36 protein-coding genes and 1 tRNA gene are annotated in these 48,140 nt (G+C 34.0%); 17 read left to right on the forward strand and 20 right to left on the reverse strand.

What is annotated here, in order from left to right; genetic code table 11:
* Window positions 1-524 precede the first annotated feature (524 nt).
* On the forward strand, window positions 525-803 hold the full coding sequence (locus ACP6PL_RS17330) for a hypothetical protein (RefSeq protein WP_426546512.1): 279 nt from the start codon (window positions 525-527) through the stop codon (window positions 801-803).
* A gap of 412 nt (window positions 804-1,215) precedes the next feature.
* Here ACP6PL_RS17330 and menB read toward each other — a convergent pair whose 3' ends face one another.
* Entirely contained in the window at window positions 1,216-2,049 is an 834-nt protein-coding gene (gene menB / locus ACP6PL_RS17335) for a 1,4-dihydroxy-2-naphthoyl-CoA synthase (RefSeq protein ID WP_426546545.1), read from the reverse strand.
* A 660-nt stretch (window positions 2,050-2,709) separates the two neighbouring features.
* Between menB and ACP6PL_RS17340 the strand changes: the two genes are divergently transcribed.
* From ACP6PL_RS17340 to ACP6PL_RS17350, 3 genes are all read left to right on the forward strand, one after another.
* Entirely contained in the window at window positions 2,710-3,180 is a 471-nt protein-coding gene (locus ACP6PL_RS17340; RefSeq protein WP_426546546.1) for a nucleoside deaminase, read from the forward strand.
* Window positions 3,181-3,464: 284 nt separating this feature from the next.
* Window positions 3,465-3,854 carry a lysophospholipid acyltransferase family protein gene (locus ACP6PL_RS17345; protein WP_426546513.1) on the forward strand — a complete coding sequence of 130 codons (390 nt, stop codon included), beginning with the start codon at window positions 3,465-3,467 and terminating at the stop codon, window positions 3,852-3,854.
* A gap of 560 nt (window positions 3,855-4,414) precedes the next feature.
* Window positions 4,415-4,828: a hypothetical protein gene (locus ACP6PL_RS17350; protein WP_426546514.1), complete on the forward strand. Its 414-nt coding sequence runs from the start codon at window positions 4,415-4,417 to the stop codon at window positions 4,826-4,828.
* Window positions 4,829-5,388: 560 nt separating this feature from the next.
* Here ACP6PL_RS17350 and ACP6PL_RS17355 read toward each other — a convergent pair.
* Together ACP6PL_RS17355 and ACP6PL_RS17360 are read right to left on the reverse strand one after the other, a co-directional pair.
* The gene (locus tag ACP6PL_RS17355) at window positions 5,389-6,168 is read right to left on the reverse strand and encodes a GUN4 domain-containing protein (RefSeq protein ID WP_426546515.1); all 780 of its coding nucleotides are present in this window, start codon (window positions 6,166-6,168) and stop codon (window positions 5,389-5,391) included.
* Window positions 6,114-6,725, reverse strand: coding sequence for a serine/threonine protein kinase (locus ACP6PL_RS17360; RefSeq protein ID WP_426546547.1), 612 nt, complete (start codon window positions 6,723-6,725; stop codon window positions 6,114-6,116). The genes ACP6PL_RS17355 and ACP6PL_RS17360 overlap by 55 nt, the downstream gene beginning before the upstream one ends.
* On the opposite strand from ACP6PL_RS17360, the gene ACP6PL_RS17365 reads away from it, so the two are divergent.
* From ACP6PL_RS17365 to ACP6PL_RS17375, 3 genes are all read left to right on the forward strand, one after another.
* The gene (locus tag ACP6PL_RS17365) at window positions 6,690-7,499 is read left to right on the forward strand and encodes a helix-turn-helix domain-containing protein (RefSeq protein ID WP_426546516.1); all 810 of its coding nucleotides are present in this window, start codon (window positions 6,690-6,692) and stop codon (window positions 7,497-7,499) included. The genes ACP6PL_RS17360 and ACP6PL_RS17365 overlap by 36 nt on opposite strands.
* Before the next feature lie 584 nt (window positions 7,500-8,083).
* Window positions 8,084-9,562: a glycolate oxidase subunit GlcD gene (glcD, locus tag ACP6PL_RS17370; RefSeq protein ID WP_426546517.1), complete on the forward strand. Its 1,479-nt coding sequence runs from the start codon at window positions 8,084-8,086 to the stop codon at window positions 9,560-9,562.
* A gap of 517 nt (window positions 9,563-10,079) precedes the next feature.
* A complete protein-coding gene (locus ACP6PL_RS17375; RefSeq protein ID WP_426546518.1) occupies window positions 10,080-11,186 on the forward strand; it encodes an alkene reductase in 1,107 nt (368 codons plus the stop codon).
* A 78-nt stretch (window positions 11,187-11,264) separates the two neighbouring features.
* Here ACP6PL_RS17375 and ACP6PL_RS17380 read toward each other — a convergent pair whose 3' ends face one another.
* Window positions 11,265-12,239, reverse strand: coding sequence for a glycosyltransferase family 2 protein (locus ACP6PL_RS17380; protein ID WP_426546519.1), 975 nt, complete (start codon window positions 12,237-12,239; stop codon window positions 11,265-11,267).
* 234 nt (window positions 12,240-12,473) lie between these two features.
* Between ACP6PL_RS17380 and ACP6PL_RS17385 the strand changes: the two genes are divergently transcribed.
* Window positions 12,474-13,952 carry a glycosyltransferase family 39 protein gene (locus tag ACP6PL_RS17385; RefSeq protein ID WP_426546520.1) on the forward strand — a complete coding sequence of 493 codons (1,479 nt, stop codon included), beginning with the start codon at window positions 12,474-12,476 and terminating at the stop codon, window positions 13,950-13,952.
* A 62-nt stretch (window positions 13,953-14,014) separates the two neighbouring features.
* Window positions 14,015-14,935, forward strand: a complete 921-nt coding sequence (locus ACP6PL_RS17390; protein WP_426546521.1) for a UPF0104 family protein — start codon at window positions 14,015-14,017, stop codon at window positions 14,933-14,935.
* A 52-nt stretch (window positions 14,936-14,987) separates the two neighbouring features.
* Here the strand turns inward: ACP6PL_RS17390 and ACP6PL_RS17395 are convergent, their stop codons facing one another.
* The 10 genes from ACP6PL_RS17395 to ACP6PL_RS17440 form a co-directional block, all read right to left on the reverse strand.
* The gene (locus ACP6PL_RS17395) at window positions 14,988-16,217 is read right to left on the reverse strand and encodes a hypothetical protein (RefSeq protein WP_426546522.1); all 1,230 of its coding nucleotides are present in this window, start codon (window positions 16,215-16,217) and stop codon (window positions 14,988-14,990) included.
* A gap of 58 nt (window positions 16,218-16,275) precedes the next feature.
* Window positions 16,276-17,502, reverse strand: a complete 1,227-nt coding sequence (locus ACP6PL_RS17400) for a hypothetical protein (protein ID WP_426546523.1) — start codon at window positions 17,500-17,502, stop codon at window positions 16,276-16,278.
* Between the two features lie 14 nt (window positions 17,503-17,516).
* Window positions 17,517-18,998, reverse strand: coding sequence for an MBOAT family O-acyltransferase (locus tag ACP6PL_RS17405; RefSeq protein ID WP_426546524.1), 1,482 nt, complete (start codon window positions 18,996-18,998; stop codon window positions 17,517-17,519).
* 17 nt (window positions 18,999-19,015) lie between these two features.
* The gene (locus tag ACP6PL_RS17410) at window positions 19,016-20,902 is read right to left on the reverse strand and encodes a DCC1-like thiol-disulfide oxidoreductase family protein (protein ID WP_426546525.1); all 1,887 of its coding nucleotides are present in this window, start codon (window positions 20,900-20,902) and stop codon (window positions 19,016-19,018) included.
* Window positions 20,903-20,947: 45 nt separating this feature from the next.
* Window positions 20,948-22,177, reverse strand: a complete 1,230-nt coding sequence (locus ACP6PL_RS17415; protein WP_426546526.1) for an NAD(P)/FAD-dependent oxidoreductase — start codon at window positions 22,175-22,177, stop codon at window positions 20,948-20,950.
* A 90-nt stretch (window positions 22,178-22,267) separates the two neighbouring features.
* Entirely contained in the window at window positions 22,268-22,396 is a 129-nt protein-coding gene (locus ACP6PL_RS17420) for a hypothetical protein (protein WP_426546527.1), read from the reverse strand.
* 309 nt (window positions 22,397-22,705) lie between these two features.
* Entirely contained in the window at window positions 22,706-24,169 is a 1,464-nt protein-coding gene (locus tag ACP6PL_RS17425; RefSeq protein ID WP_426546528.1) for an MBOAT family O-acyltransferase, read from the reverse strand.
* 443 nt (window positions 24,170-24,612) lie between these two features.
* A complete protein-coding gene (locus tag ACP6PL_RS17430; RefSeq protein WP_426546529.1) occupies window positions 24,613-24,984 on the reverse strand; it encodes an acyl carrier protein in 372 nt (123 codons plus the stop codon).
* Window positions 24,956-26,758 (reverse strand): acyl-CoA dehydrogenase family protein, encoded by a 1,803-nt coding sequence (locus ACP6PL_RS17435; protein WP_426546530.1) that lies wholly within the window; start codon window positions 26,756-26,758, stop codon window positions 24,956-24,958. Before ACP6PL_RS17435 ends, ACP6PL_RS17430 begins: the two co-directional genes overlap by 29 nt.
* A gap of 30 nt (window positions 26,759-26,788) precedes the next feature.
* Complete coding sequence (locus tag ACP6PL_RS17440; RefSeq protein WP_426546531.1) at window positions 26,789-28,591, reverse strand: fatty acyl-AMP ligase; 1,803 nt, start codon at window positions 28,589-28,591, stop codon at window positions 26,789-26,791.
* A 725-nt stretch (window positions 28,592-29,316) separates the two neighbouring features.
* Between ACP6PL_RS17440 and ACP6PL_RS17445 the strand changes: the two genes are divergently transcribed.
* Together ACP6PL_RS17445 and ACP6PL_RS17450 are read left to right on the forward strand one after the other, a co-directional pair.
* Window positions 29,317-29,634: a hypothetical protein gene (locus ACP6PL_RS17445; protein ID WP_426546532.1), complete on the forward strand. Its 318-nt coding sequence runs from the start codon at window positions 29,317-29,319 to the stop codon at window positions 29,632-29,634.
* Between the two features lie 580 nt (window positions 29,635-30,214).
* Complete coding sequence (locus ACP6PL_RS17450) at window positions 30,215-32,347, forward strand: pentapeptide repeat-containing protein (RefSeq protein ID WP_426546533.1); 2,133 nt, start codon at window positions 30,215-30,217, stop codon at window positions 32,345-32,347.
* A gap of 195 nt (window positions 32,348-32,542) precedes the next feature.
* Here ACP6PL_RS17450 and fba read toward each other — a convergent pair whose 3' ends face one another.
* The 4 genes from fba to ACP6PL_RS17470 form a co-directional block, all read right to left on the reverse strand.
* Window positions 32,543-33,622 (reverse strand): class II fructose-bisphosphate aldolase, encoded by a 1,080-nt coding sequence (gene fba, locus ACP6PL_RS17455; RefSeq protein ID WP_426546534.1) that lies wholly within the window; start codon window positions 33,620-33,622, stop codon window positions 32,543-32,545.
* Window positions 33,623-34,233: 611 nt separating this feature from the next.
* Window positions 34,234-34,305, reverse strand: a tRNA-Lys gene (locus ACP6PL_RS17460).
* A gap of 192 nt (window positions 34,306-34,497) precedes the next feature.
* Window positions 34,498-35,370: an aldose epimerase family protein gene (locus ACP6PL_RS17465; RefSeq protein ID WP_426546535.1), complete on the reverse strand. Its 873-nt coding sequence runs from the start codon at window positions 35,368-35,370 to the stop codon at window positions 34,498-34,500.
* Window positions 35,371-35,962: 592 nt separating this feature from the next.
* On the reverse strand, window positions 35,963-37,732 hold the full coding sequence (locus ACP6PL_RS17470; protein ID WP_426546536.1) for a CapA family protein: 1,770 nt from the start codon (window positions 37,730-37,732) through the stop codon (window positions 35,963-35,965).
* 1,745 nt (window positions 37,733-39,477) lie between these two features.
* Between ACP6PL_RS17470 and ACP6PL_RS17475 the strand changes: the two genes are divergently transcribed.
* Window positions 39,478-39,792 carry a DUF6679 family protein gene (locus ACP6PL_RS17475; protein WP_426546537.1) on the forward strand — a complete coding sequence of 105 codons (315 nt, stop codon included), beginning with the start codon at window positions 39,478-39,480 and terminating at the stop codon, window positions 39,790-39,792.
* A gap of 87 nt (window positions 39,793-39,879) precedes the next feature.
* Here the strand turns inward: ACP6PL_RS17475 and ACP6PL_RS17480 are convergent, their stop codons facing one another.
* Together ACP6PL_RS17480 and ACP6PL_RS17485 are read right to left on the reverse strand one after the other, a co-directional pair.
* Window positions 39,880-41,493, reverse strand: a complete 1,614-nt coding sequence (locus tag ACP6PL_RS17480) for an MBL fold metallo-hydrolase (protein WP_426546538.1) — start codon at window positions 41,491-41,493, stop codon at window positions 39,880-39,882.
* A gap of 19 nt (window positions 41,494-41,512) precedes the next feature.
* Entirely contained in the window at window positions 41,513-42,847 is a 1,335-nt protein-coding gene (locus ACP6PL_RS17485) for an RNA-guided endonuclease InsQ/TnpB family protein (protein ID WP_426546539.1), read from the reverse strand.
* A 307-nt stretch (window positions 42,848-43,154) separates the two neighbouring features.
* On the opposite strand from ACP6PL_RS17485, the gene ACP6PL_RS17490 reads away from it, so the two are divergent.
* The 5 genes from ACP6PL_RS17490 (at window position 43,155) to ACP6PL_RS17510 (ending at window position 47,094) form a co-directional block, all read left to right on the forward strand.
* Window positions 43,155-44,024: a phycobilisome rod-core linker polypeptide gene (locus ACP6PL_RS17490; protein ID WP_426546540.1), complete on the forward strand. Its 870-nt coding sequence runs from the start codon at window positions 43,155-43,157 to the stop codon at window positions 44,022-44,024.
* A gap of 269 nt (window positions 44,025-44,293) precedes the next feature.
* On the forward strand, window positions 44,294-45,055 hold the full coding sequence (locus ACP6PL_RS17495) for a phycobilisome rod-core linker polypeptide (protein ID WP_426546541.1): 762 nt from the start codon (window positions 44,294-44,296) through the stop codon (window positions 45,053-45,055).
* 180 nt (window positions 45,056-45,235) lie between these two features.
* On the forward strand, window positions 45,236-45,769 hold the full coding sequence (locus ACP6PL_RS17500; protein WP_426546542.1) for a phycobiliprotein lyase: 534 nt from the start codon (window positions 45,236-45,238) through the stop codon (window positions 45,767-45,769).
* 231 nt (window positions 45,770-46,000) lie between these two features.
* A complete protein-coding gene (locus tag ACP6PL_RS17505) occupies window positions 46,001-46,624 on the forward strand; it encodes a chromophore lyase CpcT/CpeT (protein ID WP_426546543.1) in 624 nt (207 codons plus the stop codon).
* A gap of 164 nt (window positions 46,625-46,788) precedes the next feature.
* Window positions 46,789-47,094, forward strand: a complete 306-nt coding sequence (locus ACP6PL_RS17510; RefSeq protein ID WP_426546544.1) for a CpeR family transcriptional regulator — start codon at window positions 46,789-46,791, stop codon at window positions 47,092-47,094.
* Window positions 47,095-48,140: the final 1,046 nt, after the last annotated feature.

A 48,140-nucleotide genomic window follows, 5' to 3' on the forward strand; every position in this document is an offset into this window, starting at 1 on the left:
TTTTAACCAGAGGTAATTATCAATTATCCATTATCAATTATCAATTAATGAACATCATTCAACAACAGAAATGATACCGCCCTAGGTTTTGAATAGGCTGCGTTCAAAGAATTATTTCCCAAAATGTAATTAAACATAAAAAATAATTAATTTATCTTAATCAGTTATTGAAAATTTTTGATATCTTTATTTTCCTATCTTTATATTTACTTAAATAGGAACAAATATTGCCAAGTAATGGGTTGAAATATTACCTATTTGACTTGTATCTGACTTACATTTTAGCTTGATCCCCATTAACTTTACCGGAATAATGTATTTATTCATACAATTTTTATGGCCAGCTATTATCGAAATGTTTCTGTTTATAAAGGAATTATAAAAATAATATAAAATATAGTTAATTGATAGGGATCTCCAGAAGCTAGATGTCATAATGGTTTTAATCGATTAAAAGTATCAATTCCCAGAGATTAAAAATAATTTAAAGTCAAATCAATATAAAAATTTTAGGAAAATTTTTTATGAAAACTACTCTAGCTTGTCGTCATTGCCAATACTATTCACCCGAGGGAAGACGTGGTGGTGTTTGCCAAAAGTTAATGACACCAGTTGAAAGTAATTGGAAAGCCTGTTCATTAGCTTTACCTCCCTTTGAACCATCCTGGGAAAATCAGAATAGTATAGTTATGTGGCATCATAAAATTGATGAAACATTGGAAGTAGTTTTACCTCTAAAACCTAATGCGAATAATATTCGTCAACTAACTAATACAGTTAGAGTTGCTTCTTATGAGCAATAAATTTAAGTTAAGGTGTCAGTAAATCTAGTCTAATTTTACTGATTTATTTAGATTTATCATCCCTATTGAATTTATATCTAATTTTGCTGAATTCCTACTGGAGTTTATAGCTTTCAGCCATACATCTGAAAAATAGCTGTTATTCTGTTCCGTTAAATCACAGATTATAACGGGATAGGATAACCAAAGTAGCAAATCAAGTATTTCTTCTGATTATGAGTAAGGATAGACAGGAGAATGCAGCAGTAAACATATTCGTCACGGGTAGGCAATCCAAGACAAAAAAAAGCGTCAGACTACCACTAAGGTAGCAGTACCCTGTATTAGGGAAGCTTTGCGTAAGCAAAACATCAACTAACTGAGGAGCTACGGCTCAGTAGAAATCTCTCTGCGTCTAAAGGCAGAGAGGATATTAAGGTAGCCAAGGATATCCACTAAAATCAGGAGGCCGTTTTTCTAGGAACGCCTTTTTACCTTCAGCTCCTTCCTCCGTCATGTAATAAAGAAGAGTAGCATTACCAGCCAATTCTTGAAGACCAGCTTGTCCATCACAATCAGCATTAAAGGCTGCTTTGAGACAACGAATCGCGATCGGGCTTTTTGCCAAAATTTCTGATGCCCAGTTAATACCTTCTGTTTCTAGTTCCTCCACTGGTACAACACAATTCACTAAACCCATTTCCAAAGCTTGTTGGGCTGTGTATTGCCGACAGAGAAACCAAATTTCTCGTGCTTTTTTCTGACCAACAATTCTTGCTAAATAACTAGCTCCAAACCCACCATCAAAACTGCCTACCTTGGGACCAGTTTGACCAAAAATTGCATTATCAGCGGCAATAGTTAAGTCACAAATAATATGCAAAACATGACCTCCACCAATAGCATATCCAGCTACTAAAGCTATGACAACTTTAGGCATCGAACGAATTAACCTTTGTAAGTCTAGGACATTCAAGCGTGGCACTCCAGCGTCATCAACATAACCTGCTGTACCCCGCACACTTTGGTCTCCACCAGCACAGAAAGCATATTTACCATCTGTATGAGGTCCTGCACCTGTGAACAAAACTACCCCAATATTTGGGTCTTCACGAGCATCAACAAAAGCATCATAAAGTTCAAATACAGTTTTAGGGCGAAAAGCATTACGTTTGTGGGGACGATTAATAGTTATTTTGGCAATTCTGTCAGTTTTGTGGTAGAGAATATCGCTATACTCTTTAACAATTTGCCATTCTATTGGCAAAGGCTGATTACTCATATTTGTAAAAATTTATAATGAAAAATTACTTTCTAGCAAGGCATAAATTAGTTTAGTGGGAAGAGTACTGGTTGTAAATACTAATAGCCTTTTTCCGCAGAAAAACTTGGAGATATAAAACACCACTACCTTACTATATAGTTAAGATTAAATAGCACTTTAGATTGGATAATTTACTTAGATTGTCAGAAATACTTTTATTTTATTTTACTCCTACATTTGATCCCAATTTTGAGTTAGTGGTGCAAAATTTTATAACAGTCAACGGAGAATTTTTTATCTAATGAAGTAAAGTAAGTTAATTTGAGTAAAACAAAGGTTAATAATACTATAGTTTTTCAAATTATATGTAAATCTAGATTGATGTTTTTTATAAGAAAAAAAGTGCTGTCTTGAGTACCCTATATCCTTATATTTAATGCTTTTTTTCTTTCTTTACTATTCCCTATTCCCTTTTTAATAGCACTCGGTTTCCAAATCCCATTTATAAACGCTTTATTTTGATAAATACTTTTGCGATATTCTTTCTTATTTTTCTTACTTATTACTTAAAAACAAAATCGCTGTAATATTTGTCAAGATTCAGGTATCTCAAACCCCGTTATAGAAATAATTCTGAAAACGACTAATTACTGAAAAATTATGATGATTGACCATCCAAGTTATCTAGTCCATAAAAAATGGATGAGTCGGGTATTAGAACTAGCCAAAATTGCTGGTGATGCTGGAGAAGTCCCAGTAGGTGCTGTGATAGTTAACTCAGATGGTCAGTTAATTACAGAAGCCCAAAACCGACGGGAGCGAGATTTTGACCCTACTGCTCATGCAGAAATATTGGCTTTGCGACAAGCGGGACTAATTTTGCGGAGTTGGCACTTAAATCAATGTACTCTTTACGTTAATCTTGAACCTTGTCCAATGTGTACTGGGGCAATATTGCAGGCGAGAATAGGTTTATTGGTCTACGGAGCGGACGATCCGAAAACTGGCACAATACGCACTGTGGCTAATTTTCCAGACAGTGTTTTTTCTAATCATCGTTTGTCTGTATTGGGGGGAATAATGGAAACTGCTTGTCGTCAACAATTACAGTCTTGGTTTGCTCAACTTAGGTAATGGGAAAGGGAATTAATTTTGTTATGTTTGTTATGAAATTCACCCCACTCTACAGGAGATAAGCACAACTTTTTGACAGTACAATAAGTGTTATTTAAAAATGCCACCAAAACAGCAATAAAATTCACCTTAGAGTCAAGAAAGAAAGTTACATAATTTGGATGATAATTCTTGACTCTATCCCTCCATCTTTCAAGAGATTAAAGTCTCAAGTAAATTAAAAATACTCTATCCTTTCTCCTTTGTTAGCATCTTTGTCTTATTTTATAGGTCGCCACATAATAATGCCGTTTTATTTTCGTAGAATAAATATTATAGGGAAAAAAAATATTCCGAAAGAAATACCAGTGATTTTAGCTCCTACTCATAGTTCTCGTTGGGATGGGTTAATTATAGCTGATCCTACAGGTAGATTAGTGACTGGTCGAGACCCAATATTTATGGTTAGCATAGACAAAGCTAAAGGTTTACAAGGTTGGTTTATTAGACGTTTGAATCGCTTTACTATTAACCATAAAAATCCGGCAGTTTCTTGTTTTCGTCATGGAGTAGAACTAATGTTAAATAGAGACATATTAGTAGTATTTACTGAAGGTAATATTGTCCATAAAAATCAAGTTTATACTCTTAACACAGAATTATCAAGGATAGGTTTACAAGCTGAATCTCATTAACCAAATCTTGATGTTAAAGTAGTACCTATATCTTTAAATTACAACCTAATTATTCCGTGTCGTGGTTGTAATGTTAAAGTTCATATTGGTTTTCTTTTGTCGCTTAAAGATTATATTTGTGGTTTTGCAAAAAAACAGGCACAAAACTTAACCTACATTCCGCATTTCAAAATGTAGTATTAAGTGCAACTAGTCAGTAGGGTAATGATTCTAGCTAATTATCTGGCTCCATTGAGTATTTATGCTGAATATTTGACTTAACAGAAAGGTCAATGAATAGGATCTATACAGTATAAATACTGATTAATTCCCAATTTTTTCTACTACTTTCAATACTATAACTTGACGTGCGGAATGTGGGCTTAACTATGGATTTAGAGGCAGCATTAAAAAATATCAATCAGGATTAAATTATCAAGATAGCCAAGAATAAAAAATATCATATTAATCAGATATAGTATTTTTTCTGTTTTCTATTCCCTGTTTACTGTTCCTTAAAATCTAAAACTTCTGTATATCATCAATTTGATAAATTCTATATAATATTAATTATTTTGTATATGAAGAGAGAATTAAAAGATTTTAACCCTAATTTCCAGCCCAGTCAAATTGTTTGTTTAGAACATGGAAATACTTGTTTATACGCAGAAGTAATTCAGGTGTTAGAAGCACGTCAAATGTGTTGGGTTCGGCCTTTAATGTTGAAAGTATTTTTCTCAGAAAGTGAGTCTGAAAATAATCAATATGTGTCAGAAAGGTCTAGGTTATGCGATCTGCGAGATGGTGCTGATTTGGTATGGCCAATTTGTTTATTTAGAGAAACTATTGATACTGAGTTTCTGCCACTTTTATCTGAGTTATATTTGTTGGATAGCGAACCAAAAAACTTGCATATTTCACATCAACAGTTAAGAGATTTTGTGAGGGAAGTTTGGCAGGCTTTCCCTGATGTTTTTCCCCTGGTTCAAGATTAATTGATTTGAGAATTTTAGATTTGATAGATAACTAATTAGGGTTTGCTGAAAAAGTCTTAGAGTTGAGGATAGAATTCTGAATTCTGAATTTAGAGGAGTTAGGAGGAAGAAATATCCCTTGATTTTTCTGTCCTTATCTACTCAAAACTCTAACTTTTTTAGCTTTTGATACCGAAAACCTTGCAGCTTGTTTGACTCTAAAAATCCTCAAATATTTACAGATCAAGAATTTCAAGGTTAATCAGCAAACCCTAATTATTAGTCATACTATTGTTGAAAATTTCGTACATAAATAAGTTGTGCAAAAAAACTGTAGGAGTTTTGTCTAAAAATCCAAGGGGAAATATGATTTTAAGACCAACCCCGGAAGGCATTACTATAATTTTTTTCATATACACAAAATTTGTGCATTTTGCCAGTTAATAAAAATAGCAATACAATTTTAAAAATTTTACTTTTTAGATTTATATTGAATCCGGTAGGTGGGATTTATGAAAGTTATAAATGATGCTGGTACTGTTAATAATGATGCGATGCTTTAGAGGGAAAAAAATCCCAGATTAAATGTTACATTCCGCTAGTTTTTCTGCTAAGTAAGGAGCGCCAAAATCCCAAACATGAGAAGTAATTCTATAAGGAAGATGTCCGTAAGGAGCTGAAATTTTATATGTAATATCTTTATATCTTTCTCCCCATCCTACTTCCTTAATAAAATTATCGGCAATAACTACATTATAAATTCCTGGTTTACCTCCTAATTCTATCCAAATCTGTTTTTGGATGCTAAATCCAAATTTACCATTACTATATTTAATCCACAATTGATTAATTTTATCTAAGTCTTTACAGGATATATTTTCAATATTTTCTAAATTTAACCAATACTGTTTTTCTCGCTCCACCAGTGAAAGTATAATTCTGAATGTTTCTCTATCTGCTTCTTCAAATCTATTGGATGATAATAGGTTTTCTAAAGGTGCGTAGTTTACTTTTTTATCTATATAATTAATAGCTGTTTTGTAAATATCTGGAATATTAGTTTCGGGTAAAGGTTGGGGTGATTTTTGAGGTTGTATAGTGGGATTAGATTTTTGTTGTGGAATAGGAGTAGTAGGAGTAGGTTGACGAGTTGAAGAGTCATAATTTCTTGGGAAATTCAGCTTGGGAGAATGGATATAAATAGTAACAACAAATATGAAAATACCAACTCCGGTAAATAATATATTGGCTTCGCTTCTAGGAATAGTTATAGGATTTTGATAAAGAGGTTTCATACCTGGAATATTTAAGGTAGCCATTTGAGAAAAGGCTGTGCGAGAGACCTGAGACATTTGAGACATAAAGGTTGAATTTGAAGTAATGCCAACCATTCTTGCATAGTCTGAGGGCGGTCTTCCGGTTGAATTTCCATTCCTTTGAGAATAGCATTATTGAGGCGATCGCTAATTTTGTTATTAATTTGTTTTGGTTCTACTAATGGGTCGTATTTAGATTGTTTTCCTGTCAGTTTTAAAACTAGCTTTAAGATAGAGCGAGCTGGTTTTGGTAAAGGGGTTTTAAGTATTGCTGGTTGAGTATGATATCTATCTATAGAGTTAGGTAATGGAGATTTAGTTAAAAGCACATAAAGTGTGGCTGCTAAAGCATAAATATCTGTATATTCTCCTGGTTTATGTTTGCGAATATATTGTTCTATAGGTGCATAACCTGGTGTATAAAATTGGGTGTAGCTTTTAGTTTGATTGGGAATAAATTCACGGGCAATACCAAAATCTATTAGAACTACTTGTTCTTGATTTTTGTGATTTTTGCGTAATATTATATTGTCTAGTTTGATATCCCAGTGGAGAATGTTTTGACTGTGAATGACTGTCAGTGCATTAGCAATTTGTTGAATGTAATTGAGGGCTTTATTTCATCTGTAGAAGCGGTCTTAGATGATAATGCTGGTCTGAATGATATTGAAGAGTTTATCTTTAGAGAATGTTGGCAAGGTAAACAGTCTTATGAAGAAATGGCTAAAAATTCTCCCTATGACAGTGAATATATCAAGTCGGTTGGAGCGAAATTATGGAGAAAATTATCAAAGGCTAAAGTCTTTGGAGAAAAGGTAAAAAAAAATAATCTTAAGTCAGTAATTCGGCGATATTTACAGCGGCATAAAATTACATCACATCAAAATCAAATCATAGGAGTAAATCTGAGTGGAACTAATTTAAGTGTAAATGAAGCTAACTTATGTCAAACAGATTTACACGAGTTAATCCTACTTGCAAATGGCAAAAAATCAGTCGCAGAACGTACAAACACTAAACCAGATAACCAACAAATTAAACCCTACTTTAAAAATGGGATTAAGTGGAATGATTTAGACTTCAATTCCCAGGCAGAAGTAAAAATTGCTGAAGCACTAGATCGCGCCAATATTATATTTTTAGCCAACACAAAAATTCGACTAACAACTCCCATAGGTAGAGAAAATAAAATCGCTAACTTCGTCATCTTACACGCCGGAAAATTAGGCATTCTTCAAACTAATAACCAACCTTTTCCACTATATACAAACTTAGCTCCTAATATCAGAATTATTCAGCATTATGATATTTCAGTTTGTCTTCAACAACCAGATAAAGTTGTAGCAGAATTTTTAGATATCTTGAATCAAGGGTAAACCAAAAAATATGTTATTCACCCTAAAAGAATATTTGTAAAACGACTATTAAGATATTTATAGATCGACAAAATATAAAAGTGGGAATAACTCCAGGGATTGAAATAAGCTTCACAGAGTAATGTATCTGTATTCAGACTGCCAAAGTTATGCTGATAAACAGAAAGTATATAGCAATCCTATTTTATTTGTGTATAAAAATTTTACCGCTTTTAGGCAACAGGCAGGAGTTTCAGTTTTTTTATCTACTTTTTGATTACCCGCAACCTATTTAGAATTATTATAGTTGTGTCTTCTTCCCTATTCCCTATTCTCTTTTTTATCAAATTATGGAGAAAAATCGGTCGATATTCGGAGCTTCCTGTAGGGTGGGATGGATGGGTTACCTAACCATATCCAATCGACCAAGATAAGAAAAAAAAATCCTTTTAGCCAATCCCTTTATTATAGAAGAGATAATAATTAATAATTAATAATTAATTATTGAACTGGCTTTCTCAACCCTCCCTTAAAGAAAATCTTGGATTAGAAGCTATAATTAAGAGATAAGATTTACCCTAAAAATTTCTATACCCATAACTAAAATGCTTACTCAAGACAAACAACAAACAAAACACAATTGGAAACAAATTGCCAAACAATTTGAAGCAGTTGTTGGAAAAAGAGGTGTAGTTCAACGTAAAGAAGAATTATTAGTATATGAATGTGACGGTCTAGCTAGTTATCGTCAAAGACCTGCATTAGTAATATTACCCCGCACAACTGAACAAGTCTCAGAAGCAGTAAAAATATGTCATAATCTCGATATTCCTTGGCTTCCTAGAGGTGCAGGAACAGGTCTTTCTGGTGGTGCATTACCTATCGAAAACTGTGTTTTAATAGTTACTTCATTAATGCAAAAAATCCTGAAAATAGACTTAGAAAATCAACAAGTTGTTGTACAACCAGGTATTATTAATAACTGGGTAACACAAGCAGTTAGTGGAGCTGGTTTCTATTATGCTCCTGACCCTTCGAGTCAAATTATTTGTTCAATTGGTGGGAATATTGCAGAAAATTCTGGGGGGGTTCATTGTCTCAAATATGGAGTTACAACTAATCATGTTTTAGGATTAAAAATAGTTACTCCCAATGGTTCAATAGTTAACATTGGTGGACAAATTCCAGAGATGCCTGGTTATGACTTAACAGGTTTATTTGTAGGTTCCGAAGGTACTCTGGGAGTAGCCACAGAAATTACTTTGAGAGTTATTAAATCTGCGGAATCAGTCTGCGTACTTTTAGCAGGATTTCCTAGTATTGAAAATACTGGAAAAACTGTATCTGATATTATCAGCTCTGGCATAATTCCTGCTGGGATGGAAATCATGGATAATTTTAGTATTAATGCTGTAGAAGATGTAGTTAATACTGGTTTATATCCTCGGGACGCAGCAGCTATTTTGCTGGTTGAATTGGATGGTTTGCAAGTAGAAGTTGATACGAATAAAAAATTAATTCAAGAAATATGTACAACTAACGGAGCCATAGAAATTACTACTGCTAGTGAACCAGAAAAGCGGATTAAGTTATGGAAAGGACGGAAAGCAGCTTTTGCTGCTGCTGGTAACTTAGGGAAAAATTATTATGTTCAAGATGGGGTTATTCCTCGCACAAAAATGGCTTATGTTTTGCAAGAAATAGAACAAATTAGTCATAAATATGGCTACAAAATCGCTAATGTTTTTCATGCTGGAGATGGTAATCTTCATCCTTTGATTATTTATGATGATTCTGTTGAAGGTGCTTTTGAAACTGTGGAAGAAATAGGTGGAGAAATTCTCAAAATTTGTGTAGAGGTTGGTGGTAGTTTGTCTGGAGAACATGGCATTGGTTCAGATAAGAAATGTTATATGCCTTTGATGTTTAATCAGACAGATTTAGAAACTATGCAATGGGTAAGAAGTGTCTTTAATTCCAAAGGTTTAGCTAATCCTGAAAAGATATTTCCTACACCTCGAACTTGCGGGGAATCTGCTAATATTCAACAAGTTAAGCAGTTTGAAGGAGTGGAAGTTTTTTAGGTTATAGCTATTAGCATTAAGTTATCAGCAGCTAGCAAAGTTGATAGCTAATATCGTTTCATGGAAGTTAAAAGTCATGGATTCATGTTAGGCAAGTAGGTTAGTGTCTAAATCATACAGACAAGCAATCAAACTACAACGTCTGAGTGTTTGGATTTTGGATAAATTTGTTATTAGGCGATGGCCTATATATATCATATTGATCGATAAGGGATAAACTATAACGTTTGAGTTTTTAAATAGATTTTAGACAAATTCACTATATGCTGAGTATCGACAAATACTGGCTAACAAAAAAATGACTAAAGAAATAATTTCTCCAAACTATCCTTGATTGAGGGTATAAAAAAATAAGATTTAGCTTTTCTGACTTCCCTTTTTCTTGTCTCCTTATTTAGGAGCTATTGATAACCTTTGCGTTTCATCTGTCCAGTAAAGTATTCTTAAGGAAATATCCTCTATTTACCTAGCATTCTGTAGGAAAAGAGACTAACTGAATTGATAACTAATAACTGAAATGACTCCTCCAACAGATTCCTTAACCTTACTTAGTCCCTTTAATATAGGAGACTTAATTCTAAAAAACCGAGTCATCATGGCTCCCCTAACTCGGTCTCGTGCTGGAGTAGAAAGAATCCCTAATCCTATGATGGCAGAGTATTACGCTCAACGAGCAGGTGCAGGTTTAATTATTTCTGAAGCTACTGTCATTTCTAAACAGGGTATTGGTTGGCTTAATACCCCCGGTATCTACTCAGAGGAACAAATCGAACCTTGGAAGGAGGTTGTGGATGCAGTTCATGCCAAGGGAACACCTATTTTTCTCCAACTTTGGCACTGTGGGCGAGCTTCCCATAGTAGCTTTCAGGAAAATGGTCAACTCCCCGTATCTGCTTCTGCAGTTATCTTAAATGAAGAGTATATTCATACTCCTATTGGCAAACAACCCTACGAAACACCCCACTCTCTAGAAACAGAAGAAATTCCAGCAGTTGTCGAAGATTATCGTCAGGCTGCCCTCAGGGCAAAAGCTGCTGGTTTTGATGGAGTAGAAATTCATGGTGGTAATGGTTATTTAATTGACCAGTTTTTACAATCAAAGACTAATCATCGGAGCGATCGCTACGGAGGTAGTCTAGAAAACAGATTTCAATTTCTTAAAGAAATTGTTGAATCTATTTTAACTGTATGGCCGTCTAACCGAGTGGGAGTCAGAATTTCACCTAATGGTGCTTTTAATGATATGGGTTCCCCAGATTTTCGGGAAAATTTTCTTTACGTTGCCAAGCAGTTAAATAATTACGGACTAGCTTATCTTCATGTTATGGATGGTTTAGAATTTGGTTTTCATGAGTTAGGAAAACCAATAAATTTGGCAGAATTTCGTGAAGTCTTTTCTCAGGCATTAATCGGAAATTGTGGTTATAAAAAAGAAACTGCGGAAGCTGCAATTAAATCAGGAAATGCAGATTTAATTGCTTTTGGGAGACTTTATATTAGTAATCCTGATTTAGCAGAACGTTTTGCTAATAATTGGCCACTAAATCCACTGCCCGATATGAAAATTTGGTATTCATTTGACCCAGAAGGATATATTGATTTTCCTACTTATCAAGAATCTTGAGTATAAACTAAATTAGCAAGTTAAAAAACCCGGTTTTTGTCAGAAATCGGGTTAATAATTTTAATCATTATTGATCAATTATTTATGGGAATTATTATCAATAACTTCTCGCACTCGATAAATTGGACGTTCTTGAGATTCGTGATAAGTTCGCATGAGTAACTCTGCCAATAAACCAAAACTAAATAATTGCAAACCAGCTAGTAATAAAACAACAACCAAAATTAGTAAAGGGCGATCGGCAAGATTTGCTCCAAAGCCAACTTTCAGAATCGTTAAATAAATACCAAATAATAAGCCTAAACCTCCCGAAACTAAACCTAACATTCCAAAAACATGCATAGGTCTAGTAAGGAATTTCTTCATAAAAAATACTGTTAACAAATCCATCACAACTCGGAAAGTCCGCCCTAAACCATATTTACTTTTACCATAGCGACGAGCATAGTGGTTAACAGGCATTTCTGTAATTCTTGCTCCTTCAATAAAAGCTAAAGCTGGTAAAAATCTATGTAGTTCACCATAGAGATTCATATCAGCAACCAATTCCAAACGATAAGCCTTTAAAGAACAACCATAATCATGTAAATTTACCCCCGTTACTTTGCCAATTATCCAATTAGCAATTTTAGAAGGAAGTAGTCGCGTAACAGCATCATCTTGCCTATTTTTCCGCCACCCACTCACCAAATCATAACCTTCATCCAGCTTAGATAATAATAGCGGAATATCTGCCGGATCGTTTTGTAAATCTCCATCTAAAGTCACAACTACTTTACCAGTAGCATACTTAAATCCTGCGGCCATAGCTGCAGTTTGTCCATAATTTCGACGGAGAATTACTGCTTTTAAATCTGTACGTTTTTCAGCTAATTCTGTTAAGAGTTTTGTCGAACCATCCTGAGAGCCATCGTCTACACAGATAATTTCATAAGTAAGTTGATTGTCTGTTAAAGTAGTAGAAATAGTTTCCAGGAGTTGGGGAATACTATCTACTTCGTTGTAAATAGGTGTTACTATAGATAAATCTAACATATGGTTATTTATTTTCATTAAACTGTATCTTGATGAAGCTTAATATTGAAACAAATATGGTTTTGCTTCCTACCTATGTTACCATTATTACAAAGATTTTTGTATTGGAACTTTAGATATTTTATACTTTTTCCCTCTTATTACTTGTGCCTATACTTATCGTTTCATTCATCCCACAAATATACGAGACTAGAATAACATAGTTTTTCATAAATTGAATAACCGAATTTTTGCAACTAGGAAATATTGTTGATGTTAAATGCTTTTCAGAGATTGATTTACTCTATCAAAAAAAAGGAATGGTTTCCGATTTTATTAATTCTTGTTTTAGCGTGTTGTTTGTACTTTTACAGAATAAATTTCCGAGGTTTATGGATAGATGAATTTTTCAGTATTAGAGATGGGATGCGGATGGCTTTTAATAAGGGTAGGCTACTCTACTATGCTCTTTTAAATCCATGGATTAATATTTCTAATAATGAGGTATGGTTGAGAGTTCCAGCTATTATTTTTGCGGTAGTAGCTGTATATATAATTTATAGATTAGGTAATGACTTTTTTAGTAAAAAAGTTGGTCTTCTTGCAGCATCTTTACTAACTATTTCTCCATTATTTATCAATCATGCTCAAGAAATTAGATACTATACAATGAGTGTCTGTTTGGGTCTTTGTGGCTGTCTTGGTCTAGCACACTCTCTACAGCAACCAGATAAAAAACTTCCAAAATTAATATGGGTTGTAGGTAGAATTTTATCCTTTTACACTACACCTTTAAATGCAGCTTTTTTAGTCCCAGATATTCTGATTTTATGGCTTAAGTTTAAATTTAAAATTTCTAGATTAATCACTTATTTCGTTCTATATTTAACAATTATTGTTGCTAGTATTCCTGTAGCTATTTCTGTGAAAAGTTATTCAGGCTCACACCGAGTAACTTTACCAATTCCTGGTTTAAGAGAAATCTTCCGAGAGCTAAGAGTAATGACTGTATTTGCTCACTCTCCACCACCACCTTATATACCATTATTGATTCAAGTTGTAGCTTTAATTCTTGCTACGGTTATTCTTGCTGCAATTATTAAAAAACCTCGTACTCAGGAAGTTCTATGGGTAGCTTCGTGGGGAATTATACCGTCTGCATCTATTTTTGTTTTTTCTAATGTATTCTACTCGATCTGGAACAGTCGTTATCTCATTATTTCTCAGCCATACTTTATATTACTGGTCGCAATTGGCTTTTTTAAGATTTTGGATTGGCAAAAAATAATTGGAGTTGTTCTGGCCGTAATATATATGTTGGCAGTTAGTTTAGGCTTAGTAACTTATTATACAAGCTCAAACCGATATATGGGAGCATTAGACCACTACAGACCAGTAGCACAATTGATTGAAAGCCAAGATAGAGAAGGTGACATAATCATGTACTCTACATTTCATGGTAATTCTTTCCCGATAAATGGCGGTTCTTTTCCTCTAGCTTACTATTATGGAGGTTATGCACCTATATATCTCGATAAGAGGGAAAAAACAGATAAATCAAATCTTCCAACCTATTTAAAAAATTGGGTTGAAAGTTTACCTCCTACATACTCGCGTATATGGTTTATATATTATGGAGGAGATATGAACATTTTTAAGTCTGTATTTGCCGAGGAATTTACAATTGAATCACAGGAAATTATTGGTAATGCAAATATATTACTGCTGATTCCTAAGTTGGATAAAAAATAATTATACTTAATACTCAGACAGTTGAAAGGAGAAAGGGAAAGAGTTAGTTTTATACTATTTTTATGAAAAAAGTTTTGTCGGATATTAAACCTTATCTGCGATGGGTTATTTTAGGATTAACTATATTTTTTCTAGCTAAAACTCTTAAAGACAACTGGGAACAAGTTCTGGAAATTAGGATTAGTGATTCTGGGTGGGTAAGTTTAGGAACTGCTTTTATCATAACAACAATGGCTCATGTATGGTCGGCAGTGGTCTGGTTTTGGATTATTAAAGAGTTTCATCAAAAAGTTGATTTGCGGTGGGCAATTAGAGTATACCTCCTGACAAATCTTGCCAAGTATTTGCCTGGAAATATATGGCATTTCTATGGTCGTGTTACTGCAACAAAACAAGTAGGAGTAACCGCTGAAATTGCAATTTTAAGTGTGTTAATAGAACCAGTGTTAATGGCTGCAGCTGCTTTAGGAGTTGCTTTGGTTGGTTCCACTCAAGAAAATTTGTTTTTACAATTTTTGTGTTTTTTAGTAGTAATTTCTATTATTCATCCACGAATTTTAAACCCAGTAATTAAATATTTAGTTAAAATCAAATTAAAAGTAAGCAAATCTGATTCAAAGGCAGTTACTGAATTAAAATTAAAGCGCTATCCCATCAAGCCTTTTTTGGGAGAAATTTGTTTTGTATTGATTCGAGGTTCTGGATTTTTATTAACTATATTAGCTTTCAATCCCGTTGAATTGAATCACGTTTTATTAATATTTAGTGCGTTTAGTTTAGCGTGGTTATTAGGTTTAGTTGTCCCAGGAGCGCCTGGAGGTGTTGGGGTATTTGAAGCAACTGCTTTAGCTTTACTAGAGCAGAAGTTTTCTCCTGGTATTCTGTTAAGTGCTGTTGCATTTTATCGGTTGATTAGTGTTTTAGCTGAAACTTTTGCTGCTGGTTTGGCTTGGTTAGAGCAAAAAAAGTCAAAACTAAATTGAGGCTTTTATTCAAAACAAGAATATAAAAAAGAAGCTAGTATGAATCAAACTTTTATTGATTTTTGTCTACCAGTTTTTCATCATATTTTTGTTTAATTTCTTTTACCAACTCTGCTTCATCAGGATTATTTTTTGCCCAAATTTCTCTATCTTGACGAATTTTTACTAAATGAGATTCAATATTTTCTGGATTAATTAAAATCCCAAAATCTTCTGGAACATCTTCTTGTCTATAATCAAGAATTCGGTTCAAAATTAAATTACCTACTTTCGGAGTGTAATGAGAATTATCTGTATAATTTTCCATTTCATTATAGATAGGTTCAGATGTAATACTGTTATATCCAGAAAAATCAAATACAGGAGTAATTTCTACAACTTCACGTTTCCATTTTTCAAAAGTTGACCATTCACCTGTTGCTCGAATTGCTTCCCACTGAGTTGCATGAGAAGGAGAAATGAATGATATTAGTTTGATTTGATTTTGTTGACACAAATCTACAATTTTTTTCAGCTCAGTTAATTGAGTAGGTAATTCATATTTAGCATGAAATCTATAATAAACATTGATGCTATTCCTAAATCTCCACTGAGTTTTTTCTGGGTCAGGATTTCGATATGGCATAAATCCATTTTCTCCATAACCAATATTATCTGGCGGATTTTTTGTACTATCAACTATCGTTTCTTTGCTTGCTACAAGTGCATCTGAAGAAAAGGTAACGTTGACAAAATCTCCTACAGAAATATGCCGTTTTTCTAATCTATTTTCGGAAAAGCTTGGTTGATTTTCTAAGAATGTGTTAAACATAAAAAAATCTAAGCCAAGAATAATTAAATCTAATTCTTTCTGGTTAGCGATCGCGTGTTCTATATAACGTCGTAGTTCATAAATATTCAGACCATTCAAAGATAAATTATAAGCAGTTTGCTCATTTTCTAATGCTGGATGATTTGGATCTAAACCTTGTTTTGTTCTAGATGAACCAATCAAAATTGTTATAGGTTTAATACGAATAATATCATTTGCTTTAAACAGGCGATCGCTATTATCTTTCCGTGGTTTTGAATGATTTATTCCCAAGAAATTGGGAGTATTAAAAACATCATAAGGATCGACAATAATATTGAATACTCCTACACCTACTATAGGGAGAAATGCTGACAACAAAAATATCCAATTATATCGGCGATATTTTTTTCTATTTCCCACAATTTTTTCTGATTTTTTGGGAGATGAAGATTGAGAGTAAGTAGAACTAAGTTGATTATTAATGCTCATATTATAAATCCAAGTAAGTAGACTTCAGTTAATTTAATATCTTCAATATAATTTTTATCTAATTTAGTGAAGCATCATACTTTTGTTTAATTTCTTGTACCAATTTCACTTCATCAGGATTATTTTTAGCCCAAAATTCTCGGTCTTGACGAATTTTTTCTAGATAAGATTCAATATTGTCTGGATTAATTAAAATTCCAAAATCGTCTGGAACTTTTTCTTCCTTGTAAGAGAGAATCCGGTTAAGAACTAAATTTCCAACTTTTGGGGTGTAGTAAGAATTATCTCTGTAGTTTTCCATATCATTATGAATAGGTTCAGTTGTGATACTGTTATATCCAGAAAAATCAAAGATAGGGTTTATTTTTACAATTTTACGTTTCCATTCTTCAAAAATTGACCATTTACCTGAGCTTCTAATTGCTTCCCACTGAGTTGCATGGGAAGGAGAAATGAATAATACTAACTTAATTTGATTGTCTTTACATATATCTACTAGGTTTTCTAATTCATCTAAGAATTGAGTAGATAATTGATATTGTTCGGTATAAGATTTATGATAGACATTGATGTACTTTTCAAATCTTGATTGTATTCCTTCTCTATCTGGATTTAACTTAGGCATAAATCCATTTTTATCTCCATAGCGAACCCTATCTGGGAGAGTTTTTTTACTATCAATTATTGTTTCTTTACTTGCTAATAATACATCTAGAGAAAATATTACATCTATCAAATCTTTTAAGGAAATATGCCGTTTTTCTAATCTCTGTTCAGAAAAATTTGCTTCATTAGTGTTAGATTTACGAAACATAAAGAAATCCAAGCCGACAATAACTAAATCTATTTTTTTCTGATTAGCTATTGCGTGTTCTACATAACGTCTTAACTCATAAGAATTAATACTATTAAGAGCTAAATTATAAGTAGGTTTCTGATTTTCTAAAGCCGGATGATTAGGATCTAGAGCGCGTTTTGTTCTCGACGAGCCAATCAAAATCGTCACAGGTTTTATCCGAATAATATCAATTGCTTTAAAGAGGCGATCGCTATTATCTTTCCGAGGTTTTGAATGATTTATTCCTAAGAAATTAGGAGTATTAAATACATCATAAGGATCGACAACAATGTTGAAGACTCCTACAGTAACGACAGGGATAAATATCGACAGTAAAAATATACAATTATATCGAAGATATTTTATTTTACTTCCCAATTTTTTTTCTGATTTTTCGGCAGTTAAAGGTTGAGAGTAACTAGAACTAAATTTATTATTGGTACTCATATTTATCTAAACTATTAAAATTGGAAATAAAGAAATTCAGACACACGATTCAGGGATAATAAAGCTACACTTGTCAAAATACCAATCCAAACTGCCCACCACCAAGTAGGTTTCAACTTTGCCAAAATTTCCTGAGTATTTGGTAGGAAACTTACAGAAAAAGTTAAGGCTATTAAACCTAAAATTGAGAAAATTTTACTCCCCAAAAATTCCGGCAAATAATTCATATCTTTCCAAGATTGGAGTTGAAAACCAAAATTAGTTAACACAGATAATTTACCTTTAGCTTCCCCTGGTATAACAATTCCATTCAAACCTGTCATTGTCTGTAAAATCTCTAAACCATCCTGAATATTTTGCGCTCGAAATAAAACCCAACTAACAATAACAGCAACAAAAGTAATTACCCATGCCAATACTTTCGGCATCGGAATATTCAACTTTCGCCAACCATGATTTATACATAAATATGTACCGTGTAAACCTCCCCAAATTACATAAGTCCAACCTGCACCATGCCATAATCCACCTAACAGCATAGTTGTCAAAAGATTACTATAACGACGCACTTCTCCACGACGACTTCCACCCAAAGGAATATATAAATAATCTCTCAGAAAATTGGATAAAGTAATATGCCAGCGTCGCCAAAAATCACTAATAGAAGTAGCCTTGTAGGGAGAGTTAAAATTAATCGGTAATTTAATATTAAACATCAATCCCAAACCTATCGCCATATCAGAATAACCAGAAAAATCAAAATATAGCTGAAAGGTGTAACTTAAAGCTCCCACCCAAGCTTCAATAAAACTCAAGTCAGAAGCATTATTAAAAGCTAGTGCTACCCAAGGCGATATAGTGTCAGCTATCAAAACTTTTTTACATAACCCCAGACTAAAAAGACTCAAACCCAAAGCCATATTTTTCTGGGAAAAAATAAAATTACGCAATTGACGAAACTGAGGAATAAGTTCATCGTGGCGTAAAATCGGTCCGGCAATTAATTGAGGAAAGAAAACCACAAAGAAACTATAAGTAAGTAAATCATAATTAGTCTCTCTTGTTTCCCCACGATAAGCATCTACTAAATAAGCTATCTGAGTAAAAGTATAAAAAGAAATTGCCAAAGGCAAAATAATTTGCCCAGCATTCAAATTTGTAGAAACTACTGAATTAACAGTATCTAGGAAAAAGTTCGCATATTTATAATAGGAAATTATTGCTAAATTAACAGCTATACCTACCCAAAGTAAAACATTTGCTCGCTTACTTTCCGGTTTAGCCTCAGCAATAAATTTCCCCATTTGAAAATTCCACAAAATTGAAATTATCAAAAGAGGCAAATAAGCAACATTCCAATAACCGTAAAAAGCAAAAGAACTACCAGTTAACCAAACCTTAGCAGCCTTAATTAAACCAAACTTGGTTAAAGCAAAGAATATAATCAGAGTTAAAGGTAAGAAACTAAATATAAAAACATAAGAGTTAAATAACATACCTAATCACTTTCTCCCTAAATATCTTTTTGCTCATCTGAACAAGATTTTTGCATCACACTTTTCTTTTCCACAGTTTGTGTTTCACCAGGTGGTACAGTTCTCTCCTCCATAAAGAAAATATCCAAACTTTCTAACTTTTCCGCACCCTCATTCTTTTTATTCCAGTCACGACAAACATAGTCTGCATAATAAGGATAAAGTTTTTTACCAATCGCTCGATTTAAAGTTAGAAAATAACTCCGCCACTGCATATTTTTATATAGCTTATTAAATTGTTTCATTGTTGGCTTATCCCAACTTACAGACTCTCCTTTCTCATACAAAATATCAATCTCTTTACCATTTTCCAACTTACCAGGAATAACGTGCCAACCATCATCTCTAGGTGGAGCAGGTGCAAAAATACTCCATAATTGGTCTAATCTTGTCACCCTACTAAATACATCTAACTGTTGTACAGTGCGGCGTTTAAATAATTTGTCAGCTTTAGCAATTAAATCCTGTTTCTTTTCTTCTCTTCTATTATATGTTTGTTGAACAAAACCTTTCACATTCCAAGTCAAAGTATAGATAAGTAGTAAAAATACAACAATATTTAAACCTCGATAAGGACGTATATCTAAAGGACGAAATTTAAAAGGTTTAGTAAAATTTCCGGCAAATTTTCTATTATTGGCAATAGTTTCATAAAATTTTGTTCCGAGAGGTATTATTGATGGTAAACCCATCACAAAAGCCAAAGGTTTAAATATAGGAGACAAACTAAAAACATAAACCAAAGCCTCCCATTTAAAACGTCGATTTTCTTGCCAGTCTACCACCACCCAAGAATTTTTCTCCTGCATATCAGCATAGATAGATTCATCAGTTTGACAAGTAGTTAATGGCGTTCCCGGTAAAATCAAAAAAGTCCGTAGCAGATAAACAACTTTCTTACAAAATCCACAATCTGCATCATAATAAATCTTTAATCCTTGCCGTTCATTTGTCTGAATTTTTTTCTGCCAATTATCCCATACTGCTGTAGGAATCAAAGCAAACCAACTAACAATACTTAAAAATGGAAATATTCCCAGAGTAAAACACAAACCAAAACTAATATGTAAAAGAATAAAAGAAACAACAGAAACTGAACGGAAAAACGTAATTGCAAAAGGAATAAAAATCATAAAAGGTCCTAACCACTCAAACCAAAGAGCTGCCCAGGTTAGTAACTTTAATATCGGTTCTGGAAAACTTAGTAAAAATTGCCCAAATGGCGTAGCATAACCATCGAAACTCAGAGCATAATAAACCGCATCTCCATCAGGCCACCAAATCTCACTCTTTGTCTTATAAGCTGCTGAACCTGCATAAATCAAAACCATTTGAACCATAAATGCTACAGTAGCAGCAGAAAAAATACGCTTAGGCAACTTTTCTGTTGAAGAATTAAGAGCGCTATCTATTGAATAACTTGCTCCTAAAGGTAAAAACATTGCCCAGAAAAGTAGAGCGCGTAGTACATGATCGGCAGCAAAAATCAGGACTGGATTTCTGTTATGAATAGAAATAATAAATGCCCAGATAGCAATAGTTGCTAATCTAGTTCGATATCCTACAAGCAAAGCTATAGCTACTAATCCAGCAAATAAGAAAATTAAACCCTGTACAAAAGCTTCACCACTAATTGAATTTATTGACCAATAAAAAGGGTTGGAAATTTCCTTAAGTAATGTCCGAGGCATCACTCCAGCATCACTATAATGAGCTGTTAAATCTGTAGCACGGATAATTAATTCTACAATAATTATTAATGCTAAACCCACTCTAAATAGAGCAAGTGAGCGCAAGTCTAAACCAAATAATTCTTCTAGTTTAGTCTTTAATTTATTTTCCTTCTTTAAATCATCTATTATCATTGTATTAGCCTTTATTTAATTTTTTTAGGTAAATTAAACATCAAGTTACTTTCCTATCTTTATCCTTTTAGCAAACCAAATTTTGATTCTATTAGATAAAACTTGAAAACCATGAGAAAGAGTAGGTAAACGTTGAACATAAACACCAAGTCTAACCAAGGCTGCTAACCCACCATGCAAACTAATACCAAAACTTGTAACAGCAGCGGCATTTTTCCCCAAAGTAATCATTTCTCCTAAGTGTAAATAATGAAAAGGTCTGGGACGTTTACTATTTAAAATTCTCCACAAATTTTTAGCTGCTTGACTTGCTTGTTGATAAGCAACTTGAGCTACAGCCGGAAGTTTTTTCCCATTAGAATATAAAATTTCAGCCACATCTCCCAGAGCAAATACTTCTGGATAATCAACTAATTGTAAAGTTGGCTCACAAATAAGTTGACCTCTAGAATTATGGGAACAATCCAAATTTTTTACCCAATCTCTCACTTGAGTACCTGCCGTCCACAGAACAAAATCTGTCGGAATAATAGCACTTTCATTAGACTGCCATAAAGTAATTTGGTCAGCTTCAATAGCATTAACACTTGTCTCTAAACTGATTAAAACATTTCGTTTATCTAGAGCAACTTGAGCATTTTTACGAGTAGCTGAAGTAAAGCTTTTCAGGATTTCTTTTCCTCTTTCTATTAAACGTATTTCTCCCCTTATTCCCAATCTATCTGATATTTTTCCTGCTAACTCTACTCCGCTCGGACCCCCACCTATAATAGCTACTCGAATTAATTCTTTATTGGAATTTTCCAAACTTTGTAGTTTTTGTTCTAGGATTTGAGTATCAGCTTGAGTTCGGAATGTCAAAACATTTTTTTCTGCACCAGTTGGTAATTTTCCATTAGTCACTCCCACAGAAATAACTAAGTAGTCATAAGCTAAATTTCCTTGTTCTAAAAGTTTAACTTGACGAGCTTTAAAATCAATATCTTGAACCTGATCTTGACAAAACTGTAATTTTTTCTTTTTGATAAGTTTATCAAAACGAGGAAATATTTCCCAGGGTTCAAGTTCACCTGTAATTACCTCATATAGCAAGGGAGTAAACACAATATGATCGTGTTGATCTATTAATGTAACTTCGCAATTTTTATGTTTAAAACCCCAAAAATCATGTAGATGTAATGCCGTGTAAAGACCGCCAAAGCCACCTCCTAATATACAAATTTTTGTGGCTGTATTACTTCCTTTTGCTGTGTGAGATTTTTGTCCGGTTTCCACGGTTTTTAATCTTGATAAATTTTATTGTTTTTTGCCTAACTTTGTACCATTTTACCATTCATGGTTTATGTTTATGTATATAAACATCTCTCATTTATTACCATTAAATCCCATTTTCAACCAAGGTAGTTCACTAGCAAAAATTTCTGCCAACTTGATAATATCCTCCAATAATAAATGCTTTAAATTATGTTCAACAATAGTCATAATCAGAGGCATACTATGTTAGTTTCATTTATGTAGAAAACTTTGAAAATTAATAGTATATGCTTTTGGGTAAAACCTGTTCTAAAGTAAATTTAATTGTATTTATTTTCTTAAGCAAACGATGAAGTAGTATGTGATTTTATCGCACCGATAATAAGGAAATTTGGTAAACTTATAATTTAAACTTGAAAACTTTAAACAAACACTCCTGTATCTATAGCAGTTTCCAGGGTAGTTAGGATATCGCTCCCTTTAAATTTAGTCACAGCAAGAATTTAAATTGTAACTTCTGACTTTAACTATATCGCCATAGCATGGAAACTAAAACTCGAAGTAAATGAATGCAGAAGGAACAGTTGCCCCTAATAAAATAGTTAAAGCTAATAGAGTTCGGGATACCCAAGGAGACAATAATATTTCATACTCCTCTCGTTTTTGCCAGACTGCCAAATGTTCTAAAAATAATGCCCCTATTGCCAGAAACATAGTAATAGCTAGAGCATAAGCCTCATTTATACTATAAGAACTAAAAGCATCAATAACTCCAGAGAATGAATATGCCCATGGTGTAACTAAAGTTTGTAATTTAACCCCCAACCTACTAATATTGGTTTCCATGAAAAATAAACAACCTAGAGTTACTGCCAAAAAAGTCAATGCCCAGGATACAAACTCAGTTTTGGCAGTCCATCTCCCCACAAACCTCTGAAATGATCTACCTGCATATCTGAGTACCAATAATAGAGCGCCGTGGTAAGCCCCCCATAAAATAAAATTCCAGGCTGCACCATGCCAAAAACCTGAAAGAGTAAAAGTTATAAATAGATAAAATGCTGCCCACTGTTTATTTGCACCCATCAATGGGATAAAAACATAGTCCCTAAACCAATTACTCAAAGTAATATGCCAACGTCGCCAAAATTCTTGAATACTTACAGAGGTGTATGGCGCAAGAAAATTAAGTTCTAATTTAACTCCAACAACTTTAGCTATACCAACAGCCATAAAGCTGTACCCACCAAAGTCAAAATATATTCTTAAAGTAAATAAGAAAGCATGGAACCAAATTAACCAAGCATTTGCCGTTTGTGTTAGGTCGATGTATGGGCTAATGTTATCTCCTAGAACAAATTTCATAAATAAGCCCAGAGACAACCACCGTAAACCTATATCAAAATTTTCCGCTGTAAATTTGAACCGGAAAGACTCTATTTGAGGTAATAATTGTTTGCGTCTTTCGATTGGACCAGCTACAATTTGAGGGAAGAATGCAATAAAGTTAACGTAATCTACAAAATTAATCTGCTTTTTCTTTTTACTTTTTGCTGTAAATGAATCTACAACAAATGCCACCATCTGAAAAGTATAAAAAGAAATACCTGGTGGAATAGTTTTATATACAGGTAAAGGAAAACTTTGTTGCCAATTATTTGGAATTGCTACTACTAAACCAACGACGTCTTCTACAAAAAAGGTAAGATATTTAAAGTATGCTAATATCGCCACATCAAAAACTATCAAAAAAGTAGCGATCGCCCTTGACTCCCAACCACTTCTGCGGAACATTAGTTGCACCATTATGTAGTTGAAAATCACTTCAAATATAAATACAGCAAAACTTTTTACATTAGCATTTAAAAATAATGTTAGTGAGAGTACCATCAAACCGATGGTATCAAAATAATCTCGCCATAGGTTTAGACTTTTTCCTAGGGCACGAATGCTAAAGAAAGGCACACTAAAGATTAGTAGTACCCACCAGAAGGAAAAATCAGAAAAATTCAATTAACTATTTCCTCCTCTCTCTAGATAGCAACTTATCCCAATTACTTAGGGTTTGATCCATTTGTTTATGTTTATCTGTTAAATTAATTTCAAGTTACCAGGAGAAATTTTTTCTAGTAACTGCTGTTCGTTTCTCATTTTATCAAGAAAAAGTCTTAATCTATACTCAATTTTACAGGTATGATTAAGACTTTTTCTCTTAAATATCTCCAGAAATTACACCAACCCTCGAAGTTATACTAACTTTACAGGGAAAGTGTTTTATTTTTTGGAGATGTCTATGTGCTACTAAGTATTTTTACCAATGGATAATTGATAATTGATAATTCATCCACAAAGATTTAAAGCCTTCTATTTCAAGATAAGAAAGCTTAGTAGATTTCTGTATCTTCAATCTAAGGTAGGTTTTAACTAGAGGTAATTATCCATTATTCATTAGTGAATTATTTCCAAAAACCGCCCCAACCTTTACCAGATTTTGCAGCTGGTTCTTCTTCTTTTTCTGTTACTTCTTCAGAAACTTCCAGATTTTCTAATGCTTCTGAAATATCAAATTCAGACACTAAATATTGAGCTGATTTCTCAATTGTAGGATAATCCCAAAACAATGTAGAAGGTAATTCTAAATCTAGTTCATCTTCTAATTCACCTACTAGAGTTACTGCATCAATTGAGTCTAAACCATGACGAGTTAGAGGATCTGTAAACTCAATAGTGGTTTTATCAATAGTAAGTTGTTCTGCTAATCTCTCCCTAATCCAGTTTTGCAGAATTTCTACTGGGGAATTAAGCGTGTTGGAGTTCTGAACTTGCATTTTTTATATTCTCCTGTTGTTGGGTTTTTGCTAATTGAAAAGGAACAATAGAAAAGGCTTTATTTTCGTTATAAAGTTTGAGCATTTCTTGAGTGACTTTTTCCTGGTAGGATTGGTCTACTTTTTGTGAATGCCCAAAAGGTTCTAGTAGACGATTTAGACTTAAAACTAACCATTCACCACTAGCAAAGAATTCTCCTAGTAATTCCCGGTTATAAATCCACATTTGTACACACGCAGTAGCAGCGTGTAAAGCACAATATTTTTTAGTTATTTCAAATAGTTCTGGTGACTGATCGTGACCGAACTCAAATGCTGAATTAGCAATTTCTTGATCGTGAGCATTTACTTCTTCAAGGATACACTCAGTTAAGTTAGTAATTTGCTCTAGAACTAATGGTTCTATATTAGCATTTTTTAAACCTTTTAACTGTTCTAATGCAATTTCTAATCCTTGTAAAGTATCATCAGCACCCCGCCCTGAAATTTCTAATTTTTCTGGTTCCAAAGTAGGCAATTGTTTCTCTAAGGAATAGATTATTTCCAAACGAGATTTAATCTTTTCCATCTTAGCAGAATTCCGTCGAGAACGATGTTTTGTTAACTGACGGAACTGTAACATTAGAGCGTGTAAATTAACAGTTGTACTACCATCAAACACACTAATAATTGAATTATCTCTTAGCACTTTTTGGAACATTCCAAAATCATGTTCTTCTCGCATATAAAAGCGAGAACCTAACACTGATGAAATATTATTAATCATTGTTTCTAACTGAACAGTGACAAAATATTTCACCACTGCTGCCCAAACACTAAATTGTTCGGGAATAACATGAAATCCTCTTGCTGCTCCAATAGTTTCACAATCACAAATTAATAGGTCTAAAAATGCATCTAGTAGAATTTTTCTAGGTTGAGGAATATCAAAAACTGTCTTATTGTAAATGACCCGATTAATTGCAAACTTTAACGTAGTTCTTAAAGCTGTATCAGCAGCACCATGAGAAAAAGCTGCACATAAAGTTCTAGTAATTTGAAATCCTTTCAAAGCTACTTCTAGACCTGCTCCTTCCCCTTTTATCAACATATCTTCAGGTACAAAGCAATCTTTAAAACCTATCCCACTCATATCAGAAGCTCGAATTCCGTGGGTAAGAATTTTTGGTAAATTGTAGTAATTTGCTGAATCAAGTCTGCTTTTTTCTACCATAAATAAAGACAGACTTCTTGCTCCTCCATCTTCTTGATCCGTCTTCGCTAATATATAAGATATTCCTGAAATAGTCGCCCGATTTATCGGCCATTTTTCTCCATTCAGTAGATAACCTCCAGGAACTTTTGTGGCAGTCAAATCTCCACCAACTAAGTCAGCACCATGTTCCTTCTCTGAGTAACCCAGGCACATTGCCCCATGTTCATCTTTAATATAAGTTGCTAACCTTTGTTTTTGCTCTTCTGTACCAGCCATCCAGGTAATAAAAGACCAAAACAAAGTAGTAAAAGCAATTCCTATTGTTTGGTCACGGCGACACAAAACCTTCACAAAAGCCACAAATTCTTCAAAAGAAGTAAACTCTCCACCACAATTGACAGGTACATAGTAATGTTGTAGCTTCCAGTTATAGAGCCATGCAATTTCCTCATGGGGAAACTCTTCACTCTCATCAATCTCAATTACTTTCTTGAAAGACATTTTACTGTCTGGATTTTCTGGATCGCCAAGAGCGCGTTCTAGTTCTTCAGCCACCCAATATTGCTTTAGTTTATCCATGCTAAATCTCCTAATTTCTCAGTTAAGCTTCTAGCTATTTTTCACTTGAGATGCTAATGACTCAACTTCTTCTTGTAACTTGCGATACTTAGAGGTTAGTTGAGGATTTTCACTCCAGTCAGCTATTACATCTAGTGTTCCTGCCAAAAAGTTTGAGCGACAGGCACGACGTTGAATCTTGCCACTAGCAGTTTTAAGAATATTTCCTGGTTTACCTAAAACTACAGCATATACTTGTAGTTCATGGTCTTCTGAGACAACTTGGCGGATGTCATTAATTACTTTTTCAGTATCCAAATCTTGGGTGCGACGTTCCACCTCTTGAACAATGACTAGATGTTCATCACCCTTAACTTCAATTGAAAATGCTGCGCCATAATCTGGACGAAGTGCTGGATGAACTTGTTGTACTGTCCACTCTATATCTTGGGGATAGTGATTTGTACCTCGGATAATGATCAAATCCTTGATCCGGCCAGTAATATATAATTCACCATCTTTCAGAAATCCTAGATCTCCAGTCCGCAAAAATGGACCTTCTCCAGTATCTTTGGTATAAGCTTGGAATGTTTCTTTGGTTGCTTCAGGACGTTCCCAGTATCCTTGAGCCACACTGGAGTCTAATACCCAAATTTCTCCTACTTCATCAGTTGCACATTTTGTGAAAGTTTCTGGATTAACAATAGCGACCTGAGTTTCACAAACTAAGCGACCACAAGATGGATAAGCTCTTACCCCTGTTTCATTGTGAGAAACTTCTACAATTTTCTTTTTTTCTACTAAAGCAGTTGCATCTATAGTACAAAGTACAGGATCTGTAAGTTTCGGTTTAGCTGAGACCAGCAGGGTATCTTCTGCTAATCCATAACATGGAGCAAAGGCATTCCAACGAAAACCACTAGCTGAGAAAGTTTGGTAGAAACTCTCCATAACTTTAGGATTAATAGGTTCTGCTGCATTACCTGCTGCTTCCCAACTACTCAGGTCTAATGTAGATAGTTGTTTTGGTTTAACTCGCCGAACACAAAGGTCATAGGCAAAGTTAGGTCCCTGACTGTGAGTAGCTTTGTAATTTGAAAGAGCTTGCAGCCAACGAAGCGGTTGCTTGACAAATGAGAATGGGGACATAATGTAACATGGAGTCCCATTGAATAAAGGCTCCATCATTCCTTCCACTAATCCATAATCGTGAAAGAAAGGCATCCAGGTTATAGTTATACTTTCTGGCGTGTAGCCACAAGCCCTCTGTAGATAGCCCAAATGGTGCAGCAAGTTCTTATGGGTTAGCATTACCCCTTTAGGAGTCGAGGTAGAACCAGAAGTATACTGTAAATATGCTAGAGTATCGCTGGTAATTTCAGGGTCTACCCATTCTTTAGCTAACTCTAAGTCAACAGATTCAGTATTTATCCAGCGCATTGTCTCGAATTCTGGAAACTCATCTGCTACTTCTTCTACAAGAGAAATTATTGTACCAGTTGTTAGAACTATTGAAGCTTGAGCATCTTGAACTATAGCTCTTAGTCTTGGTAAGGTGCGTTTGAGACGACCTGCTTCTGGAGGAGGCACGGGAATTGCGATGACTCCAGAATATAGACAACCACAAAAAGCTGCTATTGCTTCTAATCCTTGTGGATAGAGTAGTAAGCCTCTTTCTCCTTTGACTTGATGTTTTTGTAGTAATGCTGCAATAGCTCGTACTCGATGCTCTAGTGAAGCATAGGTCAAGCTTTCTCCTTCTTTTTTTCCGTCAACTAAGAAAGTGTATGCTAGCTTTTCTGGTTGTTCTACTGATAAAGTTTTAAGTAGATCTATTAGGGTAGAATATTTCACTGTCTCACTCATTTAATGGGAGAGGCATTGGCTCACTTTTATTTAAGATATAGTTCGTTGTCTAGATTGGACTAGGAACTTAATTTAATTATTTGTCCTGAGTAACACACCTGATAAAATGTGATTTTAGTAACATTTACTTATGTTGTCTGTTTCTCAGAGCTTAATAAATCCATGCAAGCAATGATTTTTCAACTAAGAGGTGGTAGTTTTTTTTACTATATCTTTAGCCAGCCTGTTTTATTTTGGCATAAGTTGATCGACGATTGCAACTGTTTGCTTTCTTCTTTACCGAATCTTTAAATAATATAGAACTCTTTATGCTCCACTCAGACCAGACTAATTTTGGCCAACTCTAGTAATTATTGAGGCAAGTAAAATTTATCTGTGAAATAAAATATTGAACAATCTATCTATAACAAGTTTGATGGAAGCTGATTTCATTAATGGATAATGAATAATTAGCTCTGGTTAAAACCGAAAGGATTGAATACGAGGAGATGACAATTTCTTTTCTCTTGGTCAATTGGATCTGGCTTTTGCAGCACTTCATGTCGGCAACATCTCTAATTTTCAATTTCTTTCAAGGCTGGTTACCATAACTAACCAACAAGAAAAAGGCTATATCATCTATTATTAAAATTAGAGTTGCTAAATTTATTACTTATAATTCACTATTACCAATTGCTATAAGTTGATTAGGTTAAATTATATATAATTCTCAAATGAGTTACCACAACAATCAAAACTTTCAAAAAAATCCTGAACTAGATGATGAATCTGCCTCAAATTCATTCACCAGTCTATTTAATGGTGGGAAATCAATTCAAGTTTTTTTTGCACAATTTTTAGAATGGTTTCAGGCACTTCCTAAATTGGGGAAAATCATAGGATTAATTATTATTCCCATATTTATTATCAAGATACTAGAGGCTGTTGTTAGTTTAGTTTCTTTATTGATTACTATCGGAGTATTTGGAGTAGTTATTTATCTTGGATATCGTTTTTTGATTCCTCTTAATTACTCGGAAAAAGATAAATAGAAAAACAGTAATATCTGGATTTTTTAGATAATAATTAATCATTGAAAATCTAGTTATATCAAACCCGGGTTATGAAAAAATAACCACTATGATTATACGATTAATTTTTTGTCAAATCTAAAGAACTTATATAGCCATATATCATTTCTCAAATCATAGATAGAAATACACAAGTTTTGAATTCTAGGTAATAGGGAATGCACAGGAGAGAAAAATATTATATAGCAATCCTTAATATGATCAGTGTCATATTATTTGGCAACTGTAAACAAAATTTCAAATATCAGTTTGACCAAGGCAAAATAATAGTATATAGTATCTTTGAAATTCGTTTCAAAAACTGTATAGATTTATTACAGGTTTTATCTGTTAACAATATTTAGAGATAACAGATAGGTTTAGGAAGTATGGGTAAAGTAGAGACAAAACCAGTTTTAATCTAAAACTAGCCCCCTATTTGTTCCTGGTTAGGAAAATCAAAAATCAAGGCTAAAAACAGGTAAACTTACTTATAATACCATACTTACGATGCAAAATAGTCAATCTAAAAGTTGAAAATATTAAAGTAAATATATTAAGTATGACAAGCCCGACTTGTGATTCAGGGATTAATAATAACCCAGAGACATCGTGGCAGTTAAAATCTAAGCAACTACCAATCTGGGTTCGTAGATGTGGTGCTTGGGCTACGGAAATATCTCTCATTGTAGTGAGTGGAACTGTTCCATTTTGGCTTGGTCAGTTGAGCAACACAGGCAATAAATCTGTTCCTATTAACCCAGTTGTAGCAAATACTACAGAAGTAATTGCCAATACCTTTGGAATTCCTTTACGAAACCGTTATCAAAAAGTAACACCTCTAGCTAATCTACTATGGTCTGGAGCATTATTAGCTCCTGTAGTAATTGTAAGTTGGCAGTTATATTTATTAGCGACAACAGGTCAAACATTGCCTAAGCGTTGGTTTGAAGTGAGAGTAGTGGCAGCTTTAGGAAATTCTCCAGGCTGGAAAAAAACCTTGATGCGTGAGGGTCTAGGAAAATGGGGATTACCCATGGGCACTGCCTACTTAATTTGGCGTATAACTGGAGCATTTCCTTCTTTGGGAATCCTTTTATTATTGGCAGGATTAACATCCTTCATTGATATTTATTTTGTTCGTTTTAATAAACTACGTCGCACTGGACACGATCAATTAGGAAATACTTTTGTTGTAGATGCTAACTCGGGTCAGTTAGATTCTAATCCTTTTAGTTTAGGTGATACTGAGACAAAAATTTCTATAGCAACAATTGTTCTGACTGAAAAAAAATCAGAAAGTTTTCATTTATGGCCTTGGATACGACAAAATCCTGGTATTACTTTACTGATTGTGACTACTGTAGGTATGGTCTCAGTTTTGGGGACTATTTTTGGCACTCACGTTTATATTCAAAATCAAGCAAATTGGCGAGAATTTAAACAACAAGATAATGATATGTTTCTGGCTCTTGTGAACAAGTTGTCTTTAACTTCCACTGAACCCCAGCAACGACGAGTGTCAGTTTTAGCCTTGGGTTCTACTAAAGATCCCCGTGCCATACCATTATTGGTAGATTTGTTGGGACAAGAAAAGGAACCAAGTATACTGGATGGAATTCAACTATCTTTGGTAAGTGCTGGACCGACAGTTCTGCCAGAACTACGTCGCTTAAATCAAGCTCTGAAAAATGATTTGGATTCTTTAAGTTATGGTGGTAATTCTCAAGAACAACTTTTGGTATCTTTGCGGCTAAGGGCTACTCAAAAGGGGATCGCGAAGGTTCTGAAAGTTTACAGTGGTGTGGTTAAAGATGTTGATTTGAGTGGAGTAGATTTAGGTCAAGTTACTTCTACTCCAGCAAGTTTTACTTTGATATTAGAAAATACTGACTTGTCTGGAGTGAAATTTAGAGGTGCTATTCTGAATCAAGCTAGTTTTAAGAATAGTCGTTTCTATGGACCGGGGCAAGATAACCGTCTAGGAACTTTTGATGATTCCATTGCTGATTTGAGTGGGGCAAATCTGATAGAGGCCAATTTAATGGGTGCTGTATTAGGTCCAGTTGTCATGCAGCGTGCAGATTTGTTTCGAGCAACTCTTAGTAAAGCTAAAATGCCAGACTCTATGCTGATAAAAGCAAATTTAAGCAGTGCCAAGTTAATTGAAACTGACTTACATCGAGCAAACTTAAGAGAGGCAAGTTTTACTGGAGCAGATTTAGGAAGTGCAGATTTATCAGAAGCTAATTTATACAGAGCTCATTTAAGTAAAGTCAAAGCTGAAGGTGCTACTTTCCAATCATCAGATCTAAGAGAGTCTAACTGGCAAGGAGCAAATTTATCAGGAGCAAACTTCAGTAGAGCTAATTTGAAAAAAGCAGACCTAAGTTTAGCCCAATTAACTAATGCCAACTTTAGGAATGCTCAACTGCAAAATGCTAATTTGCGAAATACAGATTTAAGTTTGGCAGATTTGCGAGGAGCAAACTTAAGTGGAACTGATTTAAAAGGAGCAAAATTGGCAGTACCAAAACCTGCTCAGGCAGATCAATTTTTGGCCAGCCCATTAGATACATTCAAATCGGATCATTTAAGAGGAGTGAATTTCAATTTTGCTAAGAACTTAAGTCCTAATCAAATTAACTATATCTGTAAACAGGGAGGAGTTCACGAAAAATGTAGCAGCAATTGAAAAGGAGTAAAAAACTTCCGCTTTTAGAACAGACTCAAAGACTAAAACCTTTGTTCATAAATTGTTTTACATATAATCAGGACTTGCTGATTATATTAAGAAAAAAAATGAGAAGCTTTAAGTTGTTTCAACAGCTTCTCATCAACTAATTAAATATTTCAGAATTTAGACTAGAAAATTCTAATTATGGTATGACTATACGGAAACTGCTGTCTTAGTAGTAGCAGCTAATTCTCCACTAGCATATTTAGTAGCAAACTCATCTAAAGTGTGAACTTTAATTTTGCTAGCATTTCCAGCAGTACCGAACTGTTGATAACGATCTAGACATACTTGCTTCATGTACTTGATAGAAGGCTTCAAGAAGTGACGAGGGTCAAAGTTAGAAGGATCTTTAGCAGCAGCCTCACGAATAGCAGCGGTGATGGCCAAGCGGTTATCAGTATCGATATTCACCTTACGAACACCACTCTTGATTCCTTTTTGAATTTCTTCTACAGGTACACCGTAAGTTTCTGGAATATTACCACCATATTGGTTGATAATTGCGATTAAATCTTCAGGAACAGAAGAAGAACCGTGCATAACTAAGTGAGTATTAGGTAGACGACGGTGAATTTCTTCAATGCGACTAATAGCCAAAATTTCACCAGTAGGCTTACGAGTAAACTTATAAGCACCATGGCTAGTACCAATAGCAACTGCTAGAGCATCTACTTGAGTTCGTTCTACAAATTCTACAGCCTCATCTGGGTCTGTTAAAAGTTGATCTTCGGTAAGCTTACCTTCTGCTCCATGGCCATCTTCTTTATCGCCCATACCAGTTTCTAAGGAACCCAAACAGCCTAACTCACCTTCTACACTTACACCAATGGAGTGAGCAACTTTAACTACTTCAGCAGTAACATTAACGTTATATTCAAAGCTAGCTGGAGTCTTAGCATCTGCCTCTAGAGAACCATCCATCATCACGCTAGTGAAACCATGACGCATAGCCCCATAGCAAGTAGAAGGAGAATTACCATGATCTTGGTGCATAGCAATAGGAAGATGAGGGTAAGTTTCTACTGCAGCCAAGATTAAGTGACGTAGAAAATTTTCACCAGCATATTTGCGTGCCCCACGAGAAGCTTGTAAGATTACAGGGCTGTCTGCTTCATCTGCGGCCTGCATAATGGACTGAATTTGCTCCATATTGTTGACATTATATGCAGGAATGCCATAACCGTTTTCTGCTGCATGGTCTAGTAGTAAGCGCATTGGTACGATAGCCATACCTTTTCCTCCTAATATTTTTTGTTATTAGCTTATTAGTAACTTGATTTACTTAAGCTTAATTCTTACGACAATCTTAAGACAAATTGAAGATTCTGTCTATCAATAATTAAATTTATCTTTTAATCTTTGAGTAAAATTTGCAAAAGTCCCACGCTTCAACAAATTAGGTGTTGAAATTAATGGAGTCAAATTTTTGTTCTTATCAACCTGGTAGACTTCTAATGCTGGTTAAACCTAGTAGGGTGTCTAGCTTGAAAATGTGGGTAAGTTTGAGCAAGCTGGAATACCTCTCCCACGACCCCTCTTCTGCAAGGATAGGGGTGAGTTTTCTCCCACTTCCCTTGTAGGGAAGGGGGTTGGGGGGTTAGGTTTTTTACCCACAATTTTAGTCCAGACGCGCTGGTAGTTTGTCAATTTTCAAATGATGGGTTCAAACTAAATTAAGATTAAGAAGATAAGGGATAAAATTTAATAGATTACCCATCAAATCAATCTTGACAGACCACTATGAGTTATTATTCAAGCAGCCTTGAGAAATATTACTGTATACTTCCTACAGTCCTTTTTTAGGTTTGCTGTTAAGTATTTTTGTTTATTTATAGTTTTAGTGGATCGCCCGGGACTCGAACCCGGAACAAATCGGTTAAAAGCCGAGTACTCTACCATTGAGCTAGCGATCCAGATTTATCTTTATTTTTATCTCACACAGTTATTAATAGTAGCATAGTCATAACAAATATTGCAAGAGTTTTTGGGAAAAATTTTAGATTTTGTGACAATTTGCCATGAATATGTGATTTTTTGATTGATCGAGTCCATATTTGGTGGACAAATCAATGCTGTACCAAATGATAAACTCAGGCATACAACTATTACACAAATGTTGCAGTGAGTCTGATTAGCATTTCACAAGAAGACCCAGGCTCTAAATCAACCATACGATAACCTGTGTTTAGAGAATTAGCAGGAGCTGTCCATGGTTTTAAACAGTAAAAATCCTGATTCTTAACTGTCCAGAAGACAATAGTTGAATATGCAGAAGTATAACTCAGTGTAATTCTCAAACCACGACTTTGATCGTGGACAGTTGTAGCCAAACCTGTTAAATTTTCAAACACTGCATCCACTTCATCTAGTTTAGGATCAAATTTACAATCATTATCATATAGAATTCCTGTATTCTGATCTAAATATTGCATTGAAGGAATATTAAAGTGGAGCTGATGCTTATTTGGAGCCAAGAAATAAGGATGCAGACCTGTAGAAAATGGCATCCTTTGGGTATTGCCCAAGTTAGTATAGGTTTGGAATATTTCTAGAGAATTACCTTTCAGTTGGTAGGTAAAGGTAAGCTTAAAGTCAAATGGATAAACGGTTCTAGTTAATCTATTGCTAGTTAAAACCAGAGTTATTGAAGCATTATCTTTATTTGAATTTCCTATAACTTCCCAAGGTAGGTCTCGTGCAAATCCATGTTGTTTGAGAAAATAATTATTACCATTGTATTTGTATTTGTTGTTTAGTAAGTGGCCACAAATTGGGAATAAGATGGGTATTCCACCTCTCACAGTTAATTCTGGATTCTCAAATCTTTCACCATCAAGGAAAAGTAGCTCCTGATTCTTCACACACCAACTGGTAATTATTCCTCCTCTCTCTGGTACTATATTAATACTAGAATTAAATGCTAAATCAGAGAGGGTATAAGTTTTATATTTTTTCTGTTGCAGTGCAATGGCAAACACAGTTTTTATTTTAATTCAGGAATTGAGTATTCAATATTAGGTACTGGGTTATGAGCGCTAGATGACTAGAGATCAAATATAAACTTTTTTAGTCATTTGCCCAATGATTTTTAGATTTTAATTTATCTGTGATTAAAGACTGAATAAATATATGAAGAAATCTAAAATAGGGAATAGGGAGAAGGTAAGAAACACAATTCTTGTGCAAAAAAAAATAGTCCGGAAATATTCACCAAATCAAATGATTATTTTTGCTATTAGCCATGAATGTAAATACATCTTATCGGTTCCCGCCTCAAGATTGTCTTGACAAATAATATGAATTTACTAGAGGTGTGTATTGAAAAAATGATAATAGGTTTTAAACTGTACATATATGAATAAAAGAATTATCTAAAAAAATATCTACTTTCAGACTTCATTATTCCTGATTGTGCAACGCCAATTTACTAGTAACTATTAATTTTGTTAGAGTTTTTTTTACTTTCTACTTTATGCTGTGTTTATCAGCCTATAGACTTTTCCAAATAACATAACTAACAAGAAAGGATAGTGTGAGTAGCAATAGTTTTTAATATTCGTATAATCTTGATTAAATTTGTAAACGGGGTAATTCAATAAATGGTTTTTTGAGAAATGGTTTTTGAATAAAAGAATCTGTTGCTTCTTTGGCAGTTTCTTGATGATTTAATATTGGCGGTAGAGAAAAGCTCTTATTATTATTAAAACTTGCTTCTTCCTCTAAATTATTTTGATCAGAGTTTGTAGGATTTCCATTGCTTTCTGGAGATTTTTGAGGTAACTCAGGTAAAGTTGGAGTTGATAAAGTATTAGAGTTTCGTTCCCCAGAAAGAGAGTCAATACCAACAAAATTAAAATCTTTATTTATTGGATCTATTGCTACAGGAGTTCTCATTGGCTGATGAAAAACACTGGAAATTTCTGCAATGTGTTTGAGAATTTCCTTCCCTTTTTCACCTTTGACAACCTGGGGTTGATATTGGCTAACCACTACTGGCAAAAACTCTATCTTCATTTTCCCTGTTTTTAAGGAGACTTTCAAGACTGCTGTCTCATAATCACTCTCTTTGTTAGAAGTATCTCCAAAAATAAAATTACCTAAAGAATAGATAATAGGTCGCCCTTGATAAATTTCTGCCCCCTGCAATACTTTTGGATGGTGTCCCACTACTAAATCAGCACCTTGGTCAATTGTCATCCTAGCTATATCCATCTGCCAGTCTCCAGGATATTCTGATAATTCAACTCCCCAATGATAGTTAACAATTATCCAGTCTACCTGCTTTCTCAATTTTTGAATATCTGAAGCTATCCGATCGTTATTGCGACTATTAACGTTTACTGAGCCAGTGGTGGGTTGAATATCTGTATCATAATAATTTAGGTATGCAATCTTTTGGCCTTTAACTTCAATGATTTTTGGCCTTCTAGCCTCTTCTTTTGTTTTACCAGCTCCTAAAGAATGAATACCTGCATCCTCTAGAGTTTCTATTGTTTCTACTAGGCTCTTTTCTGCATAACCTATAGTATGGTCATTAGCTAAATTGACCAGATCGACTCCTCCTGAGGTTAATACCTTAACATAGTTGGGGTTTACTGTTAATTCTTTTTGCTGAGTTGTACTTTTTAGAGTCGAGCGAGTTAGAGGATTTTCTAGATTAACTATAGCCAAATCTGCTGTTCTATATTCATCCATTTTGGCAAACGGTAACTCATAATTTCCCTTGATTAAATTAGAAACTGGATCAGATAAATTAACATCTCCGCCAAACATCAAGGTAACTGTAGGATCATTTGGGTTAGCTATCTTTTTATGATTAATTACTTGTATTTTTTCACTGGCAGTTTCCACCCACTTCTCTGAAATTGAATGTCTTACTAGAACTGAATAATAACTTACCCAACAACCTAAAATAAAAGCTGCTAATGCTGAACCTATTAACATCAAAGAGCGAAATGTTTGAAATTTCAGGTTATCAGTTTTGTCTGCAAAATTAGATTGCTTATTTAAGTTTCTTTTTGCAGGGGAATTAATTCTCACAGAATGTTTCCAGAGTATGTGGGATGAACCACTCAAACGCCCCACAATGTTTACTCTTTCTAGTACAGGAGAGTTAAGTTTACAAAGTTGATGACAGATAAACTTAATTAATCTATCTACAGGAGGTTCACGCTTAAACTCTACTAAAACTTGTAGATATCCAGTAGTTTCTTTAGCTATACGAGCCGAAATTCCTTGGGGTTTTAGTTCTTTATTAATCCAGTGACTAATAGCTTGAAAATCACCAGAGCGTGCTAATTCAAAAAGAGAGGTTCTAGTCAAAGTTGGTGTGTAATTCATATTTTTTTAATCAATAAAATATCTCAACTAGTAGAGCAATAAAATTGCATAAATCCACAATACAATACCACTTATATTTGATTTATTAGCTTGATTTTATACAAATGTCACAGGGAATAAAATATGATTTTTTTTAATTGATAAAATTGGAGGGTTTCCAATTATTTGGGATAATGATTATGTAAGATAAGTTTCAAAAAATATTACTACAAAGTATTGGGATTTTAAGAATTAGGAAATATGGATTCATATTATTTATCTTATATTATACTAAAACAGATTCATAATTGACTAAATAACAATTTAGTAAGTTTAACAGCCTTATTCTGACGGAGGCACTGCGATAACAGCTATATGTCAGGAGTGATTTTTGTAATTTATATTCCTAGGTGAAAGCTTTATAAGGTTTGAATCCCCACTTTTACCTAGGGTTTATATAATTGATGATGCTTGAATCCCCAACTGACAAAGATTCCTGTTTCCTGATTCCTTCTTCAAGATATTTAAGAGTTTACCCAGTACAAGGTATTTTCGTAATTGCAACCGACAGTAAAGCAATTTTAAGTCCTAGTTTTTGGTACCTCATGCGTAAGTCCTGAAATTATTTTTATCTCAATTGCATAATTAAATACTTCACCTCATAGTAAGCAGCAAATACATTAACATTTTTGTTCTTATGTTACTGTCACTATATTATGCATGAATTAACTCTAATAATTGTGTTCACTATAGTGATTTATTAGTATTTTCTGTCCTAAAAAATAATAGATATTTAACATTAACTAACTTCTATAATCAAAAATATTTTTATTATAGAAGTAAAAAAAAATATGTTTTTGTGAAATTTGCAAATACAAAATATATTTAATTATTATAGTTTAGAGAAAATGTTAATATATTTTATCCTAAAATTATAAATTATTGTGTCGATGATTTGATTATGAAAACAGATGAAATATTAAGTTTTTTGGTAGTTCCTGAATGCAAGTTTAACCAAATATGAACGCATAAGTACCAACTGTTTCTATGGACAAAAATGATCATCAACACAAATCTGAAGAAAGGAAATGATTATATAATGCCTATATATATGTAACCCAGCAAAAATAATGATATACAGTTAATTCACTTAATCCGCAAAAAGCCTTGGCAAAACCAAAACACTCACATAATTAATATAGTGTTATAATAACCAGCTAAAGTTACATAGTTAACGTTAACTAAAGAATAAAGATTTTATTATCTACACAAGTTAAAAATTTTAAACTCAATATCGTCTGAGTTCTTTCTCAAAAAAATCTGGACTTGATTTAATTCTGATTCCTAAGATCCTATAATCCTATACTATCGGAGGTGATCTAAGGTTAAATTTTCAAGTAATAAGTTAGACAAAAAGCTTGAATCTGCGCTATAGTAGATTTAAGTGCTACTAATTTAGCCTCACAATGAAAAATAGATTACTGCAACAATCTCTTAAGATTCCAATTTGAACAGTTAACATAGCCTTGGCAAAAATATTACTCTAAAAATGTTTCATTTCTTAGATGGTGGTAAATGTCAATAAATATCTAGCTTGTGATATAATTTATACATTGCTAGTAATTCTAGGCTTTATACGCTAAAGATGGTCATAAACATCAATGAGAGTAAAGAGAAAATTTGTATTTGTCAAGCTTTCCAGTAAGTAATTTTTCATAAATACATTTGCATTTGACCAAGTTATTGATTGGGAGTATAAAAAGCCAATGCTACAACGCAAGATATATCAACTTTGTTGTGATGGTCGTGAGGTCTGCATTTTCTTGCGAGATCAGCAGCGTTGGATAGAACAAGCAAAAATATTGGATATAGAGGGAGATTTAGTAACGATACGCTACGAAACAGATGAAGAAGATGAAATCTGTTCTTGGGAAGAAATGGTCCGTTTAGAAAGTATAGGGGCTATTACCCAAAAGTTAGCGTCCGTGCCGAGGGGTAATATTGATCCTCTAGTCTCTGAAGATTGTCCAGAAGCTGAACAGATTCGCAACCACTATCCAGAATCAAATCAACCAGAATAATTGATATAAAAATAGATGATTAATGACTAGGTTGTTTCAGTCAGTTAGATATATTAAACATATATCTACTATGTTGCCATTGATTAATTAGTCATTTTTATTTATCTCTCGAGTAGGAGGAAAATGAATAGACTCAAACATGGGACAGTATCCATCAGATGTTACTTTAAAGCCATAGAGAGCTGAAACAGGATTGGAACAACGTTGTCCTTGGCAATGTAAACAATTACCGCAACAATCTAACTCAGGAGAGATAAAGCGATTATTACTATGACTAAGAAGTTCTCGTTGGGATATTCCCCTCACAACCAATTCTTCTCCTTGCCAACGAACCTCTACAAGACCTGTATCAGCAAAATTAGGCCAACGATTATCATTTGTAATGCTTTGAGGTAAAGAAATTATTACCTCTGTTTCTAATTCATTTAATTCCCCTTCATAATTACTTTCCGGTAATGTAGGTATTATAAACTTCTCACCTATTGGTAAATCTACTAATGTACCATTAGCTGGAGAATGTATTTTATAACGGTTGCGTAACTCTTCAAGGTTAGTAAGGTCAGCTAAATAATTAGGACAGCCATGAACAAAAATTATATGTTGGGGACGTAAGTTGTGAATTAACTGTGTTGTACCAATTCCATCACAATGATCGGTGAGAAGATATGTTTCGGTATAATTAAAATTCAACTCTTGTAATGTCTTTCCTGGTCTTTCAGGTAGTAAGACAATAAAAGAATTATCTTGATTAATAATGTATTGGCTCAAATCAGTATCCTTGTCAGCAATGAGGATATAAGGCTTTTCTGTGTAAGGCAATTTTCCTGGTGATAGCCTTAGCACACGTGGCTTTATCTTTTCATCCCAAAATAGAGGTTGATGTTGAGCAAAATTTTGTACATTTGTGGGAAATTGAGATAATAGTTCTAAATAAAGGTCACAACCTCTAGCTACCTTTTCTTCAACCCAAATATCGAGGTCGCGACCTGTGAAATAGTTATGACTACGTAAAAGTATCAACAATTCTTGTCCTAATCCTAAAGGGGGAGTAGGTAAGATAACTGAAGTTCCAGAAGTAATAGCTTGATATATCCTTTCTGCCAGGTTATTTTCTAATTGTCGCCGATGTGGATAACGGGCTGTTCCATAGCTACCTTCAACTATTAATACATCTGGTTTGAGTCCTCGTAAATTTGCTAAAGGTAGACCTTCAACTAAACGACTGTTAGATAAAAAGAAATCTCCTGTATATAAGAGTTTATAAGTTCTATTCTCTCCAGTATAGGTGAGGAGAAAAGCTGTTGCTCCTGGTAAATGACCAGCCTGAAAAAGTTCTACAGTTAGACCACTACAAAGTTCTACCGGTGAGTGCCAAGGTAAAGGTTGACAAAAATCAGGGACTTCAGAAATAGGAAGTTCTGGCCAATTCAGAGGTAGAAGTTTAGTTGTTGCTTCACTAGCATATATTGGCAATTTTGGAAAAGCTTGATGAAGTGCTAATAGTCCTTGAGCATGATCTGAATGTGCGTGAGTACACAGGACAATATCTGCAGGAAGTTTTTGTTTTTTTTCATTAGTTAACAATGAAATATTGGTAATACCACAATCTAATAAAATCCGGTGTACTCCAATACGAACTAGCAAACATATTCCATCATCTGCGTGACCTACACTATAAGCTAAACATTCTAAATCTATCACAAGGTTGACACTCCCCGCGCTAAAGCGACAGGGATCCTTGGTTAAATGTCCCACCATAATCATGCAGGATTTCTCCAACACAACTAGAGGGTGTCTCTCCCCTTAGACGCGAAGCGGCTTCCCGAAGGGTAGCGTTACTTTCGGTGTGCCCCACCGTAGAAAGTCCTTTTTGCAGAATGTTCAACCTTGTATTTAGGTCTCTGTGTTCTACAAACCCACAATGATGACAAATTTGGGTGCGAGTTGATAGAAACTTCCCAACTTTCTGACCCCAACTAGAATAGTTTTGGCTAGTATTATGTGGCGGAACTACTACATTTGCTTTTCCATACTTTCTACCAAAATGTTCTAACCAATGCCTAAAAGTTGAGCATCCTGCATCATTTATCGACTTAGCTAAATGCCGATTTTTTACCATGCCTTTTACATTCAAATCTTTATAGGCGACCAAATCAGTAGACTGAATTACACACTTTGTCAAGAGAGTGGCAAAATCTTCACGCTGCCTACTTACTTTGAAATGTTTCGTTGCATATCGAACTCTAGCTTTGTGATAATTATTTGACTGTCTTTGTTTGGGAATTTTAACCATTTTTGCTCCCTTTTTTCCTTTACCTGGATTCTGGTATTTCCTACACTTTCTCCTATTTAATCGGTTTAATTTTTTTTCAGCTTTTCGATAGTATTTTGGAGATTCAACAACATTTCCAGAAATATCAGTAATGAAATAATTTAATCCTAAATCCAGGCCAGTTGCTCTTTGTGTAGGAGTAGTTTTAACATTAATATCAGCTTGAATTAAGAACTGACAATAATAACCATTCGCCCTCTTGATTAACCTGATTCGTTTAATCTGTTCTAGCTGATCAAAATAGAAATCCCAATTACCTTTTAACTTGAGCTTTCCTATACCTAGTTTATTTGTAAAAGTTATATATTTTCTATCTTCTGATAAATTCCAGCCTGTGTTTTTATACTCAATTGAGCGAGAATGTCTCTTGAAATTTGGATATCCTCTCTTGGTGCACTTTCCCTTGTAACTATAGTCGTCGCGCAGTCGCACCACTTTTTTTCTAGGTATTTTTTTGTGACAGTTATCGTAGAATCTAGAGGTAGAGGACCAACCTTTTTCAGCCATAGCCTGCCTAGCTTGAGAATTAAGTTTATTAGCGAAAGCAAACTCTTTAGCTAATCTACTGCAATATTTATATAATTGTGTTTTTCCTATACTTCTTTGATCCATCGACAATCTGATACATTTATTGCCGATAAATTGACCTGTAAGAATTGCTTCATCAATGGCAGTATATTGATTTGTTTTAGCTTTAATCTTGAATTCAAAAGCATAAGGCATCGACCATTTACCCCCGTTCTCTACAAATAATTTTTTAGCTTAATTGCTAGCTTACAATCTTTGATGAGAAAAAATCCAGTGTATATTTCTATACTCTTACAAAACTTTATAATTCTTTATAATTAAGAGCCTGGTAGCAGTGTATATTCCAAAAAAGTATAAAACTAAAAAAATAGGCTCATAAGTCTATATAATCCAACTCCTGCTTTAGGAATAGATTTTAGCAATGAGTCAAAATTTTTCAGTTTTGTAACTAAAAAATACATTTTTTTCAGTAAACCTTATTTTCACCTAGGAGATAGTTCAAATGGTTTTTGGACCTGCATCTCAGTTAGGGGTTGGCCTTTTTGAAGAGACAGAACCCGTGGAACTGTTGCCAGGACGCTCATCAGAAGAAGTAGAAACTGTAATTCGAGCGGTTTATAGGCAAGTTCTGGGCAATGCTTACGTCATGGAAAGTGAAAGACTTAGTGTGGCAGAGTCCAAACTTAAAGAAGGCGACATTACTGTCCGTGAATTTGTACGTCAAGTTGGACGCTCTGACTTGTATCGTTCTCGGTTCTTTGACACTTGCCCCCGCTATCGTGCAGTAGAATTAAATTTTAAGCACTTTTTAGGTCGCGCTCCCGATGGCTACGATGACATGAAGCTTCATAGTAAAATCCTGGATGAAGGAAGTTTTGAAGCTGATATTGATTCCTACATTGATAGTGACGAATATAGTAGTGCTTATGGGGAAAATATTGTTCCTTATTATCGAGGATACAAGACCCAAACTGGCAAAAAAATGGTTGGTTTTACTCATATGTTCCAACTATTGCGTGGAGCTTCCAGCAGTGATTTAAAAGGAAGTTTAGCTGGAAAAAGCCCTGCTTTGAATAAATATGTGATTCAAGAAACACCTTTGGCAGTAGTTCCTCCTTCTGGTGGTTCCGATGGTTGGTCATTCCAAGATACACCTTTGGGTGCTAGAAGTAGACATGGAGTAGGAGCTAGTTCTGGTGGTAAAGTTTACCGCGTTGAAGTAACAAGCTATCGCTCAAAGGCAGTAAATCGTGTTTCCAAATTCCGCCGTAGCAATCAAGTATTTTTGGTGCCTTTCGATCAACTTTCTAAAGAGTACCAAAGAATACATCAGCAAGGTGGTGTAATTTCCAGTATTACTCCTATCAGCTAGGAGTTAAAATCAGAAAATTATTTACTCATTTTTCCTGAATTTGTTAGTTGCTAGATTCCTAATAACTAAAAGTTTAATTAAACTATGAAGTTGTTATAATTTAGTAGTAATATCCAGGATAAAAAGCGTAAAGTTTTTTAAAAAATTTGCAGTAGTTTATGGTTGATAGTTATCCTGTTTATATTATGATGAACGATTAGCTATGAGCTATGAACACTGCAAGGATAGTATAGAAAAAAATCAGAATTTTTGAAATACAGGAGTTAAAAATGTCACTTTGGGTAGACAAAATTGATCCAATAGAACTACGTTCTAATGCGACAGAAGATGAAAAACAAGCTGTAATTAGAGCTGTTTATAAGCAAGTTTTAGGAAATATCCATGTAATGGAGAGTCAGCGTCTAACTAGCGCCGAATCATTTCTAAAAAACGGAGAAATATCTGTCCGTCAATTTGTGAATATAGTTGCTAAATCAGACCTATATTTCTCCTTGTTTTTTGAATCATCTTCTCCTTATGGATTCATAGAACTAAACTTTAAGCATATATTAGGTCGTGCTCCCCAAGACCAAGCAGAAATTTCTGAACACGTTCGTATATGTAATGAACAAGGATACGAAGCAGAAATTGATTCTTACACAAACAGTGACGAGTATATTCAAAACTTTGGAGAAAATATTGTCCCATATCCACAAGGTACTAGCACTGTAGTTGGCATGAAAAATGTAACCTTTAATCGGACATTTGCTCTGGAACGAGGATATGCTACAAGTGACAGAAATAAGCCTTCTCGATTGACTTTAGATTTAGCTGCTAATATGGGTACGAAAATTACAGAACCTGTATCTGTAAGTGGACCTTATAGCAACACAATTAAACGTTTTGAAATCTCAGTTACTAAAACTGGTATTGGTCCTGTTGTTAAGCGAAGTGCGACAACTTATACAGTATCTTATGAACAGCTAACTTCAAAAATCAACAGCATTCAAAAAACAGGTGGAAAAATCCTGAAAATTACTGAGGTTGCTTAAATCAACAGTCAAGAAACTGTAAGTTCTTGTTAAAAAACCCGGTTTCTCCTGAAAATATTACAGGAATAGTTTTACCACTAAGAAACCGGGTTTCTATTTCGAGTAAGTTTAAAATCGGATTTGAGATAAGTCTAAAATATAGTAGATTCCTCAAAAAATATCATTTTAAAAATAGCAATAATGGATGTAGTAGAATTTGTCGAACGTTCTATCGGACGTTGGCGATCGCAACGTAGTGGCCATAATTTAGCATTTAGTCATTTTGAAGAAGTTCGCTCGACAATAGATATTGTTTCTTTACCAATAAATACTCCAGAAGTAATAGAATTGTGTAAGTCTAGTGGAATAGATATAGCTAATGTTATTTCTCCTTTTCAGATGAGTTGGCAAGGCGAATCAGATTGGGATGACAATGAAACTCTAGAAGGTAGTTGTGTCTTAGTACCAATACCTGATACAAATAATCTCAAAAAAGGAAAATTATTACGCTCCCAAGGTTATGCAGAAACTATTCCTGCGGTGGGAGAATATCATATTACTGAAGATGGCACTTTTATTCTACATACAGAATATGACCGTGCTGCTGCTGAAGAAAAAATTTGGTTTGGCACTCCCAATATTAGGTTTAGAGTATCGTTGATCAAGACGAGTGATGGTAATGGTGTATTAACTGCTTCTTTTTCGTCAGAAATTCGTTCTTTGTCAACTGAGTAAAAAGAATTGGTAGAATCATTACAATAAGTAAGTAAGTCGGTGCAAAGAAACCTAACTATGTAAAAAAATTTTATTTAACTTAAACCCTTGAGATTGCTTCTTTATCCTCGGTTCCAGTTGCTTCGGACATAGTTAAATTTAATTATGCCCAGCTAATTATATAAATAGTTTTTCTTAAAAAACTCAATAATAAAAAGCAAAATTAAAGTTGAACAATAAATAGGGAAGACTATGAATATTTCCCAGACAGAATATAAGACAAATTTGAAAAACTTAATTACTCTAGCTAGTTGGATGGCAGGAGACTTTAGTAATAAAAAACAAGCTTTTGAAAATCCAACTCTTTATGCTCATATTCATGTTTTTTTCCGACCTTTGCCAGATAATTTTTTTCCTGGTATAGGTTTTTATTCAGAACAGGTTTATGACTATGATCTTTGGAGTCCATATCGTCAAGGGGTACATCAACTTATAGATAAAGGCGATTATATTTATATAGAAAACTACAGCCTTAAAGATCCTATTCTCTATGCAGGTGCAGCAAGAGAACTTGATATTTTACACACTATCACTCCAGAAAATATAGATCGTCGTTACAACTGTTCAATGGTTTTTAAACGAGACGGAGAAAAGTTTTTAGGAAGTGTTGAACCAGGAAATAAATGTTTAATTAATAAGAGAGGATGTGAGACTTATCTAGTTAGTGAAGTAGAGTTAACTGAAAATACATGGGTTAGCTTAGATAAGGGTATGGATATTAATACACATGAACAGATATGGGGTTCAGCAGCAGGACCTTTGAAGTTTGAAAAACAAACAAGTTTTGCCAATGAGTTACCGAATACAAATAAGTAGTTAGACAAAATTATTTGTATATTTACTATTGAGTTATGTTTTGATTTTTTACTAACTCTTTGGGTAATCTTTACCAACTCACAATGTATAGTTAATTTTGTCCAGGTACTTCAAAAATTCAAGGTAGCAGCCATCAAATAGTCTTGAGGGAGGGCTAAAAGAAAATGTTACCACCAATAGCAGAAAAGAAATTGCAGGGTTGGATCAGAAGTCGCCATATAATCTGCTCAGGAAATTTTTTTTTGTTTGAAACTGTGGAGTATTCTACTGTTGATAGATTTACAGAATGTGTTCAAACATTGGGTGGGAGTTTGATATCTGTCAAACCTATTAAGAAAATTTGGATTGGTAATCATAGAAAAGTAGTTCTTTACCAAGCAAAAGCAAGTCTCCATACACCTCACCACGATTTAAAACAATACTGGGTAAAGTATGGTGGTTTTTATACCAGGTTTGATGAACGGGGTTGATCGGGTTTTAAGTAGTAGGTTTTAGGTGGTGTGTTTTATACCAAGTCTGGTTGCCAAAAACTCTTTTTCAATATCGACAGTGTCATAACAAACAAAAACTTTTTTTATAACTAATTTATCCATATTTTGAAAAAGTTGGGGAATATGTAGCAAAAATTTTAGTATTTCATATAACTTAGCTTTGAGCCAAAACTCTAGGACTTTTACTATAAATTTCCTGGAGTTTTTTTATTAGACCAATTTACTTTAAAGATGTCAGAAATAGTTTCAAACTTTAAATGTGAAATAATTTATTGAAATAACTGTATAGTCAAAGTTTTATACCAATTTGATCAATGTTTGCTACAAATGGTAGAAGTAAGGAAGAAGCAAAAAGCAAGAAGGAAGAAGGAGGAAATATTGAAAAAAAGGGGAAATGATAGATATAACTATCTCACATGAATTAGAGTAGCTATTTTTCAGCACATCCGATCAGGGGCTACCTTTTCGTAGCATTCTTTTTTCAAAGTGGTATTATACCTAGACAATTTTACTTTTCGAGAGTATCTATAAATAAAAAATTAAGCCTTAATGTAGTGAACCAAGACATCTAAAATGGTGCGTTACGATAGATAGTTAAATAGTTTTCGCAGTTTAGGTTATAGCTTTCTAATACACCCTATAGATTTAGCCCTATTTTAAGTAGTGGAGTGGTTCACCTAAAACTGTGCAATATATTTTTGTTTATAGGTGTATTTATATCCCCATCTAAATGCACCATTTTAGCTGTGTCCGTCCAATAGGATGAGTTAAGCAGGAATAATCTGAAAAAATAAAATAATATTTCAAGCTGCTGCTGTAATCCACCGAATATTAGTGCCGCTACGCGGAAGTTAAAAGTATAGCATTTTAAAGTTAAAAGTATTGGTTAGTAAAGCTTTTAGGGTTTTGTAACAGGTCAGTTATTTCCCCCATCCTGCACTAGATATTTGAGGTGTTTCTTTAGATTGATTTTTACCGAATTATTAATTATTAATTGTTAATTAAATAATTGTGGTTTAAAGCCT

Origin of the sequence: Dapis purpurea BLCC-M126 (genome assembly GCF_050015975.1) — a bacterium.
GTDB lineage: Bacteria > Cyanobacteriota > Cyanobacteriia > Cyanobacteriales > Microcoleaceae > Trichodesmium.

What these genes read in the sequence shown, in the direction of transcription:
- glcD (WP_426546517.1), top strand. Translation starts at nt 8,084, where the DNA reads ATGCTTACTCAAGACAAACAACAAACAAAACACAATTGGAAACAAATT.
- ACP6PL_RS17445 (WP_426546532.1), top strand. Translation starts at nt 29,317, where the DNA reads ATGAGTTACCACAACAATCAAAACTTTCAAAAAAATCCTGAACTAGAT.
- ACP6PL_RS17485 (WP_426546539.1), bottom strand. Translation starts at nt 42,847, where the DNA reads ATGCCTTATGCTTTTGAATTCAAGATTAAAGCTAAAACAAATCAATAT.
- ACP6PL_RS17435 (WP_426546530.1), bottom strand. Translation starts at nt 26,758, where the DNA reads ATGGATAAACTAAAGCAATATTGGGTGGCTGAAGAACTAGAACGCGCT.
- ACP6PL_RS17430 (WP_426546529.1), bottom strand. Translation starts at nt 24,984, where the DNA reads ATGCAAGTTCAGAACTCCAACACGCTTAATTCCCCAGTAGAAATTCTG.
- ACP6PL_RS17490 (WP_426546540.1), top strand. Translation starts at nt 43,155, where the DNA reads ATGGTTTTTGGACCTGCATCTCAGTTAGGGGTTGGCCTTTTTGAAGAG.
- ACP6PL_RS17495 (WP_426546541.1), top strand. Translation starts at nt 44,294, where the DNA reads ATGTCACTTTGGGTAGACAAAATTGATCCAATAGAACTACGTTCTAAT.
- ACP6PL_RS17340 (WP_426546546.1), top strand. Translation starts at nt 2,710, where the DNA reads ATGATTGACCATCCAAGTTATCTAGTCCATAAAAAATGGATGAGTCGG.
- ACP6PL_RS17470 (WP_426546536.1), bottom strand. Translation starts at nt 37,732, where the DNA reads ATGAATTACACACCAACTTTGACTAGAACCTCTCTTTTTGAATTAGCA.
- ACP6PL_RS17355 (WP_426546515.1), bottom strand. Translation starts at nt 6,168, where the DNA reads ATGTCTCAAATGTCTCAGGTCTCTCGCACAGCCTTTTCTCAAATGGCT.
- ACP6PL_RS17420 (WP_426546527.1), bottom strand. Translation starts at nt 22,396, where the DNA reads ATGCCTCTGATTATGACTATTGTTGAACATAATTTAAAGCATTTATTA.
- ACP6PL_RS17385 (WP_426546520.1), top strand. Translation starts at nt 12,474, where the DNA reads ATGTTAAATGCTTTTCAGAGATTGATTTACTCTATCAAAAAAAAGGAA.
- ACP6PL_RS17410 (WP_426546525.1), bottom strand. Translation starts at nt 20,902, where the DNA reads ATGATAATAGATGATTTAAAGAAGGAAAATAAATTAAAGACTAAACTA.
- ACP6PL_RS17380 (WP_426546519.1), bottom strand. Translation starts at nt 12,239, where the DNA reads ATGAAAATAAATAACCATATGTTAGATTTATCTATAGTAACACCTATT.
- ACP6PL_RS17375 (WP_426546518.1), top strand. Translation starts at nt 10,080, where the DNA reads ATGACTCCTCCAACAGATTCCTTAACCTTACTTAGTCCCTTTAATATA.
- ACP6PL_RS17405 (WP_426546524.1), bottom strand. Translation starts at nt 18,998, where the DNA reads ATGTTATTTAACTCTTATGTTTTTATATTTAGTTTCTTACCTTTAACT.
- fba (WP_426546534.1), bottom strand. Translation starts at nt 33,622, where the DNA reads ATGGCTATCGTACCAATGCGCTTACTACTAGACCATGCAGCAGAAAAC.
- ACP6PL_RS17400 (WP_426546523.1), bottom strand. Translation starts at nt 17,502, where the DNA reads ATGAGTACCAATAATAAATTTAGTTCTAGTTACTCTCAACCTTTAACT.
- ACP6PL_RS17475 (WP_426546537.1), top strand. Translation starts at nt 39,478, where the DNA reads ATGCTACAACGCAAGATATATCAACTTTGTTGTGATGGTCGTGAGGTC.
- ACP6PL_RS17450 (WP_426546533.1), top strand. Translation starts at nt 30,215, where the DNA reads ATGACAAGCCCGACTTGTGATTCAGGGATTAATAATAACCCAGAGACA.
- ACP6PL_RS17510 (WP_426546544.1), top strand. Translation starts at nt 46,789, where the DNA reads ATGTTACCACCAATAGCAGAAAAGAAATTGCAGGGTTGGATCAGAAGT.
- ACP6PL_RS17330 (WP_426546512.1), top strand. Translation starts at nt 525, where the DNA reads ATGAAAACTACTCTAGCTTGTCGTCATTGCCAATACTATTCACCCGAG.
- ACP6PL_RS17350 (WP_426546514.1), top strand. Translation starts at nt 4,415, where the DNA reads ATGAAGAGAGAATTAAAAGATTTTAACCCTAATTTCCAGCCCAGTCAA.
- ACP6PL_RS17395 (WP_426546522.1), bottom strand. Translation starts at nt 16,217, where the DNA reads ATGAGCATTAATAATCAACTTAGTTCTACTTACTCTCAATCTTCATCT.
- ACP6PL_RS17505 (WP_426546543.1), top strand. Translation starts at nt 46,001, where the DNA reads ATGAATATTTCCCAGACAGAATATAAGACAAATTTGAAAAACTTAATT.
- ACP6PL_RS17500 (WP_426546542.1), top strand. Translation starts at nt 45,236, where the DNA reads ATGGATGTAGTAGAATTTGTCGAACGTTCTATCGGACGTTGGCGATCG.
- ACP6PL_RS17345 (WP_426546513.1), top strand. Translation starts at nt 3,465, where the DNA reads ATGCCGTTTTATTTTCGTAGAATAAATATTATAGGGAAAAAAAATATT.
- ACP6PL_RS17390 (WP_426546521.1), top strand. Translation starts at nt 14,015, where the DNA reads ATGAAAAAAGTTTTGTCGGATATTAAACCTTATCTGCGATGGGTTATT.